General features: G+C 62.7%; 57 protein-coding genes and 1 tRNA gene (1 of these 58 running past the window's edge). 14 read left to right on the top strand and 44 right to left on the bottom strand.

The window, feature by feature from the left end:
* The 24 genes from flhF to ACZ6WW_RS21355 form a co-directional block, all read right to left on the bottom strand.
* Window positions 1-278: the 5' end (the start) of a flagellar biosynthesis protein FlhF gene (gene flhF, locus ACZ6WW_RS21470; protein ID WP_465276009.1), read on the bottom strand. It extends 1,150 nt beyond the left edge of the window; 278 of the gene's 1,428 nt are visible here — the first part of the coding sequence; it begins with the start codon at window positions 276-278; its stop codon lies beyond the left edge, outside the window.
* Between the two features lie 275 nt (window positions 279-553).
* Window positions 554-2,644, bottom strand: coding sequence for a flagellar biosynthesis protein FlhA (gene flhA, locus ACZ6WW_RS21465; protein WP_465276008.1), 2,091 nt, complete (start codon window positions 2,642-2,644; stop codon window positions 554-556).
* Window positions 2,645-2,658: 14 nt separating this feature from the next.
* Window positions 2,659-3,798 (bottom strand): flagellar biosynthesis protein FlhB, encoded by a 1,140-nt coding sequence (gene flhB / locus ACZ6WW_RS21460; RefSeq protein ID WP_465276007.1) that lies wholly within the window; start codon window positions 3,796-3,798, stop codon window positions 2,659-2,661.
* A 4-nt stretch (window positions 3,799-3,802) separates the two neighbouring features.
* Window positions 3,803-4,573: a flagellar biosynthetic protein FliR gene (gene fliR, locus ACZ6WW_RS21455; protein WP_465276006.1), complete on the bottom strand. Its 771-nt coding sequence runs from the start codon at window positions 4,571-4,573 to the stop codon at window positions 3,803-3,805.
* Window positions 4,570-4,839, bottom strand: a complete 270-nt coding sequence (fliQ, locus tag ACZ6WW_RS21450; protein WP_281849946.1) for a flagellar biosynthesis protein FliQ — start codon at window positions 4,837-4,839, stop codon at window positions 4,570-4,572. Before fliQ ends, fliR begins: the two co-directional genes overlap by 4 nt.
* Window positions 4,836-5,582 carry a flagellar type III secretion system pore protein FliP gene (gene fliP / locus ACZ6WW_RS21445; RefSeq protein WP_465276005.1) on the bottom strand — a complete coding sequence of 249 codons (747 nt, stop codon included), beginning with the start codon at window positions 5,580-5,582 and terminating at the stop codon, window positions 4,836-4,838. The genes fliQ and fliP overlap by 4 nt, the downstream gene beginning before the upstream one ends.
* The gene (locus ACZ6WW_RS21440; protein ID WP_465276004.1) at window positions 5,579-5,959 is read right to left on the bottom strand and encodes a FliO/MopB family protein; all 381 of its coding nucleotides are present in this window, start codon (window positions 5,957-5,959) and stop codon (window positions 5,579-5,581) included. The genes fliP and ACZ6WW_RS21440 overlap by 4 nt, the downstream gene beginning before the upstream one ends.
* Window positions 5,960-5,974: 15 nt before the next feature.
* On the bottom strand, window positions 5,975-6,316 hold the full coding sequence (fliN, locus tag ACZ6WW_RS21435) for a flagellar motor switch protein FliN (protein WP_281849949.1): 342 nt from the start codon (window positions 6,314-6,316) through the stop codon (window positions 5,975-5,977).
* Window positions 6,313-7,329, bottom strand: coding sequence for a flagellar motor switch protein FliM (gene fliM, locus ACZ6WW_RS21430; RefSeq protein WP_281849950.1), 1,017 nt, complete (start codon window positions 7,327-7,329; stop codon window positions 6,313-6,315). Before fliM ends, fliN begins: the two co-directional genes overlap by 4 nt.
* A gap of 13 nt (window positions 7,330-7,342) precedes the next feature.
* Window positions 7,343-7,840, bottom strand: a complete 498-nt coding sequence (locus tag ACZ6WW_RS21425; RefSeq protein WP_281849951.1) for a flagellar basal body-associated FliL family protein — start codon at window positions 7,838-7,840, stop codon at window positions 7,343-7,345.
* A gap of 463 nt (window positions 7,841-8,303) precedes the next feature.
* Complete coding sequence (locus ACZ6WW_RS21420) at window positions 8,304-9,515, bottom strand: flagellar hook-length control protein FliK (protein ID WP_465276003.1); 1,212 nt, start codon at window positions 9,513-9,515, stop codon at window positions 8,304-8,306.
* A gap of 60 nt (window positions 9,516-9,575) precedes the next feature.
* Window positions 9,576-9,998, bottom strand: a complete 423-nt coding sequence (gene fliJ, locus ACZ6WW_RS21415) for a flagellar export protein FliJ (protein WP_281849953.1) — start codon at window positions 9,996-9,998, stop codon at window positions 9,576-9,578.
* Window positions 9,995-11,350, bottom strand: coding sequence for a flagellar protein export ATPase FliI (fliI, locus tag ACZ6WW_RS21410; protein ID WP_465276002.1), 1,356 nt, complete (start codon window positions 11,348-11,350; stop codon window positions 9,995-9,997). Before fliI ends, fliJ begins: the two co-directional genes overlap by 4 nt.
* Window positions 11,350-11,997, bottom strand: a complete 648-nt coding sequence (locus tag ACZ6WW_RS21405; RefSeq protein WP_465276001.1) for a FliH/SctL family protein — start codon at window positions 11,995-11,997, stop codon at window positions 11,350-11,352. The genes fliI and ACZ6WW_RS21405 overlap by 1 nt, the downstream gene beginning before the upstream one ends.
* Window positions 11,997-12,986 (bottom strand): flagellar motor switch protein FliG, encoded by a 990-nt coding sequence (gene fliG, locus ACZ6WW_RS21400; RefSeq protein ID WP_281852947.1) that lies wholly within the window; start codon window positions 12,984-12,986, stop codon window positions 11,997-11,999. The genes ACZ6WW_RS21405 and fliG overlap by 1 nt, the downstream gene beginning before the upstream one ends.
* Before the next feature lie 10 nt (window positions 12,987-12,996).
* The gene (gene fliF / locus ACZ6WW_RS21395; RefSeq protein ID WP_465276000.1) at window positions 12,997-14,694 is read right to left on the bottom strand and encodes a flagellar basal-body MS-ring/collar protein FliF; all 1,698 of its coding nucleotides are present in this window, start codon (window positions 14,692-14,694) and stop codon (window positions 12,997-12,999) included.
* A gap of 71 nt (window positions 14,695-14,765) precedes the next feature.
* Window positions 14,766-15,098 (bottom strand): flagellar hook-basal body complex protein FliE, encoded by a 333-nt coding sequence (gene fliE / locus ACZ6WW_RS21390; protein WP_281849958.1) that lies wholly within the window; start codon window positions 15,096-15,098, stop codon window positions 14,766-14,768.
* A 138-nt stretch (window positions 15,099-15,236) separates the two neighbouring features.
* On the bottom strand, window positions 15,237-16,670 hold the full coding sequence (locus tag ACZ6WW_RS21385) for a sigma-54 dependent transcriptional regulator (protein WP_281849959.1): 1,434 nt from the start codon (window positions 16,668-16,670) through the stop codon (window positions 15,237-15,239).
* A 389-nt stretch (window positions 16,671-17,059) separates the two neighbouring features.
* Complete coding sequence (locus ACZ6WW_RS21380) at window positions 17,060-17,614, bottom strand: PilZ domain-containing protein (protein WP_465275999.1); 555 nt, start codon at window positions 17,612-17,614, stop codon at window positions 17,060-17,062.
* A 100-nt stretch (window positions 17,615-17,714) separates the two neighbouring features.
* On the bottom strand, window positions 17,715-18,020 hold the full coding sequence (fliT, locus tag ACZ6WW_RS21375; protein ID WP_465275998.1) for a flagellar protein FliT: 306 nt from the start codon (window positions 18,018-18,020) through the stop codon (window positions 17,715-17,717).
* Entirely contained in the window at window positions 18,017-18,451 is a 435-nt protein-coding gene (gene fliS, locus ACZ6WW_RS21370) for a flagellar export chaperone FliS (protein WP_465275997.1), read from the bottom strand. Before fliS ends, fliT begins: the two co-directional genes overlap by 4 nt.
* 19 nt (window positions 18,452-18,470) lie before the next feature.
* A complete protein-coding gene (gene fliD / locus ACZ6WW_RS21365; protein ID WP_465275996.1) occupies window positions 18,471-19,964 on the bottom strand; it encodes a flagellar filament capping protein FliD in 1,494 nt (497 codons plus the stop codon).
* A gap of 198 nt (window positions 19,965-20,162) precedes the next feature.
* Window positions 20,163-21,365: a flagellin N-terminal helical domain-containing protein gene (locus ACZ6WW_RS21360; RefSeq protein WP_465275995.1), complete on the bottom strand. Its 1,203-nt coding sequence runs from the start codon at window positions 21,363-21,365 to the stop codon at window positions 20,163-20,165.
* Window positions 21,366-21,827: 462 nt separating this feature from the next.
* Window positions 21,828-23,030, bottom strand: coding sequence for a flagellin N-terminal helical domain-containing protein (locus tag ACZ6WW_RS21355; protein WP_465275994.1), 1,203 nt, complete (start codon window positions 23,028-23,030; stop codon window positions 21,828-21,830).
* A 427-nt stretch (window positions 23,031-23,457) separates the two neighbouring features.
* On the opposite strand from ACZ6WW_RS21355, the gene ACZ6WW_RS21350 reads away from it, so the two are divergent.
* The 3 genes from ACZ6WW_RS21350 to ACZ6WW_RS21340 are packed head-to-tail and all read left to right on the top strand — an operon-like array spanning window position 23,458 to window position 28,733.
* A complete protein-coding gene (locus ACZ6WW_RS21350; protein ID WP_465275993.1) occupies window positions 23,458-24,594 on the top strand; it encodes a DegT/DnrJ/EryC1/StrS family aminotransferase in 1,137 nt (378 codons plus the stop codon).
* Window positions 24,591-25,163 carry an acyltransferase gene (locus ACZ6WW_RS21345; RefSeq protein ID WP_465275992.1) on the top strand — a complete coding sequence of 191 codons (573 nt, stop codon included), beginning with the start codon at window positions 24,591-24,593 and terminating at the stop codon, window positions 25,161-25,163. Before ACZ6WW_RS21350 ends, ACZ6WW_RS21345 begins: the two co-directional genes overlap by 4 nt.
* Window positions 25,164-25,196: 33 nt before the next feature.
* The gene (locus ACZ6WW_RS21340) at window positions 25,197-28,733 is read left to right on the top strand and encodes a glycosyltransferase (protein ID WP_465275991.1); all 3,537 of its coding nucleotides are present in this window, start codon (window positions 25,197-25,199) and stop codon (window positions 28,731-28,733) included.
* Window positions 28,734-29,827: 1,094 nt separating this feature from the next.
* On the opposite strand, the gene flgL is transcribed toward ACZ6WW_RS21340, so the two are convergent.
* Genes flgL through flgB form a run of 11 tightly spaced genes read right to left on the bottom strand, consistent with a single transcriptional unit; the run spans window position 29,828 to window position 40,159 of the window.
* The gene (flgL, locus tag ACZ6WW_RS21335) at window positions 29,828-31,054 is read right to left on the bottom strand and encodes a flagellar hook-associated protein FlgL (RefSeq protein ID WP_465275990.1); all 1,227 of its coding nucleotides are present in this window, start codon (window positions 31,052-31,054) and stop codon (window positions 29,828-29,830) included.
* A gap of 6 nt (window positions 31,055-31,060) precedes the next feature.
* Window positions 31,061-32,941 carry a flagellar hook-associated protein FlgK gene (gene flgK / locus ACZ6WW_RS21330; RefSeq protein WP_465275989.1) on the bottom strand — a complete coding sequence of 627 codons (1,881 nt, stop codon included), beginning with the start codon at window positions 32,939-32,941 and terminating at the stop codon, window positions 31,061-31,063.
* A gap of 17 nt (window positions 32,942-32,958) precedes the next feature.
* On the bottom strand, window positions 32,959-33,978 hold the full coding sequence (gene flgJ / locus ACZ6WW_RS21325; RefSeq protein ID WP_465275988.1) for a flagellar assembly peptidoglycan hydrolase FlgJ: 1,020 nt from the start codon (window positions 33,976-33,978) through the stop codon (window positions 32,959-32,961).
* Between the two features lies 1 nt (window position 33,979).
* Complete coding sequence (locus tag ACZ6WW_RS21320; RefSeq protein WP_465276059.1) at window positions 33,980-35,086, bottom strand: flagellar basal body P-ring protein FlgI; 1,107 nt, start codon at window positions 35,084-35,086, stop codon at window positions 33,980-33,982.
* Window positions 35,087-35,103: 17 nt separating this feature from the next.
* Complete coding sequence (gene flgH, locus ACZ6WW_RS21315) at window positions 35,104-35,790, bottom strand: flagellar basal body L-ring protein FlgH (RefSeq protein WP_465275987.1); 687 nt, start codon at window positions 35,788-35,790, stop codon at window positions 35,104-35,106.
* A complete protein-coding gene (gene flgG, locus ACZ6WW_RS21310; protein ID WP_281849974.1) occupies window positions 35,787-36,572 on the bottom strand; it encodes a flagellar basal-body rod protein FlgG in 786 nt (261 codons plus the stop codon). The genes flgH and flgG overlap by 4 nt, the downstream gene beginning before the upstream one ends.
* Window positions 36,573-36,603: 31 nt before the next feature.
* Window positions 36,604-37,344, bottom strand: coding sequence for a flagellar basal-body rod protein FlgF (flgF, locus tag ACZ6WW_RS21305; RefSeq protein ID WP_281849975.1), 741 nt, complete (start codon window positions 37,342-37,344; stop codon window positions 36,604-36,606).
* Between the two features lie 13 nt (window positions 37,345-37,357).
* Window positions 37,358-38,587, bottom strand: a complete 1,230-nt coding sequence (gene flgE / locus ACZ6WW_RS21300) for a flagellar hook protein FlgE (protein WP_465275986.1) — start codon at window positions 38,585-38,587, stop codon at window positions 37,358-37,360.
* 42 nt (window positions 38,588-38,629) lie between these two features.
* A complete protein-coding gene (locus ACZ6WW_RS21295; RefSeq protein WP_465275985.1) occupies window positions 38,630-39,316 on the bottom strand; it encodes a flagellar hook assembly protein FlgD in 687 nt (228 codons plus the stop codon).
* Between the two features lie 13 nt (window positions 39,317-39,329).
* A complete protein-coding gene (gene flgC, locus ACZ6WW_RS21290; RefSeq protein WP_465275984.1) occupies window positions 39,330-39,764 on the bottom strand; it encodes a flagellar basal body rod protein FlgC in 435 nt (144 codons plus the stop codon).
* Window positions 39,764-40,159, bottom strand: a complete 396-nt coding sequence (gene flgB / locus ACZ6WW_RS21285; RefSeq protein ID WP_281849979.1) for a flagellar basal body rod protein FlgB — start codon at window positions 40,157-40,159, stop codon at window positions 39,764-39,766. Before flgB ends, flgC begins: the two co-directional genes overlap by 1 nt.
* Window positions 40,160-40,649: 490 nt before the next feature.
* Here flgB and ACZ6WW_RS21280 point away from each other — a divergent pair, with 490 nt between their 5' ends.
* The 5 genes from ACZ6WW_RS21280 to ACZ6WW_RS21260 all read left to right on the top strand — a co-directional run bounded on the left by ACZ6WW_RS21280 (window position 40,650) and on the right by ACZ6WW_RS21260 (window position 44,946).
* The gene (locus ACZ6WW_RS21280) at window positions 40,650-41,960 is read left to right on the top strand and encodes a methyl-accepting chemotaxis protein (RefSeq protein ID WP_465275983.1); all 1,311 of its coding nucleotides are present in this window, start codon (window positions 40,650-40,652) and stop codon (window positions 41,958-41,960) included.
* Window positions 41,957-42,679: a flagellar basal body P-ring formation chaperone FlgA gene (gene flgA / locus ACZ6WW_RS21275; protein WP_465275982.1), complete on the top strand. Its 723-nt coding sequence runs from the start codon at window positions 41,957-41,959 to the stop codon at window positions 42,677-42,679. Before ACZ6WW_RS21280 ends, flgA begins: the two co-directional genes overlap by 4 nt.
* A gap of 121 nt (window positions 42,680-42,800) precedes the next feature.
* Window positions 42,801-43,106, top strand: coding sequence for a flagellar biosynthesis anti-sigma factor FlgM (gene flgM, locus ACZ6WW_RS21270; RefSeq protein WP_465275981.1), 306 nt, complete (start codon window positions 42,801-42,803; stop codon window positions 43,104-43,106).
* A 4-nt stretch (window positions 43,107-43,110) separates the two neighbouring features.
* Window positions 43,111-43,557 (top strand): flagella synthesis protein FlgN, encoded by a 447-nt coding sequence (locus ACZ6WW_RS21265; protein ID WP_465275980.1) that lies wholly within the window; start codon window positions 43,111-43,113, stop codon window positions 43,555-43,557.
* A 114-nt stretch (window positions 43,558-43,671) separates the two neighbouring features.
* Entirely contained in the window at window positions 43,672-44,946 is a 1,275-nt protein-coding gene (locus ACZ6WW_RS21260; protein WP_281849985.1) for an EAL and HDOD domain-containing protein, read from the top strand.
* A 246-nt stretch (window positions 44,947-45,192) separates the two neighbouring features.
* Here the strand turns inward: ACZ6WW_RS21260 and ACZ6WW_RS21255 are convergent, their stop codons facing one another.
* From ACZ6WW_RS21255 to rsmD, 7 genes are all read right to left on the bottom strand, one after another.
* Window positions 45,193-46,233: a TMEM43 family protein gene (locus tag ACZ6WW_RS21255; protein ID WP_465275979.1), complete on the bottom strand. Its 1,041-nt coding sequence runs from the start codon at window positions 46,231-46,233 to the stop codon at window positions 45,193-45,195.
* Window positions 46,230-47,084, bottom strand: coding sequence for an MBL fold metallo-hydrolase (locus tag ACZ6WW_RS21250; RefSeq protein WP_465275978.1), 855 nt, complete (start codon window positions 47,082-47,084; stop codon window positions 46,230-46,232). Before ACZ6WW_RS21250 ends, ACZ6WW_RS21255 begins: the two co-directional genes overlap by 4 nt.
* Before the next feature lie 126 nt (window positions 47,085-47,210).
* Window positions 47,211-48,944: a gamma-glutamyltransferase gene (ggt, locus tag ACZ6WW_RS21245; RefSeq protein WP_465275977.1), complete on the bottom strand. Its 1,734-nt coding sequence runs from the start codon at window positions 48,942-48,944 to the stop codon at window positions 47,211-47,213.
* Window positions 48,941-49,201: a YfhL family 4Fe-4S dicluster ferredoxin gene (locus ACZ6WW_RS21240; RefSeq protein WP_281849989.1), complete on the bottom strand. Its 261-nt coding sequence runs from the start codon at window positions 49,199-49,201 to the stop codon at window positions 48,941-48,943. The genes ggt and ACZ6WW_RS21240 overlap by 4 nt, the downstream gene beginning before the upstream one ends.
* A gap of 150 nt (window positions 49,202-49,351) precedes the next feature.
* A complete protein-coding gene (locus ACZ6WW_RS21235) occupies window positions 49,352-49,858 on the bottom strand; it encodes a hypothetical protein (protein ID WP_465275976.1) in 507 nt (168 codons plus the stop codon).
* Window positions 49,859-49,893: 35 nt separating this feature from the next.
* The gene (gene coaD / locus ACZ6WW_RS21230) at window positions 49,894-50,418 is read right to left on the bottom strand and encodes a pantetheine-phosphate adenylyltransferase (protein WP_281849991.1); all 525 of its coding nucleotides are present in this window, start codon (window positions 50,416-50,418) and stop codon (window positions 49,894-49,896) included.
* A gap of 270 nt (window positions 50,419-50,688) precedes the next feature.
* Complete coding sequence (rsmD, locus tag ACZ6WW_RS21225; RefSeq protein ID WP_465275975.1) at window positions 50,689-51,252, bottom strand: 16S rRNA (guanine(966)-N(2))-methyltransferase RsmD; 564 nt, start codon at window positions 51,250-51,252, stop codon at window positions 50,689-50,691.
* An 89-nt stretch (window positions 51,253-51,341) separates the two neighbouring features.
* Here rsmD and ftsY point away from each other — a divergent pair, with 89 nt between their 5' ends.
* From ftsY to ACZ6WW_RS21195, 6 genes are all read left to right on the top strand, one after another.
* Window positions 51,342-52,484, top strand: a complete 1,143-nt coding sequence (ftsY, locus tag ACZ6WW_RS21220) for a signal recognition particle-docking protein FtsY (protein WP_465275974.1) — start codon at window positions 51,342-51,344, stop codon at window positions 52,482-52,484.
* Window positions 52,485-52,499: 15 nt separating this feature from the next.
* Window positions 52,500-53,561 (top strand): AsmA family protein, encoded by a 1,062-nt coding sequence (locus ACZ6WW_RS21215; protein ID WP_465275973.1) that lies wholly within the window; start codon window positions 52,500-52,502, stop codon window positions 53,559-53,561.
* Window positions 53,558-54,622 (top strand): A/G-specific adenine glycosylase, encoded by a 1,065-nt coding sequence (gene mutY / locus ACZ6WW_RS21210; RefSeq protein ID WP_465275972.1) that lies wholly within the window; start codon window positions 53,558-53,560, stop codon window positions 54,620-54,622. Before ACZ6WW_RS21215 ends, mutY begins: the two co-directional genes overlap by 4 nt.
* Window positions 54,619-54,891, top strand: a complete 273-nt coding sequence (locus tag ACZ6WW_RS21205) for an oxidative damage protection protein (RefSeq protein ID WP_281849996.1) — start codon at window positions 54,619-54,621, stop codon at window positions 54,889-54,891. Before mutY ends, ACZ6WW_RS21205 begins: the two co-directional genes overlap by 4 nt.
* Before the next feature lie 85 nt (window positions 54,892-54,976).
* Window positions 54,977-55,052 (top strand) — tRNA-Phe (locus ACZ6WW_RS21200).
* A 116-nt stretch (window positions 55,053-55,168) separates the two neighbouring features.
* On the top strand, window positions 55,169-55,519 hold the full coding sequence (locus ACZ6WW_RS21195; protein WP_465275971.1) for a hypothetical protein: 351 nt from the start codon (window positions 55,169-55,171) through the stop codon (window positions 55,517-55,519).
* Here the strand turns inward: ACZ6WW_RS21195 and ACZ6WW_RS21190 are convergent.
* Window positions 55,516-55,998 (bottom strand): hypothetical protein, encoded by a 483-nt coding sequence (locus ACZ6WW_RS21190; protein WP_465275970.1) that lies wholly within the window; start codon window positions 55,996-55,998, stop codon window positions 55,516-55,518. The two genes, ACZ6WW_RS21195 and ACZ6WW_RS21190, sit on opposite strands and share 4 nt — an antisense overlap.
* 1 nt (window position 55,999) lies before the next feature.
* A partial coding sequence (locus ACZ6WW_RS21185; RefSeq protein ID WP_465275969.1) for a hypothetical protein occupies window positions 56,000-56,240 on the bottom strand: 241 nt, incomplete at its 5' end.

Genomic DNA, 56,240 nt, shown 5'->3' with positions numbered 1-56,240 from the left:
GCCGCGATCGCCTGCTTGGCGCGCGTCAGCAACGGCGTGCGCTCGGGCTTCGGCGGCGTAGGCGCAACCACCGGCGCCTCCGGCCTGGCACCCGGCAGCGGCGCACCGTGCCGGGCGGCTTCGCGTACCAGGGCTTCGTCGTAATCGACCGCCGCGATGATCTCGATGCCGTCATCGAGTCGACGCGTCGACAGGATCACCGCATCCGGCCCCTGCTCTTCGCGGACTTCGCGCATCGCCTGGCGCATGTCGGAGGCGACGAAACGTTTGATCTTCATGCGTGTACGCTCCGGGACGGGAGGGTGTTCTCAATCGATGCCATGCAACGGCGAAAGCCGAAGCTCGGTATGTGTTGTGCGGCCAAGACGCTGGGTCCCCGCTTTCGCGGGGACGACGAACGATGAGGAAACTCTGCAACCTTGCCGTCGTCCCGGCGCACGCCGGGACCCAGCGACTTGCGCGCTGCCACGACGCCAGACGCACATGCCGTCTCTGCGGAGTGATGCCACGCTTTCATCGTTGCGCTCTCGTTGCCCATCTCTCGTTTCTCGTCTCAGCGACCCAGCGCCTGCACCAACCGAACCCGTCGGTTGTCAGGCACCTCGTTGTAAGCCAGTACGTGCAGGTTCTGTGCCACGTGGCGAGTGAAGCGCGCGAGCCATGGACGCAGCTGCGGCGGCACCAGCAGAACCGCTGGCTCACCGCTCTGATCCTGGCGTCGCGCGGCCTCGGCGACGCTCTGCTGGAGGCGGTCGGCCAGGCCCGGTTCGACCGCGGCGCCCGCCGCACCGGCGTTGCCGAGCGATCCGAGCAGAATCTGCTCCAGTTCCGGCGCCAGCGTGATGACGGGAATTTCGGTACCCAGGCCGGCGATCTCCTGGACGATCTGGCGACCCAGCGCGACACGCACCGCGGCGGTCAGCGTGCCGGGATCCTGACTCTGGCTGGCGTGCTCCGCCAAGGATTCGACGATGCTGCGCATATTGCGGATCGGCACCCGCTCGGCGAGCAGGTTCTGCAGCACCTTGACCACTACGCCGAGCGACAGGCGCTTGGGCACCAGGTCCTCGACCAGCTTGGGCGCGTTGGCCGCCAGGCGGTCCAGCAGCTGCTGCACGTCCTGGTGGCTGAGCAGCTCGTGCGCATGGCCCTGCAGGATGTGCGAGAGATGCGTGGCGATCACGGTGGCCGGATCGACCACGGTATAGCCCAGGCTTTGCGCGTGATCGCGCTGTCCGGTTTCGATCCACACCGCTTCCAGGCCGAACGCCGGGTCCTGCGTGGCGATGCCTTGCAGGGTGCCGTGCACGCGGCCCGGATTGATCGCCAGCAGGCGCTCGTTGTAAACCTCCGCCTCGCCCATCGGCACGCCCATCAGCGTGACGCGATACGCGTTGGGACCGAGGTCGAGGTTGTCGCGGATATGCACCGCCGGCACCAGGAAACCCAGCTCCTGCGACAGCTTGCGGCGTACCGACTTGATCCGCCCCATCAGCTCGCCGCCCTGCGCCTTGTCGACCAGCGGGATCAGCCGGTAACCAACCTCCAGGCCGACCGGATCGACACTGGCGACATCGTCCCAGCCCAGCTCCAGCTTTTCGCCAGGCACCGGTGCCGGCAAGGCATCGACCGGCGTCGCGGCAAGACGCTCTTCGGCTTCGTGCTTGCGCTTGATCATCAACCACGCCGCGCCGCCGCAGCTGCCGCCGAGCAACAGAAAAGCGACGTTGGGCATGCCGGGAATCAAGCCCATGACGCAGAGCACCGCGCCGGCGACAGCCAGGGCACGCGGTTGGCCGAAGACCTGGCCGACCAGTTGCTTACCCATGTCTTCGGAACGCGACACGCGCGTCACGATGATCGCGGTGGCGATCGACAACATCAGCGAGGGCACCTGCGCCACCAGGCCGTCACCGATGGTCAGCAAGGTATAGGTACGTGCCGCTTCGCCGGCCGAAAGGCCATGCTGCATCACGCCGACGAAAAAGCCGCCGACGATATTGATCAACAGAATCAGGATACCGGCGGTAGCGTCGCCGCGAACGAATTTTGAGGCACCGTCCATCGAGCCGTAGAAGTCCGCTTCCTCGCGCACTTCCTGGCGGCGTTCGCGCGCCTGCTCCTGCGTCAACAAGCCGGCATTGAGGTCGGCGTCGATCGCCATCTGCTTGCCGGGCATCGAATCGAGGGTAAAGCGCGCGGTGACTTCGGACACGCGCGTGGCGCCCTTGGTGATGACCACGAAGTTGATGATGGTCAGGATCGCGAACACCACCAGACCGACGGCGAAATTGCCGCCGATAACGAACTCGCCGAACGCCTCGATCACCTTGCCGGCGGCGCCGGGGCCGTCATGGCCGTGCAGCAACACCACGCGGGTAGAGGCGATATTCAGCGCCAGGCGCAGCAGGGTCGCCATCAGCACCACGGTGGGAAACGCGGCGAATTCCAGCGGTCGCATCACGTAGATCACCGCCAGCAGGATCACCAGCGACAGTGCGATGTTGAAGCTGAAGAGCATGTCCAGGATGAAGGGCGGCAGCGGCAACATCATCATCGCCAGCATCGCCAGCATGATGATCGGCGCGCCGGCGCCCCTGCGTGTTGCTTGCTTCAGTGTATCGAGTGCACCAACGGCGGCCATCTGTCATCCGTCAATCAATTGTCGCGATAAGGGCCCATCAGGTCCGGATCGACCTCGGGTCTTGGCGGCTCGGGCGGCGTCATGCCGTGTGTAACTGCCTGTTTCACCTGATATACGTAGGCCAGCACCTGGGCGACGGCTACGTACAGGGAAGCAGGCACTTCCCGTCCGATATCGGTAGTCGCATACAAGGCGCGTGCCAACGGCGGCGCCTCGACCAATGGGATGCGATGACTGGCCGCGACAAGGCGGATCTGCTGCGCCAGAACGTCGACACCCTTGGCAATGACCTTGGGTGCGCGCATGCGACCGTCGTCGTATTGCAGGGCGACGGCAAAGTGCGTCGGGTTGACGATGACCACGTCGGCCTTGGGCAACTCCTGCATCATGCGGCGACGGGACATCTGCTGCTGCACCTGGCGGATACGCCCTTTCAACTCCGGGCTGCCGTCGGACTCCTTGTGTTCATCGCGCAGTTCCTGCTTGGTCATGCGCTGGCGGCGGGTGTAATCGAAACGCTGCCAGATCGCATCGACACCGCCGATCAGGCCCAGCATCACGCCGAAGATCAATCCAGCGCGACCGAGCAACCCCAGTGACTGGGCAATACCGGCACCCACCACGCCACGGCCGGTCTCCATGATCTCCGGCTGCCAGCTGCGAATCAGGATCAGCAAGGCACCACCGATCAGCAGCAACTTGAGCAACGACTTGCCCAGCTCGACCAGGCCGCGCATCGCGAAGATCTTGCCCAGGCCGGCGATCGGATCGAGTCGTTCGAACTTCGGCTGCAAGGCTTCGGCACTGAAATTGAGGCCGCCGAGCAGGGTCGGCGCGCCAAGCGCGGCCAGCAGCGTCGCCACGGCAATCGGCGCGACGATAGCGACTGCCTCATGCAATGCGCCATACCAGGCATGCACAGGCAACTGCCCGGCAAACAAGGCTTCGCGCGAATAGCTCAAGCCGAGCCGATAAATCGTACGTGCGTGCTCCATCGCATCGTGGCCGGTCGATATCAACGTCGCTACCGCCGCCAGCACCACCATTGAGCCGGACAGGTCGCGCGAGCGTGGGAGATCGCCCTTTTCGCGCGCTTCGCGAATACGTTTTTCGGAAGGTTGTTCGGTGCGGTCTTCCTGTTCCTGATCAGCCATCGAGCTAGCCCCCGGCCAACTCGTGCATCAGCGACCAGGCCGATTCCTGGATCGCTTCAAACGCACCAGGCAGGCTGCGCAACGACAACCACAAAGCAATAAAGCCCAGCGACACGGTGATCGGAAAACCCACCGCGAACAGGTTCATCGACGGCGCGGCGCGACTGATCGCGGCAAAGCCGATATTGACCACCAGCAGCGACGTCATCGCCGGCAGCGCTACGCGTACCGCACCAGCAAAGAACTGTGTACCGAATTGCGCGACCGCATGCAGGCCATCCGGTCCGATCGTCGCCGTGCCCGGTGGCAAGGTGTGAAAACTGTCGGCGAGCAAGGCGATCAAATGCAGATGCCCGTCCATCGCCAAGAACAGCAGCGTCACCAGCAAACCATAGATCTGCCCTAACACCGCAGAGCTGCCGCCAGCCAACGGATCGAACGACTCGGCAAAGCCAAGATTCATGCTCAGCGAAATGAATTGCGCGCCAAACGACACCGCCTGGAACGCCAGTTGCAGCACGAAGCCGATCGCCACGCCGATCAGCAACTGTGAAACCATGCTGGCCAGGCCTTCGCCGGTGAGCAGATCGATATTCATCGGCGCCATCGGCGCCAATACCACGGTCAGTACCAGCGCGATAACCAGGCGCACCTGCATGGGGACCATCGTCGAACTGAAAATCGGTGCGACCAGGCACATGCCGCTGACCCGCCCGAACGCCCATAGCAAACCGCCCAGCCACGCCTGCAGCTGGACCAGTTGCACAGTGGTCACTTCATCGCCCCGGGCAGACCTTCGATCACGTGGCGCGTGAACTGGACCAGCGTGCGCAACATCCACGGGCCGGTGATCAGGCCCACGCACGCCATCGCGATCAGCTTCGGAATGAAGCTCAGGGTCATTTCGTTGATCTGCGTCGCGGCCTGGATCACGCCGATCAGCAAGCCGACCGCCAGTGCCGTCAACAACAGAGGGGCAGCGACCAGCATGGCGACGTAGAGGGCGTGCTGGCCGAATTCGATGACTGATTCGGGCGTCACGTGTAGAAACTCCCCGCCAGTGTTCCCATCAGCAGGGACCATCCATCCACCAGAACGAACAACATGATCTTGAACGGCAACGAGATGGTTACCGGAGAGACCATCATCATGCCCATCGACATCAGCACGCTGGCTACTACCAGGTCGATGATCAGGAAGGGAATGAACAACAGGAAGCCCATCTGGAAGGCGGTCTTGAGTTCGCTGGTCATGAATGCGGGCATCGCCACGCGCAACGGCACGTCGTCCTTGCTGGCATAGGGCTTCTCGCCGGCAAGCTTGGTAAACAACTGCAGATCCGAGTCGCGCGTCTGATCGAGCATGAAGTGCTTGAACGGCGACGTGGTCGCCTGCAACGCCTGCTCGGCGGGCATGGTGCCGTCCATATACGGTTTGACGCCCTCGACGTAAGCGTGATTGAGCACCGGCGACATCACGAACAGGGTCAGGAACAACGACAAGCCGAGAATGATCTGGTTCGGCGGCGTCGCCTGCGTGCCCAGCGCCTGGCGCAAGAAGCCAAGCACGATCACGATGCGCGTGAACGAGGTCATCATCAGCAGCACGCCGGGGAGCATGGTGAGCACGGTCAACAGTGCCAGCACCTGCAAGGAGAGCGTCCAGTTCTGCGCGCCACCCGCGTTCTGCACGGTCAGCACCGGAATACCGGTGGCCTGCTGGGCGGATACGGCAAACGGCAGCAACATCAGCGCCAGCGCGAAAAGAAACTTCAAGGTCTTCATGCCTTGCGCTTCCAGCGGTTGAGCAGCTCGCCGAAATTCGGCACCTGCGGCGCAGCCGGCAGCGTCGCGGGCGCAACCTCGCCTTCGTACACGTGCAAGGTGCGCATGCCGCCCTGACCGGTACCTACCAGCAAGCGCTTGCCATCGGCCTCGATAAGCATCAGGCGATCGCGCGCACCCACCGAGAAGACTTCCAGGCAGCGGATACGGCGACCGCCCGGCTGCGTGCGGCCCTGCATGCGACGCGTAAACCAGCCGGCGACCAGGATGACCGCGATAATGGCGCAGAGGCTGAGCACGACGCGCAGCAGCTCGGCGCCTACGTTGACATCGGGGGCCGCGGCAATCGGGGCTGCGGCTGCAAGTGCGATAAACATGCTCGGAGTCACCACTCAGCGCAGCTTGCGCACGCGCTCGGACGGGCTGATCACGTCGGTCAGGCGAATGCCGAACTTCTCGTTGATCACCACTACTTCGCCATGCGCGACCAGCGTGCCGTTGACGAACACATCCAGCGGCTCGCCCGCGGCGCGGTCCAGCTCCACCACCGAGCCCTGATTGAGCTGCAGCAGGTTGCGGATGCTGATGCGGGTGCGGCCGACCTCCATCGCCAGCGTGACCGGCACGTCCAGGATCATGTCCAGGTTGACGTCCGACTCGCCCACGACGCGGTTGATCGCTTCGAAATCATTGGTGCCGCCGAGTTCGGCGGGAGTTGCGTCGCTGTGAGTCATACCGGTGTCGTCTCCGTAAAAGTATCGGTTACCAGGCGCACGCTGCGCCGGGCCGCGGGCCCCTGATAGCGCACCGAGTTGCGCCCGTTGGATTGGCCGTAGCGACCGCGAAAAATCGGCACGTCCTCGGCAAACACCGTGGACATGTCAGGCATCTGCACCGGAATCACGTCACCCGGACGCAGCTTGAGAAAATCGCCGATGCTGATCTGTGATTCGAACAACAGGGAGCTCAGCTCCACTTCCGCATCCATGATCTCTTCGTGCAGCGCTTCGGCCCAGCGATCGTCACGTTCGACGCGATCGCTCTGCACGCCGGCATCGAGCAAGGTGCGGATCGGTTCGACCATCGAATAAGGCATGGTCAGATGGATCTCGCCGCCACCGCCATCGAGCTCCACATGGAAACGCGACACCACCACGGTTTCGGTCGGGCTGACGATGTTGGCGAACTGCGGATTGATCTCCGAATTGATGAATTCGAACTGCAATCCAAGCACCGGCGCCCACGCTTCGCTCATTGCAGTGAACACTTCGTTCAACATGATCTGGATCACGCGATTCTCGGTCGGCGTAAAATCGCGACCTTCGATGCGTGCGTGATAGCGACCGTCGCCACCGAAAAAATTATCGATGGTGGAAAACACCAGGCGCGGCTCGATCACGATCAGGCCGGTACCGCGCAGCGGCTTGATGCGTACCAGGTTCAGATTGCTCGGCACGGCCAGGCCGTGCACGTATTCGTTGAACTTGAGCATGCGTACGCCATTGACCGAGACCTCGCAGGCCTTGCGCAGCACGTTGAACACACCGGTGCGGAAAAAGCGCGCGAAGCGGTCGTTGACCATTTCCAGCGTCGGCAGGCGGCCGCGGACGATACGATCCTGCTGAGTAAAGTCGTAATCGATCGCGGTTCCGGGTGGCGGAGGCTCGTCGCCGCCCGTCTCTACCGTGCCGCCGTCCACGCCATTGAGCAGCGCGTCGATCTCTTCCTGGGAAAGCAGGTCGCTCATCGGACGTTCTCCGTCACTGCATCACAAAGCTGGTGAAATACAGCGCGTCGACGCCGGGGCGGCCGAGGCGATCGTTAAGAATCTTGCGCACGGCGTCCAGCGCCTTTGCCTGCAGCTTCTGCTTGCCCTGCACGTCGTTGAGATCGGCGCCGGTCTGGCTGCTGAAAAGCAGCACGAGCGCGTTACGAATCACCGGATCGGCATTCTTTGCCGCTTCGATCGCCGCGGGGTCGTGCGACATCAGGGTCACACCTACTTGCAGATAGGTCTGCTGCTCGTCGCCCTTGAAGTTGACGACAAACGATGGCTCCAGCGGTAGGTATATCTCGGGGGTCTTCTTGCTCGATGTCGTTGCCACGCCTTCGGCTTGGGCGCTCTGCCCGCGAAGGGTGAATAGCGCGTAGCCGCAGACGCAGGAAATCAACACTAGCGCCAGCACCAGGGTGATGATCAAACCGCGATTGCTCGGCGGTTTGGGTGCTTCGACGACGGGGGCTTCGGCCTTGGCCATGAATAACCTCAAGTAAGGAATGATGCTGTTACCTGGGGTTTAGCAAGCGCCATGCCATGTGTGGGAATGGCTTATCTGGTGCGGTTTTGCAGTGACCGGGGAGATTTATTGACGCGTGGCGTGGCGATGACGCGAAGGGTGGTGACGGTTTTTCGGCGGCGTCGGGAATTGGACCTGGGGTTTGGGGCCGGGGCCTTGGTCGCAGCTGAAGTCGCTCCTACAAGCTGGCAGTGCCTGCTGAGTTTGTAGATGTGATTTTAGGGAACCCCGAAAACTCTTCCTACTCGTCATTCCGGCGCAGGCCGGAACCCAGTGGCTTTGCGATAGGTTGTCGCCAGAGCCTATAAAAGTCATCTCTCTAGCGAAAACTGAAAACCGATGCCACTGGGTCCCGGCCTACGCCGGGATGACGACAATAAAAACTGAGGCTATGGGAGGCTATCTTCAGTCGCGACAGGCCAAATTAGGCAAACATATCCACCAATCCCACAGCTACCTGCCTGATCGGCGAAACCTCGACGTCCCCATCAGCACCGTCGCTACCAGCAAACGAACCCTTGCCAGAAGACGAAGAAGACCCATCAGACCCTTGATGCTGCTGCCCCACGAAGGCATGCCCCAACGACAGCCCGTGACCGGCCAGCATGGTGTCGAGCTGACCCAGAGTCTGCTGCACAGCCGTCACCGCCGCCGGGTGCTGCGCGGCGAACGCCACATCGACGCGGTTGTTGTGATCGATGCTCACCTTCACTTCCAGCTCGCCCAGAGACTCCGGATTGAGCCTGATGCGGGCTTCCTTGATGTCCTGCCCGCCCATCCAGGCCACCTGCTGGCCAAGCTCCTGCGCAAAACCGCTGCTGTCGACGGATGACTGCATCTGTACGACTTGCGGCTGCGCGGTATGCGTGATGCCGCTGGGGCCGGCCGTCAGGCCGAGCATCGCGGTGATGTCGTTGTCTTTGTGGGTGGCGGTTTGCGGTAAGTCGGTCGGCGTGGCTTCGGCGGTCTGCACAGTCTTCGTTGCCGTGGTGGCAGCGGCCGTGCTCGCCTTGTTCGTTGCATTGGCGATAACGTGATGCCAATCGTCGTCGCCCGCCTTGTCGTCAGCCTTGCTGTCGGTGGCACCCGCTTTGCCGAGATCGGCAAGCTTGGGCATCGTAGGTAGCACGTTGGTGGGGATACCAGCCAATTTGGCTTGCGCACTAGTGGCGGAGGGATCCTTGGTGGCCTGAGCATCGGTCATCGGCATCGCTTGTGGCATCGCTAGAGCTAGCGCGGACATGCCCACGGGCGGTGTATTGGTAGCCGTCGGATCGGTGGCTGTGCCCTGTGCAGGTGCCGCCGATGAATCCGCCGGAGGCGCAGACTGCCCCAACAACTGCAGCATGGTACTGGCAAGGCTGGTGTCGTCGCCGTCGTCCTGGCTTTTATCGTCGGTCGCACGGGTGGTCTTTTTGTCGCCATCGGTCGATGCCGTCTTGCCCTGCGTGACCGGTGCGCTGTTGTCATCGGACGGCTGGCGATCGTCGTGCGGCCTCGGCTGTTGCTGGCGTCGGGCTGCATCCAACTGGCTGTCGAAACGATCGTCACCCTGGCTCTGCTGCGGAGACGGCGATGGCGAAGCCACGGGAAGCGGTGGTGTGGAAGCGACGGGCGAAGCTACGCTGGCAGTCATGGCGTCATCGTTTTGGCGAATATGGGACATAGCTGCCAGGCAGCAAGGATTGGGCCAGAGCTAACGCGGGCGCCGGTACTGCATACGCTCGTCGATCTCCGATTGTTCGCGGCGCTCTTCGCTCTTGCGCTCCAGCTCACGGTGGTGATCGATCACGCTGCCGAGCGCGCGTTCACGCGCATGCGCTTCACGCCACTGCCCGCCGGCCTGATCGAGCAGGCGGCGCTGCCGTTCGACTTCGCCGGTCTGCTGCACGATGGCCTGGTCGATGCGCTCGACAAAGCGCTGGCGGTTGAGCAAGGCCGTGACGTTGAGGTCGCCGCTGTCGAGTGCGTACTCGTCGCGATAACGCTTGAGTTCGCCCAGCTGCTGCTCGGCCTTGGCCAGCTTCTGCTGCTGTTCGGCAAGGCGCAGCAGGGCTTTTTCCTGGCGCTCTTTCGCCTGGTCGGCGGCCGGTTGCAAATGGGTGGCGCGGGACTTCATGCCATGGCCTCCTGAGCGATCACTTGCAGCGCCTCGATGGCGGAATTGAGCGGCATCGGCTCGTCCACTTCTTGTTGCAGGAAGTCACGCAGCCGCGGCCACATCGCGATAGCGCGATCGGTCTGCGGATCGGAACCCTTCTGGTACGCACCCACCGCGATCAAATCACGCTGCTGGCGATAGGCCGAATAGACCTGCCGGAATTTCTGCGCCGCGCGCATCTGTTCGCGCTCGACCACCGCCGGCATGACACGGCTGATGGACGCTTCGATATCGATGGCCGGGTAGTGCCCGGCTTCGGCCAGGTCGCGCGACAGCACGATATGGCCGTCGAGAATCGCGCGCGCCGCGTCGGCGATCGGATCATGACGGTAGTCGTCGCCTTCGGTCAGCACGGTGTAGAAAGCGGTAATCGAACCGCGGCCTTCGGCATCGTTGCCGGCGCGCTCCACCAGTGCCGGCATCATCGCAAAGACCGACGGCGGGTAACCCTTGGTCGCCGGCGGCTCGCCGATGGCCAGGGCGATTTCACGCTGTGCCTGCGCGTAACGCGTCAGTGAATCCATCAGCAATAGCACGCGCTGGCCACGATCACGGAACCACTCGGCGATAGCCGTGGCGTACTGTGCGCCGCGCAAACGCTTGAGCGGCGGCGCGTCGGCCGGCGCGGCAACGATCACCGCACGGGCACGACCTTCCTCGCCCAGCGTATGCTCGACAAATTCCTTGACTTCGCGGCCACGCTCGCCGATCAGGCCGACCACCACGACGTCGGCATTCGTGTAACGAGTCATCATGCCCAGCAGTGTCGACTTGCCGACGCCCGAACCGGCGAACAGGCCAAGACGCTGTCCTCGCCCCACCGTCAGCAAGGCGTTGATCGCGCGCACGCCCACGTCAAGCGGCGTATCGATAGGCTTGCGTGCCATCGGGTTGATCGGATCGCGCTTGAGCGCGGCGTGCTCATCGATATCCAGCGGCCCGCCACCGTCGAGCGGCGCACCGTCGGCGCCAACGACACGGCCCAAAAGAGCCTCGCCCACCGGCAAGCCGCCTGCATGCGAACACGGTCGTACACGCGCATTCGGCAATACGCCATGCATTTCGGCGACCGGCATCAACAACAGGCGCTCGTCGGCAAAACCGACGACTTCGGTATCCAACTCGGTGCCATCGGCGGTAGCCACCAGGCAGCGCGCTCCCAATGGCGCTTCGCAACCTTCGGCTTCCAGCGTCAGACCCACCACGCGACGCAGGCGGCCTTCGACAATCAGTGTCTGCGCGGCTTCCGCACGCTGACGCCGACGCGCCAGCTTGTCCTGCCACGACGCCTGGCGCGCCTCGACGCTCATCAGGCCGTCACCTCGTCGACATCGTCGTCCTGGTCGCTATCGATACCCAGCACGGCGTCGATAACCGCAGCCAGGCGCGTCTCGACGCGAGCATCGAGACGTGAACGGCCACTTTCCAACAGGCAATCGCCGCGGTCCAGCGCGGGATCAGGCAGCAATTGCCAATGCGTTTCGACTGCGTCCAGCTCGCGCATCAACGTCACGTCGTCCGGATGCAGGCGCACGCGCAGATCGCGTTCGGCCGATGGCAGGGCCAGGGCCGCCTCGCGCACCGCCTGCACCACCAGGTCAGGCGAGACACGCAATTCATGAGCCAGCACACGGCGCGCAGCCACCATGGCCAGGCGTGCCAGCTCTTGTTCGGTAGCGTCATCGAGCATTTGTAGCGGACGCGCGACCGATTCGAACAAGGCTTCAAGGCGAGCCCGATGCTCACGCAATTCTTCGGCGGCCTTGGCGCGGCCTTCGGCTAGCCCAGTGACAAACCCCTCTTCGCGCGCCTGCCGCTCGAGCTCTTCGAGCTCGAACACGGTCGGGCGCGGCGCGGCTTCTTCTTCCTCCGCGGGAGCGGGCGGTTGTTCGCCCATATGCGGTGGCGCCCAGCGCGTGAAGTCCTGCAGCAGCTCGCGCGCGAGGATCGGTTTCATCAAACGAACTCGTCACCGCTGGCGGACAGACTGATCTGCCCGGAATCGGCGAGCCGTCGCGCGATACCCATCACTTCCTTCTGTGCCGCATCGACCTCGCTCAGGCGCACCGGGCCCTTCACTTCCAGATCGTCGCGCAGCATGTCGGCAGCGCGCTGCGACATATTGGCGAAGATCTTTTCGCGCACGCCGGGTTCGGCACCCTTCAGCGCCACGACCAGGCGCGCGGAAGGCACTTCGCGCAACAGGGTCTGCATGCTGCGATCGTCCAGATCGGCAAGGTCGTCGAAGACGAACATCAGTTCTTCGATCCGGCCGCCGAGGCCGGCATCATGGGTGCGGATGGCCGCCATCAATTCCGCTTCGCGGCTGGCTTCCATCGCATTGAGAATATCGGCTGCAGCCTTGAGGCCGCCGACATTGGCCGACTTGAGCTTGTTGGTGTTGCCGGAGAATTGACGCTCCATGATTTCGTCGAGCTCGTTCAACGCATGCGGCTGTACGCCGTCGAGCGTGGCGATGCGCATCACTGCATCCGAACGTGTACGCGCCGGCAGGTAGCCGATGACTTCGGCAGCCTGGTCCGGTTCGAGATGCGCCAGTACCAGCGCGATAATCTGCGGATGCTCCAGCCCGATCATTTCGGCGATCGCGCGGCTTTCCATCCATTTGAGCGATTCCAGGCCCTTGCTGCTGCGGCCGAGCAGGATGCGGTCGATCAGGCCGCCCGCCTTGCTCTCGCCCAGCGCATTGACCAGGATCTTGCGGATATATTCCTCGGTTCCGACGCCCAACGCGGTCTGCTTGCCGAGTTCGTCATGCAGCAGCGTCAGCACATGCTCGACCTGCTCGCGTGACACGCTGGTCAAGCCCGCCATGGCGGTGCCGACGGCCTGCACGTCGCGCGCGGACAGGTGCTTGAGCACCTCGGCCGCATCCTGCTCGCCGAGGGTGAGCAGGAGAATGGCCGCGCGCTGCGCGCCGGAGATCACCGTCTGATTAGCCGCCATCCTCGCCCACCCAATTCTTCACTACCTGCGCCACCTGTTTGGGGTTCTCGGCGACCATCCGTCGCGCCAAACCGATGCGTTGTTCATAGGCCATCGCCTGTGGCGAACCCAGGCGGCTACGCCCGGATTCCGGTGCTGGCTGGTCGCCGTCGTCGTCGTCATCGGTCAACCGCACCGACACCGTGGGAATCGGCCCGGCAAGCGCCGGCTGCATCACCGGCGATGGCCCCTTGAGCAGGCCCTTCAGCATCGGACGCAGGAAGACAAAGCCGACGATAAGAGCGATCAGCACGCCGACGCCCTGCTTGATCAGATCCATCATGCCCGGACGCTGCCAGAACGGTTCCTGCGGGAGCTTCTCGTCAGCCGGGTTCTGATGGAACGGCTGGTTGATCACACTGACCGAATCGCCGCGCTTCTCGTCGAAGCCGATCGCGTTCTTGGTCAGATCGGTCAGATGCTGCAATTCCTGCGCGGTGAACGGCACGCTCTTGGCCGGATCCGCACCGACCGGCTTGTTGTCGACCAGCACCGCGATGCTCAAGCGAGCGAGACGGCCCGCCGGATCACTGACATGGCTGACCGTGCGATCGAGTTCGTAGTTGCGTGTTGCGCTGCTGGAAGCTTCGCTCGGTGCGCTCGCTTGCGCCGTTGCAGCGTTGGTCGCGCCGGGCTTGCCGGCATTCGGACGCGCCGCTGTCGGTTGCGCCACTGTGTTCGGCGGCTGGTTGCTCAATGCACCCGGCACGCCATTGTTCTGCGCGACATCGTGACGCTGCTCGCTATTGGTCTGCTCGCTGCGCAACGCGGGATGTTCGTGGTCGTAGGTTTCGGTCGCTTTCTCGGTCTGGCTGAAATCCATCTCCGCCGACACCTGGGCACGAACGCGGCCCGGGCCAACCAGTGGTGTCAGCAGATCCTCGACGCGCTGCGCATAGGTATTTTCCAGGCGCGTGGCCAGGCGCAGACGGCTATCGCCGATCGCGCTGGCGCTGTCGGGATCGCTGATCGTCAGCAGCTGCCCCTGTTGATCGATGATCGACACCTGCTTCGCGTCGAGTTCCGGCACGCTGGAGGCCACCAGGTGCACGATCGCCGCGACCTGACTCTGGTCGAGCTGGCGGCCGGGATACAAGGTAAGCAAGACTGATGCACTGGCTTGGCGATTGTCGCGAACGAATGCCGACGGCTTCGGCAAGGCCAGATGCACGCGAGCCGAACGCACCGACTGCAAGCCGCCGATCGTATTGCCCAGATCCGTTTCGAGCATTTGCTGATAGCGCGTCCGTTCGGCCAGATCGCTCATACCGAACGGCGAATCGGCGCCCGGCATGACGGTACCCGCACTGCCCTGCGGCAGGCCCTGCGAGGCGAGTTTCAGGCGCACCGCAGCCAGGTCCGCAGCCGGCACGGAGATCGAACTGCCATCCGGGCTCAATGTGTAAGGTGTGTTGGCCGCCTGCAATGCCTGCGTCACTGCCGCGGCATCCTTCGAATCCAACCCCGCATACAGCAGCGCATAGTTGGGACCGCGCGACCACAGCACGACTCCGACGCCGATCGCCACCGCCAGCGCCACGCCCACCAGCAACATAAGCTGGCGCGTCGCCGGACTGCGGGCGATCTGCTTGAGTGGGTCAAGGCGCGCGCCGTTATTGGCGGGTTGCGCGATGGCGGAGTCGGCCATGAATTGGGCTCAATCGTTAGCTTGGGTTGACGAAGGATGTGCGGCTCTTGTTCGGCGATTGCATGGATCGATTACATGGACATGTTCATGATGTCTTTGTAGGCATCGAGCAGCTTGCTGCGCACCGCGGTGACCGCGCGCAAGGAAAGGTCGGCTTTCTGCATCTGCACCATGGTGGACGCCAGGTCCGAACCCGGATCGCCGCGTTCGAAGCTCGCCGCCATCTGGCCGGCCTGCATCTGCGTATTGCCCACGGCCGAAATCGATTGCTTGAGCAATGCGCCGAAATCCATGCCCTGGCTGGCGGCCGGCGTGGTGCTGCTGAAGCTCGTCTCGGGCATGCGCACCTGCGTGGACATCTGGCGCATTTGCGATAGCAGGCTATTGACGTCGATCTGGCTCATGTCGAAATTCCAACGCTATGGGTGTTCACAGGTGTTAAAAGCACAAGCCGTGCCAGTGTTACGTCGCGTGTCGAAGATGCGTCACACGACTTACCCGTTACACCGCAAAATCCCCTAGAAACATGCACTCTCGTGCGATTACCCGTGCACCGACAGCATCGGCTGCAAGCCGTACTTGCGCAGTTTTTCCACCAGTGTCGTGCGTTGCATACGCAGCAGCTTTGCCGCGTGCGCCACCACACCGTCGGTGGCGTCAAGCGCCTGACGGATCAGCCCGATCTCGATATCCGCCAGGTGATCCTTCAAATCCAGGCCGCCTTCTGGCAGCTGCACCGCTGAGTCGATGGTCTGCGTGGCGCCCATGGGGGTGCCGATCACATGACGGTCGTCCATCAGCGACATCAGTGCCACGCCGCCGACTTCATCGCTGCTGACCGTGCCGCGATACTTCTCCGGCAGGTCGGCTGCGCGCACTTCGCCATGCGGGTAGAGAATGGCCAGGCGTTCGACCAGGTTGGACAGCTCGCGCACATTGCCCGGCCAGCTATGGCTGCGCAGCGCATGCATCGCACCATTGCTGAAGCGCACGCCATCCAAGCCGCGTCGCAACAGGCGCTGATTGAATTCCTCGATCAGCTCCGGCAGATCGTCCAGGTGCTCGCGCAAGGCGGGCATCTCCAGCGGGAACACGCTAAGGCGGTAGAAAAGATCTTCACGGAAGCGACCGTCGGCGATCGCCTGCTCCAGGTTGCGGTGCGTGGCGGCGATAATGCGCACGTCGCAACGCTGGGTCTTGTTGCCGCCGACACGCTCGAACATGCGCTCCTGCAGCACGCGCAGCAATTTCACCTGCATCGGCAGGCTCATGTCGCCGATTTCGTCGAGGAACAGCGTGCCGCCCTCGGCCATTTCGAAGCGGCCCTTGCGGGTGCTGATGGCACCGGTGAAGGCACCCTTTTCGTGGCCGAACAATTCGCTTTCGAGCAGTTCGGCGGGAATCGCGCCGCAGTTGATCGCCACAAAAGGACGATCGCGACGCGGCGAGCAATCGTGAATGGTACGCGCCACCATTTCCTTGCCGGTGCCGGACTCGCCCAATACCAGCACGCTGGAATCGAACGGAGCCACCTGGCGGATCAACGCATTGACCCGCCCCATCGGCGATGAGCGGCCGACAAAGCGGGCACGCCCCTGGGCTGCGCTGATCTGTCGTGCATGCAGGCTACGCATCGCCTCGGCGACCTGCTCGTAGCGCAGCGGAAATTCGAGCCGCTCGACCCGACCGGCGAACGGCGAGTCGTTGCCGGCGAGGCGGATGGTTTGCGGCGAATCGGATGCGAGCAATAGCGGAATCGCACCAGCCTGTCCGCCGAGCGCACCGAGGCGCCGCTGCAGCTTGTTGTCGTCGACCACGTGACCGACGTAGACCGCCCGCCATTCCTGCTCAGCTGCCCTCTGCTCGGACAGTTCCGAGTCCAGCTGCGGGCGGTAGCCCAAGAAATGAAGCGCCGACATGACTGCGTCAGCTCGCCCCTGATCGGATTCAATCACCAGAAAGTCGGCGGTATCCATAATCGCTGCAGTTCCCAACTGTTGTACTCATCGTTCACGCCACATCCGTTGTCGCGCGTCGATCCCCCTTGCCCGTGTCGACTATCCGTCGCCGACACTGGGAGGCAGTGGCAAGACCTGCGCCAAAATTACTGCGTGGTCCAGCCTGAGTTCATAGGGATTTGCCGTTAGATCGTGACGGCCGCATCACTGGAAACGTTTACAAGGCCAAGTATTTGTATGATTTTACTAAGAAAATTTTTGCCTACTCGGCCACTTGGACAGCCAAATTGGCTGTCAGGAACTTGTCGCAGGCCACGTAATTGGTTTCGACCGACTGCTCATAGTGTGATGAGCATCACATGAGGTTGCCGGGAGTGAATCACATTCAGCGCGTGACGAAGTTCTTGTCAGGTCAGTGACTGACGCGCTTCGGCCACTTTGCGACGATGGTGACGAAACACGAAACGCTCGAGCCCGTCATTCACTGCCTCACCCAGCGATTCGAACAGCAGAAACGTCGAGCCCTGATCGGCGCCAGGATGTTGACGGACCGGCAATTCCAGCGGCAAAGCGCGGCAGGCATCGATATGCAGGCGAAGCAGTAGAGGACCGTTCGCTTGCGGCACAAGATCGCTGGAAACGAGCGCGCCCGTGGCGTTCAGGCGAATGCGCTGGCGTGCCGGCAATATGCTTTCGGGCACCAACAAGCGGGTGACGATATCCATCAATACATTGAGCTTGTTGTCGATGCGCGCAAGCTCCTGCACCAACGGACTTTCTTCATCGATGTCGCCACGGCGCTCCTCGAGCGAATCGAGCGTCGCGAGCACGTGCAGATTGCGCTCGCGAACTTCGGCCTGGCGTTTTTCGTCCCAGACACCGTCGAGCGTTACACATGCCAGATGCAAGCGGTCTTCATAGGAAACGCGCTCGGAAAACACCTGCCAGTCGTTGTCTTGCATGGAAATCCCCTATCGATGACGCGCGGCAATCAGGCCCGGGTGAAGCCTAGCGGCGATATCGTCGCTACGCACGCTGCCACGCGCAAACAAGAGGAATGACTCACGGCTCTTCGGACGACGCGATGTAAGCGCTGAGCGCGCGATGGGAATATTTATGTTGTTGCACCTGCTGATTGACCAGTTCCCTGGCCTGCTCGGCCAGATCCATCAGCTGCGCGTTCTGCTCGATCAGGATACGAACGATATCGGCACTGCGCTCATCGCGCGGATGCCCCATCCTGAGCTGCGCGTCGCGCTGCGGAGTCAATTCCTGCACACGATCCCATTCACCCGCGCGTGCGGCTTCGAGTGCCTTGATACTGAGTTCGTAAGCGAGCTCAAGCGGGATATGGGTCTGCTCGATCATGCGCCGGCACCTTCGGCCGCCTTGCGTTGCTGAGCCAGATAGCTTTCGCGGATCGCGTGCCAACTGTCGCGGATAGGTATCAGCAGGCGAGCGGCTTCGTCCAGCGCCCGAAGATCGTTATTGAGCTGCGCATGCAGCAGGCGGCGAGTGACATATTCATAGAGAGCGCCCAGACGCCCTGCCAATTCGCCACCCGCCTCATGGTTCAGGCTGCTGCGAAGCTCGGCCAGAATGGCCAGCGCCTTGGAGAAAGCTACGCCCTTGGCCGCCACGTCCTTATGATGGATATGACCGCGTGCCTGGTTGATCCGATCGAGCACGCCGTCGAGCAGCATCGAGGTCAGCTGATGCGGATCGGCGTCTTCCACTCCACCGCGCGCACCGGTCTGCTGGTACATCGAGCTGGCCTTGCGCATGAGTCCGTACGTCATTTCCCGTTCCCCCTTTCACTCACTTGGAATTGCCGGAATTTTCCAGCTGGGCCAAGGCGGTGGTGAGATAACTGCTGGTGTTGTTGAGTGAGGACATCAACGTGTCCAGGTTGGTGTATTGCTTCTGCAACTGGTCCTGATACTGCGCCATGCGGTTATCCAGCGCGGTCTGCTGGGTACCCAGCTGGGTCAGGTTGTTATTGAGGCTGGTGGTACGCGTGCCGATGATGCCGGTCGAGGACGTATAGGTGTCCAATGCGGCATTGAGCTTGGTCGCGTAACCGTTGGTGCCGGCAAACAGGTTCTGCACCGCATTCGGATCGGCGGTCAGCGCCGCGGTCAGCTTGTCCGAATCGAGGGTCATGGTGCCGTCGTCACCGCGCGTAATGCCCAGATTGGCCAGGGTGCCGATGCTGTTACCCGACACCGCCCCGCTCAGCACGCTCGATACGCTGCGCTCCACCGAAGTCATGGTGGTGTCGCCGAACAATGCGCCGATCGCCTTGGTACTGGGGTCGTAGTCGAGCTGCTGCACCGCCGTGTTATAGGCGTTGTAAGCGTCGACAACCCCCTGCACGGCGGTCTGCGCAGCCGTGTTGTCCTGAGTGACATTAAGCTTCGTGTCGCCAGTCTTGGTCAGTGCAATGGTCACGCCATTGAGCGCCCCGGTCACGCTGTTGCTGGCGCTGGTGATAGCGATGCCGTCGAGACTGAGCTTGGCGTCCTGGGCTTCGAAATTGCCCGGGGTGCTCAACTGGGTCGCCAGCGCGGTGAGCCCGTCGCTGCTGGTCGCGTTGGCACTGATGGTGAAGGCGTTGGCGACACCGGTCTTGCTGGAGCTGAGCTGCAATTGGGTGCCGTTGACACCGTTGATCACGGTGGCGACGACACCGGGGTTATTCGAGGCCTTGTTGATCGACGAGGCGATATCGGCCAGGGTCGCCGTGGAAGATACCGCCACATTGAAACTATTGGTACCCACGCCAATGGTCAGCGTACCTTCGCCGACTGCGGCCGTACTGGACAGCGTGCTGCTGGCGCGCTTCTGCGCGGTCGCAAGCTGGCTAACGTTGAGGTCGTAACTGCCCGGGACCGCGTTGCTCAACGTGGTCGCCGTGGCGATGGTGTTGTCGGTGGCGGTGGCATTGAAGCTGGCAAACGTGCTGGTCGTGGTGAGCTTGGCCAGCGCCGACTGCAACGTGGTGAGCGCGGAACTGAGCGAGCTCAGCGCCGTCAGTTGGCCTTTGATCTGATTGGTCTTGTTGTCGATCTGATTCTGCGACGCCGCTTTCTTGGCGTTGACCAGGGCGGTCACGATCGCGTTCACGTCCAGGCCGGAGCCGATGCCCGCTGCGCTCAGCGTGCCGCCGCTGGAGCTGCCCGTCCCGGTGGTACTGCCCGTGCCGCTGGTGCCACTCGTGCCGCTCGAGCCGGAAGAAGAGCCCGCGCCAAGTGCATTCAGCAAGGACGTAATGCTGCTGGTCGCCGAGCCTGTGCTGCTGGTGGTAGTCATGACAATCCTCACGTTCCGATAGATGGCCCCGTTCACCGGGATGCCGGCCCGATCACCGGAAAAGCAAACAACGGATCTGCATGCTTTTCCCGTAACCCGTCTTGCCAGTAGGACGACGTTGCCAGTCGCCGCTACCGTCACACTCCGGCCCTGCAGTCGACGGCGCCTTACTGCGCGCCGCCGACTTTCAAGAGTCGATTACTGCAGCAGCTTCAGCACCTGCTGCGGCTGCGTATTGGCCTGCGACAGCACCGAGATACCGGCCTGTTGCAGAATCTGCGCCCTGCTCAGGTTCGCCGTTTCCATGGCGAAGTCGACATCCTGAATAGTCGACTGCGAGGTGATCAGGTTGTCCTTCTCGGCGCTTAGCGTGGAGATGGTCGACTGGAAGCGGTTCTGGATCGCACCCAGATTGCTGGTCAACGTCGACACGGTGCCCAATGCCACGTCGATGCGCGAGATCAAGGCGTTGGAGTCGTCGACCGTCAGCACGCCGCCGCCCTGCAGGCTACCGCTGGCCACGGCTGTGACGGCCGTACCCGCGGTAGTCAGCGTGGAGGCACCATTTACCGAGGTGGCGCCGGCGAAGATACTGCCGGTAAATTTGGCAGTCGCATCGACTGCACCGGTGTCATCCAGAGAAACCGTGCCGGTCGAGTAGATGTTGATGCTCTTGCCGTCGGCGCTGACCGCGGCACTGGTGCCTGCCACGTTGGCGGCGTTGATCGCATCGGAAACGTCCTGCAGGCTGCTCGCCGTGCCGGTCAAGGCGACGGCCTTACCATCGGTACCGGTGAGGCTGATCTTGGACAGATCGAGCGTCAAGGCATTGCCATTGGCGTCCTTGAATGCGTCGCTGATGTCGACGGTCGACACATGAGCCACCTGGCCGAGCTGGCTGGTCTTGGCGCCGCTGCCCAGGGAGATCGAAATCGTCTGGCCGACATTGGAGCCGATCTGGAACGACAGCGTACCGGCCGAACCGTCCAGCACCTTGGTACCGTTGAAGTCGGTCTGGTTGGCGATACGGGTGATTTCCGACAGGCGCTGCTGCACTTCGGTATCGATCGCCTTACGGTCGTCGGCGGTGTAGTTGCCGTTGGCCGACTGCACGGCCAGGTCGCGAATCGCCTGCAGGTTGGAGGTAACTTCGTCCAGGGCCGACTCGGTGGTCTGAGCCAGGGAGATGGCGTCTGACGCGTTGGAGCTGGCCTGGCCGATACCGCCGATCTGCGTGCTGAAACGGGTGGAGATTGCGAAGCCTGCGGCGTTGTCCTTGGCGCTGTTGATTCTCAAGCCCGACGACAGACGCTGAGTAGCGGTCATCAATGCGCTCTGCGACTTGGACAGGTTGTTCTGTGCGTTCAGCGATGAAATGTTGGTGTTGATTACAAGTGACATGGTGTGCTCCCTGCGAAACCGATAGTCAGTCCATATGCGATGTCGAATCCGGCGGGATTCCTTGGGGTTTGCCATCCGCCTCGGAGAGTTTTTCGGCCCCCGCAGGCGATACTTGAGAGACACCCGTCGCATTTTTTTGACACCAGTTCGCTTTCCGGCAGCATCTGCAAGAGTGATGCCAGGGCTAAAGTTGCACTGATTCCGGTCTTGAATCGTCGATCGGATATTGCGCCGCCACTTTTTTGGCGTTGACCGAAGCGGTCACGATCCGTTGGATCCCACACATGGCCCTGTTCACAAGGCCCCAGCCAGACCACCGGAAAAGCATCCAACATCGTCTGGTTGCTTTTCCCGTAACCCGGTCTTACCGATAGCGGCGGCATTGCTCACCGCCGCTATCGTCATACTCCGGCTCTGTTATCGGTGACGCCTTACTGCGCGCCACCGATCTTGACGAGTCGGTTACTGCAGCAGCTTCAGCACCTGCTGCGGCTGCGAGTTGGCCTGCGACAGCACCGAGATACCGGCCTGCTGCAGGATCTGCGCCTTGCTCAGGTTCGCCGTTTCCGTAGCGAAGTCCGCGTCCTGAATGGTCGACTGCGAAGCGGTCAGGTTGTCCTGCTCGGCGCTCAGCGTGGAGATGGTCGACTGGAAGCGGTTCTGGATCGCACCCAGGTTCGAGGTCAGCGTCGACACCGAGCTCAATGCCACGTCGATGCGCGAGATCAGAGCGTTGGAGTCGTCGACCGACAGCACGTCGCCGCCCTGCAGGCTACCGCTGGCAGCGGCGGTGACAGCCGTGCCCGAGGTGGTCAGCGTGGACGAACCGTTCACCGAGGTGGCGCTGCCGAAGATCGAACCGGTCGCCGTGGCCGTACCCGAAGCGGCACCGGCGTCGCTCACCGTGATGCTGCCGGTCGAGTAGACGTTGATGCCCTTACCGTCGCCACTGACGGCAGCGGTGGTACCCGGGACGTTGGCCGCATTGATCGCGTCGGACAGATCCTGCAGGCTGTTGGCCTTGCCACTCAGGGTCACGGTCTTGCCGTCGGAGCCGGTCAGGCTGATCTTGGACAGGTCCAACGAGGTGGCGTTGCCGCTGGCATCCTTGAATGCACCGCTGATGTCGCCGGTCGACACTTCGGCCACCTGACCCAGCTGGCTGGTCTTGGCGCCGCCGCCCAGGGAGATCGAAATGGTCTGGCCGACGTTGGCACCGATCTGGAACGACAGCGTACCGGCCGAACCGTCCAACACCTTGGTGCCGTTGAAGTCGGTCTGGTTGGCGATGCGGGTGATTTCCGACAGACGCTGCTGCACTTCGGTATCAATCGCCTTACGGTCGTCGGCGGTGTAGTTGCCGTTGGCCGACTGCACGGCCAAATCGCGGATCGCCTGCAGGTTGGAGGTGACTTCGTCCAGGGCCGACTCGGTGGTCTGAGCCAGGGAGATAGCGTCCGAGGCGTTGGAGCTGGCCTGGCCGATACCGCCGATCTGGGTGGTAAAGCGGGTGGAGATCGCGAAGCCCGCGGCGTTGTCCTTGGCGCTGTTGATCTTCAGGCCCGACGACAGACGCTGGGTAGCGGTTGCCAGCGCGCTCTGCGACTTGGACAGGTTGTTCTGCGCGGTCAGCGACGAAACGTTGGTATTGATAACGAGTGACATGGTGTGTCTCCTACGGAACCGGTAGCCGGTCAAGATGTGTTTTGAATCCGGCGGGGATTCCTGATGGGTTGCCATCCGCCTCGGGGAATTTATCGGTCCTTGCCGACAATACTTGAGAGATATCGACGTCCCTTTTTGTCATCGACTCGCTTCGTGACCGCCCTCGCAAGAACGGCAGCAACGATTAAAGTTGCGCCGCCTGCTGCCGAGCACTCGCCCAAACGACTGGCCTGAAGCGTCTTTTCGCATCTGAAACTTCTTGCGTTGGCATCAAGCTTGCTCCCTACCCCTTGAGCAGCGCGTGGCGTGTCGGAAACCCGACACCACGCCTATGCGCCTTGCGACGCTTATTTGGCTTTAAGGGGGTACCAGCGATGCCATCGACCCAAGCAGCGACAAACGTCAGCGTCCTCGCGAGCGCAAGCGTATGAGCGCGCCGCGCATTCCCTTGCTGGTCGCGCAATTGCCCGACACCGACGCACTGATTCCTTATCTAAGGCAGATCGACAGCAATCGCTGGTACACCAACTTTGGTCCGCTGGTGCTGCAGCTCGAGCAGCGTTTCGCCGCCAGCTTTGCACCAACGTCGCTGGCGCCCACCGCGATAACCGCCTCGAACGGAACGGCCGGCCTGGAGCTGGCGCTGTGTGCGCTTGAACTCATGCAAGGCGCGCGCGTGTTGCTGCCGGCGTTGACCTTCGTCGCCACGGCGACATCGGTGATACGTGCCGGCTATCGCCCCTTGATCGGCGACGTGGACGCGGACACCTGGCTGCTTACGCCGGAAACCGCACGCGCTTATGCCGCACGGCACCGCGTGGACGCCGTGATGCCGGTGGCCACGTTCGGCAATCCGCAAGATGTGGAGGCCTGGGACAAATTCGTCGAAGACACCGGCATTCCGGTGATCATCGATGCGGCCGGCGCATTCGGCAATCAACGCGTCGGACGCCGTTGCCACGTTGTTTTCAGCCTGCATGCCACGAAAGCCCTGGCTGCCGGCGAAGGCGGGATGGTGGTCAGCTACGACCAGCAGCTGACCTCACTTGTGCGCCGCCTGAGCAATTTTGGGATCGACCTCGAGCGCGGCAGCCAGGTATTCGTCGCCGGCGAAAACGGCAAGCTCAGCGAGTACCACGCGGCAGTCGCACACGCCGCTCTCGACCAATGGCCGGTCGTGGTAGAACGGCGTCGTGCCGTACAGGCCCGCTATCAGCATATCCTGCAGCAACATTGTCCTGAGTTGCGAATGCAGCGCCGCGCCGAGAACGGCATCTATCCGATTCTCGTCGGCCTGCTTCCGCCCGGCCATCGGGCACGCGAACTTCAACCCGCGCTACTCGCGCGCGGTATCGAAACACGTCAATGGTATTGCCCCACGCTGGACCGCCACCCGGCTTTCGCCAGTTTTGCCGTCGGCCCTCTGCCGGTGGCGCACGAGCTGGCCGAACGCCTGATCGGCCTGCCGTTCTTCGTCGACATCGATGAGGAACAGATGCAACGCGTCGCGCAGGCGCTGGCCGAGCTTACGCAAGTCACATCTAACCAGGGAGCCTACGCATGAGCCTGCTCGATCCCGCCCAGATGGGCTTTCGAAAAGTCGGCCGCAACGTACGCATCTATGCCGGCGCCAAGATCATCGGCGCTGAATACATGACACTGGGCGACAACATCATCATCGATGACTTCGTCATGATCTATGCCCGTGCGCCCAGCGCCATCGGCAGCCACGTGCATATCGCGTCGTTCTGTTCGATCACCGGCGGCGGCGAGTTCGTGCTGGGCGATTTCAGCGGCCTGTCCTCCGGCGTGCGCGTCGTTACCGGCTCGGACGATTTCCTCGGCGGCGGCCTCACCAATCCGACCATTCCGGATGCTTATCGAAGCGTCCTGCGTTCGCATGTACTGGTCGGACGCCACGCACTCGTGGGTACGAACTCCGTGCTGCTTCCCGGCGCAGAAATAGGTGACGGTAGCGCCGTTGGAGCGGCCAGCCTGGTCAATCGTCCGATCGCCCCCTGGGGAGTCTACGTTGGAGCACCGGCTCGGCGCATACGCGAACGCCCGAGCGAAACCATCCTCGCGCAAGAGGCGGCGCTCGCCGCGAGCCATCCTTTTGTACGCGCCGCCTGAGCTGGCCGTCATCCCGACCGAGAACAAACGCCCATGAGCGGACCCGAACCGTCCATCCTGCAATCGCAGCTGAGCCAAGCACACCAACGCATCGAGCTGATGCAGCAGTTCTTCAGCGAGCATGGCCTGCGCGAAAAAGCTCGCGTGCGCGGACAGGACAAGCAGCGTCTGCGCGCCTTGCGAGAACTGCCCGGATACATCGACGCCTATCGCCCCGACCCGCTGATTTCGATCATCGTGCCGACCTACAACCGGGCCCGGATCATCATCGAGCGCACGCTGCCCAGCGTGCTGCGGCAGACCTATCCACATTGGGAACTCATCATCGTCGGCGACCGCATGGACCAGGACCAGGCGGACCTGCTGCGTGAGGCGACCGCAGACGACCCGCGCCTGCATTTTCATAATCTGAAGCAACGCGGGAAATATCCCGCGAACAAGGGACCATTGTGGTACGTGGCCGGCACCAAGCCGGTCAACTTCGGCCTTCGTTGCGCACGCGGCGCCTGGATTGCCCATCTCGACGACGACGACGAGTTCCTGCCCGATCATCTCGCATCGTTGCTGCAAGCGGCCCAGACCGCCCGTAGCGAATGGGCCCACGGCAAGGTGCAGTTCTACGACGACAACGGCGTCGAACAGACCGTGGTCGGTTCGCAAACGCCCATGCATGGCGCCATCGCCCGTATCGGCAGCCTTTACCATGCGGGCCTGAAGACCTTTCGCTACAACCCCGGCTGCTGGAAATATTTCTATCCCGGCGACTGGGACCTGTGGGAACGCCTGTTGGAAATGGGCGTACGCCATGTACACAACCATCGCATCGTGGCCATCCACCATGGCGACTATTTCCGTCGCGAAGTGATCGCGGACGAAGGCGCCATCAAATTTACCCGCCGGGTGCTCAGCCCCGATGAGGCCTATCGCGAATGGCTGGCGCAGCTCAAGCTCCGTCCGCCGCAGATAGCGCAGGCGCAGGAGCGCACCACGCAGCTGGCTATCGATGTCGTACTGATCGATACGACCGGCGACACTGCGGCCCTGCGCCGTAGTTTCGACAGCCTGTTGGCGCAGACGCACAAGCGTGTAGCCATCCATGTGCTTTCCAACCACGCGCCCGCCCTGCCCGACGGCATTGACGTCCAGCCGCTGCGCGGCGACGGGATCGAGCAATTCAACAGCCTGGCGAAACTCGGCCATGCCGACTGGCTCCTGCCGATCTGGGCGGGTGACGAACTGGCCGAACACGCCTTGTTGATCCTGGCCGACCATGCCCAGGCACAGCCGGAACTGTCGTGTTGCTATGTCGACGAAGACGCGTTGGGCAACGATGGCTACGAACAGCCGTTGCTCAAACCCGACGTCAATCTCGACCTTCTACGCAGCTATCCCTATATCGGCCGCACCTTGGCCGTGCGCCGGGATGCGCTGATGGAGCTTGGCGGTTGGGACACCCGGTTCGGCGCGCTCAGCCATGCGGACTTCCTGTTTCGCGTGATCGAACAACTCGGCCTGCCTGCGGTCGGCCATCTCCCGGAGGTGCTGTACCACGCTGGCACGCCTCACGCTTCCTGGCTGGCTCAACCCGCGGTAGCGGAACAGTCGTCGCAGGTCGTGCAGGCCCACCTGGAACGCCTCGGTATCGCGCACGAGCTGCATTCGGGCGGCCTTCCCGGGGTCAACCGCGTACGCTACCTGCATCAACACAAACCGCTGGTGTCGATCATCGTGCCGACGCGCGACCAGCTGCCGATGCTCAACGGCTTGATCGACAGCCTGATCGAACGCACCAGGTACGCGCGTTACGAACTGCTGATCGTCGACAACGATAGCCGCGAGCCGGCCGCCTGCGCGTACCTGGACGGCATCGCCAAGCTGGGCAGTGAGAAAATCCGCGTGCTGCGTTACCCGCACGCGTTCAACTATTCGGCGATCAACAACTTCGCGGTCGCACAGGCGCGTGGCGAATACCTGATCCTGCTCAACAACGACACCGCCGTTCTGCACGAAGACTGGATCGATGCCCTGCTCCATCATGCGCAGCGCCCGGAAGTAGGCATCGTCGGCGCCAAGCTGCACTACCCGGACGGGCGTATCCAGCATGGCGGTGTCGTGCTCGGTCTGCGTGGCCCCGCCGATCACCCGTTTATCCATGCGGAACCGGATGCGCCCGGCTACATGCAGCGTCTTCAGGTCGACCAGAACTACACGGCCGTCACCGCGGCCTGCCTAATGATTCGCCGCTCGGTCTACGAAGAGGTCGGCGGCCTCAACGAAGTCGATTTCAAGGTTTCCTATAACGATGTCGACCTCTGTCTGAAGGTACGCGAGGCCGGTTACCTTACCGTGTGGACACCCTACGCACGCCTCATGCACGAGGGCAGCGTCAGCCAGAAGAAAGTCGATACCGCGAGCCAGGAAGCGAAGGCGCTGCGCTTCCGTGGCGAGCAGAACGCGATGTATCGCAAATGGCTGCCCTTGTTGGCGCGAGATCCCGCCTATAACGTCAACCTCAGCCTGCACGACGAAGGTTTTCTGCTGTCGCCGCAGCGATCGATGGCATGGCAGCCGTTTTCGCAGCCACTGGCGCCACGCATATTGGCCCACCCGGCCGACAGCAATGGCTGCGGACACTACCGCGTCCGCCAGCCGTTCGCCGCCATGCAGGATGCCGGCCTGATCGAGGGTTGCATCACCGATCGCCTGCACCTGCCCACCACGATCGAACGCTTCGATCCGCAAGTCATTATTTATCAGCGTCAGCTCACCGACATACAACTGGAGTCCATCCAGCATGTCGCCGACCTGTCACGCGCATTCCGCATCTACGAGTTGGACGACCTGTTGACCAACCTGCCGCTGAAGAGCGCGCACCGCAACGAAATGCCCAAGGACATCCTCAAATCGCTGCGCAAGGCGATGAGCCTGGTGGATCGTTTTGTCGTATCCACGCCAGAGCTGGCGGACAAGTTCAGCTCGCTGCATGCCGATATCAGGGTCGTACGGAATCGTCTGCCGTTGAACTGGTGGGGCTATCTTCGAGTCGAACGCCAGCACAACGAAAAGCCGCGCGTTGGCTGGGCCGGTGGCCTCAGCCATCGCGGCGATCTCGAGCTGATTGCCGATGTAGTACGCGATCTGGCTGATGAAGTGGATTGGATCTTCATGGGCATGTGTCCAGACAAGCTCAAACCCTATGTGAAGGAGTTCCATCCTGGGGTGCGCATTCATGAATACCCCGCCAAGCTCGCCGCCTTGAATCTCGATCTCGCGCTGGCGCCGCTGGAAGAAAACCCCTTCAACGAATGCAAGAGTAATTTGCGCTTGCTTGAATATGGGATTTGCGGGTTTCCGGTGGTGTGCAGCGATATCGCCTGCTATCGCGATGATTTGCCGGTGACACGGGTGAAGAATCGGTACAAGGATTGGATGGGGGCTATTCGTATGCATCTGCTGGATCGGGATGCGACGGTGGCTGCCGGTGATCGGTTGCGGGATGCGGTGCGTGATGGGTGGATGTTGGAGGGGGGGAATTTGGTGAAGTGGAGGGAGGCTTGGACGCCTGGGTGATTTTGTGGGGACGCTTTTTTTGGGTCTTCGACGGTTTCCTAGTCATGTTCATGCTTCCCCTGCTTTGTCATTTCGGCGTTGGCCGGAAGCCTCTGACGTGAGCGCCTCGTTCTTGCCTGTGTGTTCGGGCGACCTGGCCGCTTACGCAGCGGGCGTTTCACTCGCCTGCCGGCGAGCGAGTCACTTTCTCTTTGCTGGCCCACGCTTGCGCGTAGCGCATGCGAACGGCGAACCCGGCCCGGAGGGCGGAGGACCTTTAGGTCCGGAGTAAAGAGAAAGTAACCAAAGAGAGAATGGCCTTTGGAGCCAGAGCTCTGAGCAGCATTGAGAGATACAACCGTTCGTGCCGTCTACTCGAATCGTCAGGGGACACTTCTGGCGCTTCTGAGGTACGCCGAATCTGTGCGCGAGGCGTCGTGATGCTGAGGACTTAAGGCGCTCCCTCACCCTCGCCTACCCCTCTCGTCATTCCGGCGAAGGCCGGAGGCGCTTTTCAACAGCGAAGCTGGTCATCCATGCCTCAGCGTTTCCGCTTGCGACACGTTGTCTGACAAGCGAGGGCCTGAGGAATGGATTCCGGCCTGCGCCGGAATGACGAATAGGAGAGATTAGAGCGAGATTGGAGGTCGATCTTCGCTCTTGGCAAGCGATGCGCAGCGAGCGGTCAGCTCTTCGGGCCCCCTCGGGAGCCGAGTGAGGTTTGGACGATCAGGCCCCGAAGGGGGCATCGACAGGACGTCGATGCCTTTAGGACGGGACACGGATGTCCCGTCCTAAAGCCCGGCCAAACCTCACGGTCCGAAGGACGGCGAACTAGGGGTGTCATTTCTTTGGTTATCTTTCTTTACTCCGGGCCTTACGGCCCTCCGCCCTTCGGGCCGGCTAACGCCGTTCGCACTGCGTGCGTGGACAAGCAAAGAAAGTAACTCGCGCGCCGGCAGACGGGCGAAACACGCCGCAGGCGACTTCAACACGAGCGCGCCAAGCCAAAGCGATAGAAGCTCTCGCGACAACCAACCACCGGAGCCACTGGATCCCCGCCTACGCGGGGATGACGATGCAGGGGGACTGATGCACCAAATGCGCCCCACCCATCACTTCAAATAATTAAACAACGTCATCGACTTCATCTGCGCAAACACCTGCTGCGACGCCTGCAACGCCGACGACTGCAACGACAGGTTGCTGATGGCCGTATAAGGATCGACATCCTGCACATCCGACAACGCCGAGGTGTACGTCACATTGAGATCCGAATACGCCGAACTCTGCTGATCGAGCGTATTGAGGCGATTGCCGATCAATACCTGGGTATTGGTGACACTGCTCTCGGCCTGGTCAATCGACTCGATCTGACGATTCATCGAATTGGCCAATTGCGTGTCGCTCGCGCCACTACCCAGTGCCGTAATCATATTGTTGAGGGTGCTGAAGACATCCTGGCTCTGATCCGTCTTGACGCCGATCGTGTCGCCAGCTGCCGGCGTGCCGCTCAAGGCAATCGACATGCCGTCGAAACTGATGCTGCCACCGTCGGTATACGTACCGCCCACCGGGTTGCCACTGCTATCGACAATGGCATTCCCGGTGGCGTCGGTCGCCGTCCATGCGCCACCGGCGGCGAACGTAATATTGATCGCGCCGCCAGTCGACACCTTGGCCGCATTCCATGCGCTGGTATCGGTCACGCTGTTGTCGCCGACAATGAGCGTGCCGGTGTTGGCACTGCCTGCACTGGCGACGAACGAACCATTACCGGCCGGCAGGTTCATGAAGACAGTACTGCCTGCATCGCCGATCGGCACCTGCAGGCTTGAGCCGACGGCGGTATTCAACTGACCGTCGTTGCCGTTGTAAGTCACCGTGCCGTCCGAGTTCTTGGTAAACGGCGCAGTCGTGGTACTGGTGCCGGCAAACAGGGCGGCGCCGTTGGTGTCGGTGGTATTGGCCAATTGCACCAGCTGGTCGCGAATCTGGGTCAGCTCGGTCGCCATGTTCTGGCGATCGCTCGGCGACAAAGAACCATTGATGCCGTTCAACGCCAACGTACGTGCGCGGTCAAGCAGCGATGTCACCGAGTCCAGCGCACCACCCTCGGTGGTAAGGCGTGTATTGGCGGCATTGATGTTCGAGGTGTACTGCGCGTTGCTCGCCAGGATGTGATTGAGGCTGAGTGCCTGCGCAGCGCCGGTAGGATCGTCGGAGGCGACATTGATGCGCTTGCCGGTAGTGACCTGGTTCTGCGTATTGGCCAGCGCGCTCTGCTGGTTGAGCATGGTGCTGAGCGACTGCTGAAACTGCCAGCTGGTGGAAATGCGCATCGTGGCTTATCCCTGTACGGCCTGAAGCAGGCTGGCGAAGATGGTCTGCGCGGTGGTGATGATCTGCGCGGATGCCTGATAAGCCTGCTGGTACTTGACCATATTGGCGGCTTCTTCATCCATGTTTACGCCCGATACGCTCTGTTGCGCGCCGGCCGCCTGGTTGTACAGGCTGGTCTGGGTGCTGAGGTTGCTCGCCGCCTGACTGCCGGCCGTACCCACGAAGGTGGTCAGGTTGCCATAGGAGGCGAGTACGGATGTCTTGCCGCCATCGAGCACGCCACCATCGGCCAGCGCCGCCATGGCCAGCGCATTGGAGTTGTCGTTCAGACCATTGCTGTTGGCTGCAACGCTGAAGCTATCGTTGGCGCTCGGCGTACCAGTCAGCGTGAGGCTCCAGCCGTTTGCAGTGATCGGTTGCCCCGGCGTATACGTGCCGCTCGAAAGCACATTGCCGCTGCCATCGGTGACCTGATACGCCGTTGCCGACGTAAACGTAACCTTGGCATTGCTGAGCAGCGCCGCATTGGTGGGATCGGTGACCTTGATCGAGCTGGCCGTGGCGTTGCCGTTGTTGGTGGTGCCCGCTGTGGTGGTCAGCGCAGCCGCTGCGGCTATCTTGGTCGGGTCGGTCTGTATCACGCTGAGCGAGGTGGCGGCATTGCGCGTCGGTTGGATGACGTAGCTGTCGCCGGCTTGGGCGGTGCCCGAAGCCACGCTGAAGGTCAGCCCATCGGCACTGAAACTGCCATCCGGATTCGTCGTCAACGGCACGCTCTGTCCGGTGCTGGTGTGCAGGTTCCAGGCCGTACCGTCGTAGCTGAGGTTGTAATCGGACGTCGTCAACTTGGAGACGTCGGTGATGCTTGCCGAAATCGCCGCGGTGCCGGTGTTCTTCGTCGAGGGCAACACATTCGGCGTGGGCGTGCTGAAGATCGGCTGGCCCAGGTTGCCGTTCGCGTCCAGGCCTTTGGCCTGCTGCGCATTGATGCTGGACGACAGCGCAATCGCCGCCTGCCCCAACTGGTTCTGCGCCGGGTTGAGCACGTTGTTGCGATAGTCGAGCAAGGCGCCAAGGCTGCCACCGCTCAACTTGGTCGTGATGTCGTTGCCGGCACTATCGAAGAGATCCGTCTGGCCCGGATCGTAGACGTTGTTTCCGGTCGACAACGCGAATGATTTGTTGCCCGATACCAGGCTCTGCCCGCTCGACGTGTAAATGCTGATCGTGCCGTCGTTTTCGGCCACGGTCGACACGCCAAGCTGACCGGACAGCGTTTTTACCAGTCCGTCGCGCTGATCGAGCAAGGCATTGGGCACCTGGTCCGCGGGGCTCTGGCGGATCTGCGCATTGAGTGCGGCGATCTTGCTGGCCGTGTCGTTGACGCTGTTGACGGTATTGCTGATCTGGCTGTTGACCTGCGACTGCTGCGAGCTCAGCTGCTGGCCCAGCGTGTTGAAGACGGCCGTGACCGAGCCTGCACTGCCCAGCAGCGCGGTGCGACTGGAGGAACTGCCCGCCGAGTTGGCTACCGTGCTGAATGCGCCGTAGAAATTATCGAGCGCGCCTTGCAGATTGCCGCTGCCGGTAAGAATACTGTTGAGCGTCGTATTGAGGTCGTTGTACGTCGTGGCGCGCTGCAAGCCTGAGTTCTGCTGCCAGACCGCGGTGGTCAGATAGCTGCTGTACTCACGCTGCACCGAATCCACGTTGACGCCGCCGCCGATCGTGAATCGCCCGTCGGCCTGGCCGATAACCTCGGACTGCACCACCGTCTGGCGGCTATAGCCATCCGTATTGAGATTGGCGAGGTTATTGCCGACCGTATTCAACCCGACTTGCGCCGCGTTGAGGCCGGAAACACCGATGTTGAGCATATTCGCCATGGAACGGTCCTAGAGCTTCACAAAGGGGGTGTCGGCAAATTGACGGCATTCTTGAGCATATCGATCGCCTGACCGATATCCTGATTCACGGTATCGGCGACCGTCGTGGCCACCTTGCCCGCAGCCGAGGCGGTGTTCTGCATGGCTTGCTGCACGGCGGCCAGCGCCTGGCGCATGACCGGTCCATTGGCGATCGCCGCAAGCTTGTGCGCATAGCTCGGGTCGGTGGCGTAGCCGCCGGCGACCAGGCCCTTGGCAAAACCCATCACATCGTCGCCGTGCCCCTTGGCACCGGCGTAGCGCGGGTTCTCGCTGATCATCTTGGCGTAGTCGTCGAAGGATTCGCCGGCCGAGTTGTACGCGCGGAACTGCGCCTGTTTGCGCACTGCCACACCGTCTTCGTATTCCAGCGTCGGCACGCTGACCTTCTTGCCGTCCCAGCTGGAGCCGGCCTTGATCCCGAACAGGTTGTTGCTGCTTTGCCCTTTGCCGTGTGGCATGTGCTGGCCCCATTGGGTTTCCAGCGCGGCCTGCGCGAGCACAGCCTTTACCGAGACACCCAGCTTCTTCGCAGCCTCCTGTGCACTCGGCAACAGCTTGGCGACAAAGTCGGCCGCGTTCTGCGGCAGGAATGGCTCGGCCTTCTGCGCGGCGGAGGCTACCGAACTGGCGGCCGAGTTCAGCTTCTGCTGCACGCTATCGGCGGAAACGCCGGCACTACCTGCAGCCCCACCAAGCTGCTTGATCAGCATCTGTGCGATGCCCAGCCCGTTGCCGTTTTGGGAAAGATTGATCGACAGCTGCTGGTCGAACATGTCGCGCCACGAGTCGCTGGCCTGGCTGTCGGTCAACCCGTCGCCGACACCTGCATCGCGCATCGACTTCAGCATCATCTGGGTGAAGATCGACTCGAACTGTTTGGCGACTGCCGGAAGCGCCGACTTGGCGTCGCTCTGCGCGGCCGCTCGCATACCGTTGAACCCGGACAGATCCGTCCAGGTGTTGACGCTTTGCATGGTGGCGTCGTTGACCGCCATATCAGATCACGACAAGTTCGGCATGCAGGGCACCGGCTTGCTTGAGCGCCTGCAGGATGGAAATGAGATCGCTGGGCGCGGCGCCCACCTGATTGACCGCGCGCACGATCGAGTCCAGGCTCGCGCCGGGGCCGAACTTGAACATGTGACCGCCGTCTTCGCTGACCGACACGCTGCTGTTGGGCACCACCACCGTCTGACCCTGCCCGAAGGCATTGGGCTGGCTCACCGCCGGCTGTTCGCTGATCGTGACCTGGATCGCACCGTGCGCTACGGCCGCGGCGCTGACGCGCACGTCCGAGCCAATGACCACGGTGCCGGTACGCGAGTTGACCACAACGCGTGCAGGCGCATCGCCCGGGGTTACTTCGAGCGCCTGGATGGCGCCCAGCCAAGCTACCTTTTGCGATGCATCGACCGGGCCGCGTACCACCACCGAACCGCCATCCTGCGCACGCGCCGTACCGGCACCGTAGGCACGATTGATCGCATCGGCGATACGCGATGAGGTAATGAAATCGGGTGTATTGAGATTGAGCATCAGGTCGCCGCCCTGACTGAACGACGAGGCCACACTGCGCTCGACCGTCGCGCCATTGGGAATGCGGCCGCTGGCGGAAATATTCACCTGCACGCTGGAGCCGCTCTTGCCCTGCGCGCTGACGCCGCCGACCACGACACTACCCTGCGCAATCGCATACGTGTTGCCATCTGCACCACGCAGCGGCGCCATCAACAGCTCGCCGCCGCGAATGCTCTTGGCATTGCCGATCGACGCTACCGTGATGTCGATGGTCTGACCGGGCTTGGCGAATGGTGGCAGTTCGGCGGTAATCGTGACCGCCGCGGCATTCTTCAACTGCGGGCGCGCACTGGCGGGAATGGTCACGCCAAACTGCTGCAGCATGTTCTCCAGGCTTTGCGTGGTGAACGGCGCCTGCGTGGTCTGGTCGCCGCTGCCGTCGAGGCCGACGACCAGGCCGTAGCCGATCAACTGATTGCTGCGCACGCCGGCAACCTGCGCCAGGTCGCGCACCTTGTCGGCACGCGCATGCGTGGTCGCCAGCAACGCCAGGATGGCGAAGGCAAAGGCGGCAGCTCCTCTCATGGCCATCGGCGTATTCATCAGTACGGCATCCACTTGGAGCTGAAGAAGCGTGACAGCCAGCCCTTGGTGTTGGCTTCGGCCAGAGTGCCGCGACCGGTATAGGTAATGCGGGCATCGGCCACGCGCGTGGACGGCACGCTGTTGTCCTGTCCAATGTCCTGCGCACGCACGATGCCCGAGATGCGCACCAGTTCCTGGCCCTGGTTGATCGTCAGCCATTTCTCGCCGCGTACCAGCAGGTTGCCGTTAGTAAGGCGCTGCGCGACGGTCACGGTGATCTGGCCGGTGAGCTGGTTGCTCTGGCTGCTGCTGCCGTTGCCATCGAAGCTGCGCGCGGCATTGGTGGTGATGTCCGCCGCCTTGCCGCCAAACTTCAGCGACTGACCCAGGATGGTTGGCGCGTCGATACCGGTCTTGTCGGTCTTGCTTGTGCTGGTTTCGGATTTCTTGCTGGCCTGCGTACTTTCGATCAGCGTGATGGTGAGAATGTCGCCGACGCGATGCGCACGCGGGTCGGAGAACAGCTCCATATTCTGCTCGTCGTGAAAAATCGAACCGTCCGCCGCCGGCGCCGCAGAGGGCGCCACTGGAGCGGTCGCAGCCCATTCGGCATCGTCCTTGTGCGGCGATTCCATCGCGCAACCGGCGAGCACGGCCAAGGCCAGCGCGGCCAGGGCCAAACGAGGGAGAATGAACGTGCTCATAGCTTGTCCGTGAGATCCTGCAGCATCTGGTCGGTGCTGCTGATGGATTTGGAATTCATTTCGTAGGTGCGCTGGGTTTCGATCATGTTGACCATTTCTTCCACCACGTTGACGTTGGAAGATTCCAGCGAGCCCTGCGTAAGCGTGCCCATGCCGTTCAGACCCGGCTGACCGGTTTGCGCGGTACCGCTCGATGCGGTTTCGACATAGAGGTTCTGCCCCAGCGGTTGCAGACCTGCCGGATTGACGAAATTCGCAAGCTGGATAGTGCCGAGCGTGGTCGGCGTCGCGGTGCCGTTCGACGTTGCCGAGACGGTGCCATCGGTACCGATGGTGACACTGGCGTAATTCGGCGGCAGGGTGATCGCCGGCTCCAGCGGATAGCCATCGGCGGTGACCAGCTGACCGTTCTGGTCGGGATGCAACGAACCGTCGCGCGTGTAGGCGATAGTGCCGTCGGGCATGCTGACCTGCAGGAAGCCGTCGCCACCGATTTGCAGATCGAAAGCGTTGCCGGTCTGGGTCGGATTGCCCTGGGTAAAGATTTTCTGCGTGCCAACGATCTTCACGCCGGTGCCAAGCATCATGCCCGTGGGCGACTGCGTCTGCTCGGTGGTCTGGCCGCCGGGCTGGCCCTTGTTCTGGTAGATCAGATCCTGGAACGAAGCACGCGAGCTCTTGAATCCCGTGGTGTTGGCGTTGGCCAGGTTGTTGGAGATTACGTCCATGCGCGTCTGCTGCGCATCGAGACCGGTCTTGGCAATCCACAAGGATGAAAGCATGTGCTTGGCTCCAGAAAAGAATTAGTTACGCTCAGCTCGCCTGCAACAACTGCTTGGCGGAGTCGGCGTTGTCTTCCGAGGTGCGGATCGACTTCACCTGCATGTCGTACTGACGCGACAGCGAAATCATCTTCACCAGCTCGGCGGACGGGTTGACGTTGCTGCCTTCGAGCGTGCCCGACGACAACCGCACGTTGGCATCGGTCGGTGCCTGCGTACCGTCGTTCATATGCATCAGGCCATCGCTGCCCATTTGCATCTGCGTCGGATCGGGATTGACCAGGCGAATGCGATCGACCGTCGCCACCGAGTCGGGCCCCTGCCCCAGCGGCACCGTCGATACCGTGCCGTCGTTGCCGATCGAGATCTGCGCGGCGTCGGGCAGGTTGATCGGACCGGAATTGCCCAGCACCTGGTTGCCACGCGAATCGGTCAAACCACCATCAGCGGTCAACTGCAGGTCGCCCGCGCGGGTGTAGCCTTCATTGCCGTCGGGCGTCTGCACGGCGATCCAGCCGCCGCCCTGCACGGAAACATCGAGCGAACGACCGGTGGTGCTGGTCGTTCCCTGCGCAACGTCCTGGCCGATGCCTTGCGCCACCGCGTTGATGCGCGTGCCCAGCCCCTGGCCGAGCACGGGCACGCTTTGGAACGCATTCAACTCCGACTTGAAACCGACCGTCGACGCATTCGCCAGGTTGTGGCTGACGGCGTCCTGGGCGCGCATGATCTGCGTCGCCCCGGTCATCGCTACGTAGACGGAACGGTCCATGGCGGGCCCCTAGTTAACGCGAGACCGCGTTGAACAGCGATGAAGCGAGCGTATTGTCGGTCGACAACACCTGCGCATTCGCCTGGTAGGCGCGCTGTGCCTGGATCATGTCCACCAACTGCGCGGTGGTATCGGCAGTGTTGGACGATTCGAGCTGGCCCGACGTGATGCTGCCGAACTGCCCGGTGTTGGCCGTACCCATTACCGCCGTACCCGAATCGCTGCTCGCCGCCCAGTTGGTGTTGCCGAGCTGGCGCAGACCCTGCGTGTTGGCGAAGTTGGCGATCGCGACCTGACCCAGCACCGTGCTGGTGGTGTTGGAATAGTTTGCGGTGACCACACCCGAACTGTTGATGTCGATGCTGGTCAGCGTGCCCGCTTCCGCGCCATCCTTGTTGATCGTGCCCGGCGTGTAGTCGGTGCCGAACTGCGTGGTGTTGGAGAAGTTCAAGGTCAACGTCAGCGGGTTGGAACCATTGCCGAGGTTGATCGGGTTATAGGCCAGCGTACCGGTGGTGGGCGTGGCGATCTGACCAGCAGCGTTGAACGTCAGCTGCTGCGGCGGCGTGGTATCGGCGGATTGGCCGTCCACATACAGATGCGTGTCCCAGGTATTGGTCGCGGTCTTGACGTAATACACCGTGGCCTGGTGCGTACCACCCTGCGAGTCGAACACCGCGAACGTGGTGGCATTGGTGTAGCTATTCGCGTCGGTCGGGCTGAACGGCGTTACCGTCGGCGGCGCGGCACTGGCAGGCAAGTTGGCCACGATGCTCGCCTTGGTGGTCGCGGTGGCTGTGCTCTGCGAGCTGACCAGCTGCAGGTTGGTCAGCGTGCTCGTATCGAACGAGCCGTTGGCGGTCGGCGGATAGATCTGCAACTTGTAGCCGTCGTTGCTCACCACGGTGCCGTCGTCCAGTTTCTTGAAATCGCCTGCGCGGGTGTATGCAAGGCCGGCGCCGGTATTGAGCGTGAAGAAGCCGTTGCCGTTGATTTCCATGTCCAGGCTGTTGCCGGTGGTCTGGGTGTCGCCCTGGGCAAACTGCTGCGCCACATCGGACAGGCGCGTACCGCCGCCCACTGCCGTGGCATTGAGATTCAAACCGGTCACCGCGTACACGTCGGCAAACTCAGCACGCGAGCCCTTGAAGCCCACCGTGTTGGCGTTGGAGATGTTGTTGGCGATGACATTCAGATCGGCCTGCGCCGCGTTGATGCCACTGAGTGCCTGATTCAGAGCCATGCGTTAGTTCCTCAAGAAGGTGAAGCGCTCGGACGTCTTCGGTCAGAGAATTTGCGCGACCTGGCTCAGCGGCACGCCGCCCACGCCAGTCACTTGGAGATAGGTACCCACGCTGTCGCCACCGAAGCCGACGCCCGAGACCTTGCCGGACACATACGTATCCAACGAACTGCTGCTGCCGCTGCCGGTGCTGGCAGAAATCGCGTACGAACCCGGCGAGACCGCATTGCCGTTGTCGTCCTTCCCGTCCCAGGAAAACTGCGTCAACCCCGCGCTGGTGTTGCTGACGGTGATATGCCGGATCGGGTTGCCGGCTGCGTCGCTGATGGTCACCGTCGCCGTACCTGCTGCCGTGAAATTGACGGCACCGCCAGCGGGCGTGCCGCTGGTGAGCGTCATGTTCGTCGACGGCACCAGGACGTTGCGATCGAGCAGCGACGAGGAGTTGATCACCTGCGAGGTCTGCATCGAGGTATTGATGTTGGAGCTGAGCGACTGCAGGTTCGTGTCCAGATCCTGTGTTGCCTGCAGCTGGCTGAACTGGGCCAGCTGCGCGACGAACTGCGAGTTGTCCATAGGATTGGTCGGGTCCTGCGCCTGCAGCTGCGCGGTCAGCAGCTTCAGGAAATCGGCCTGGCTGATCGAGGCCGAAGCAGCACTACCCGCGCCCGAACTGCTGCTCGAGTTATTGGTGGTATTCGTGGTGTTGTTGGTATTGACGGCAGTCATCTCATGTTCCCCGTTACTTGCCCACGTCCAGCGTCTTGAGCATCAGCTGCTTGGCCGTGTTCATGACTTCGACGTTGTTCTGATACGAACGCGACGCCGAGATCATGTTGACCAGTTCGTCGATCGGATTGACGTTGCTGCCGTAGACATAACCATTGGCGTCGGCCATCGGATTGCCCGGCTCGTAACGCGACTGAATATCGGCCTGGCTCTCGCTCACGCCCAGGGTCTGCACGCCGCTGGTGCCGTCGCCCTGTGCAGCCGCACCGGCCTTGAGCGCGTTGTCGTGCAAGGTTGCAAACAACGGCTCCTTCGCGCGGTAGGCGCCTTCGGGCGTCGAGCTGACCGTGTCGGCATTGGCCAGATTGCTCGCCACGGTATTGAGCCGCGTCGACTGTGCCGCCATGCCCGAACCGGCGGTATCGAAAATCTTGAAGAGAGAGGACATCAGCTCTGGCCCTCGGTAATGGCGGTACGCAGCATGTGAATCTGCGCCGTGATGAAACTGAGGCTGGCCTGGTAGTGCACCGTGTTACCGGCGAACTGCGCCTGTTCGACCTGCGTATCGACCGTGTTGCCATCCATCGACGGCTGTGTGGGTACACGGTAGGCGAGCTGTTCACCCGCATTGGCATTCGGATCGATCTGCCCCGCGGTCGGCGCGTTCAGGGGCAGCTGATTACCACTCGCCTGGGTCAACGCCTTGCGGAAATCCACATCGCGCGCGAGATAGTCCGGCGTGTCGGCATTGGCCAGGTTGCCGGACAGCACCTCGGCACGCTTCTGCCAAAGGCCTAGCGCTTGCGTGTGCAATCCGAACAAGTTGTCGTTGATTTGACTCATCGCAAACTCCCCACGGCGGTCGCCGCGAGGTGTCTGTGGCAAGTTGTGTGCCATGGCCTGGAAAGTGGCTTGGCAGCTGGGTTTGCACTGGATCAGAGAAGGCCTTCTCGTCTACTCAAGGGTTGAGGAGACGGAAATCTGACGCGCAAGAGGACAGGTAGGTTATCGGCAGGATTGGGGGGGAGCTTTAGCGTCTCCAGATTTCCAACAATACCCTCCTACCTCGTCATTCCGGCGCAGGCCGGAATCCACTCCTCAGCCTCTCGCGTATCAGGTGGAGTTTCTCAAGCGGAAGTGCTGAGGAATGGATTCCGGCCTGCGCCGGAATGACAACTAAGAGGGCATGAGACATGGCGTGGAGATAGCGGCTCTTCTCACTCCTCACTCCTTTCCACTCACTCCGCCCCCTGGCACACGCCTTGCATCCTCAAGCTCCGCCGTCTCCAGCCGATCTATGGGGAGACAACCCTCATCAGGAATGCTTTCGTCCATGAGTTTTATCCGCAGCAAGCAACTCGCCGCACTGGCTCAGGCAGCCGCCAAAGGCCATACCGCGCAGGTCGAGCGTCTGTCGCGCGAGTATCCGGCGATGGCGGACGCATTGGCTCCATTGCTTGCGCTGGCCAGGCCAAGCGAACCGGCAGCGGTGGCTCTGCAGGCGGTAGAGCAACAGAGTCTGATGCTCAACGCGGCGCAGGCGCTATTGCGCGAACACCAGGCACTGGAAGAAGCCACCGGCGAGAGCCGGGCCGGTGTCGGACGTTTGACGGATGGGGGCGCCGGGATTTCGTCGGGGTTGCAGCAAACCGTCAATGGCATCGAGCAGGCCCGGGAAACTACCCGCCATGGTGCGGCAACGGTGAACGAAGTCGATGGGCAATTGCGCCTGCTGCGCAGCGCGCTGTCGGCCATGAATCGCAACCAGGCCAAACTGGCCGAACAGGTCGCGCAGATCCGCAAGCTCACCGCGAGCGTGCAGGAGATTGCCCATCAGACCAACCTGGTCGCCCTGAATGCGGCGATCGAAGCCGCGCGCGCGGGCGAAGCCGGCAAGGGCTTTGCCGTGGTTGCCGACGAGGTGAAGCAGCTGGCCGAAAAAACCAGCCAGGCCACCGGCGAGATCGAAGCGGTCACCGGTTCCATCGGCGATTTCTCTCAACAGCTCGACGGCGACGTGCAGCAAGGCATGCGCCGCCTGGAGAACGCACAGGAACGCATCACCCACACCGCCAGCGCATTGCGTGAGGGCGCGGAGACCTTGCATGGCGCGATGACGCGCCTGCAAAACGTACAACAAAGCTCGGATTCGCAAAGCGCACGCATCGCCGGTTCGCAGGCCGCACTCGGTGTCTTGCAGAAACGTACGGTCGAAGCGCGTCGCCAGGCCGAGGCGCTGGACCGCGCCTGCGTGTTGTCGCACCGCTTGTGCCTGGGTTGGCTCGACCAGGATGCGGAGCATTCCCTGGCCGGCCTCAGTTTGAGCTTGCGCGAGTCGATCCAGGGCTTGCGACAGGCGATGGAGCTGGCCTTGCACGAACCGGCCGCACTCGACCGCCGCTGGTTCGACACTGCCGTACTCGATCATGTACTTGCACGCCTCGCCGAAAAGCACGCCGCCCATCCGGCCGCCGAGCAGTTAATGGCCGCGGGCCAGCGCTTGAGCACGCATGCCGGCGCCTTCGTCAGCCTGATCAGCCAGGGCGATCTGCAACGCGCGGCCGACTACCCCAACCGGGTCGAAGCCGAACGCGAAACCATTCATCAGCAACTGGGCGTGCTGCTCGCGGATGCGGTTGCATGAGGTTTATTCCGCGCAGCCCATTGAGCTACGCCACAGCGTTCGCGCTGCTGGGCGCGGCCTGGGCGTGCGCCATGCCGGCGCAGGCCGCGCCCTCCTCGCCGGATCGTCTGCGCCAGGCCGCCGAGGATGCGTTGCGTCAGCACTACGCCGCATCGGGCAGCCGCGCGGAGGTGCAAGCGGACAAGCTCGACTCGCGCCTGCAGTTGGCCGAGTGCGCCGCACCACTGAAAACAACCATATCCAATGAGGCCCGCCCTTCCGCGCGCATGGCCGTGGAAGTCAGCTGCCCTACGGCGGGCGGCTGGAAGATCCGCGTGCCGGTGCGCCTGCAGCTTTATCGCCAGGTACTGGTGACCACGCGCCCCCTGCAACGCGGCGACGGCATCACTGCGACCGACGTGCATGGCGAGGAACGCGATATCACACGGCTGGGCTATGGCTATATCGATTCGCTCGACCAGGTGGCCGGACGCTCGCTGGCCCGGCCGCTTATGGCCGGCAGTGTGCTCACGCCCAGCGCCATGGGCAGCCGCCAGACCGTAAAGGCCGGCGACCATGTCCAGATGATTGCCCGTATCAGCGGCATCGAGGTGCGCGCCACCGGCGTAGCCCTCGGCAGCGGCGACACCGGCGCACGCCTGCGCGTGCGCAACGACAGCTCCGGGAAGCCGATCGACGCTATCGTGCGTGGGGCTGGGCTGGTGGAGGCGCTTCCGTGACCCAGTATGCATTAACCTGCCCGACCGGCGGCACGAGGAGCCTAAAGTTCCCCGTCAGCCAGCCGATAGCTTCCATAGGCAAGACCCGAAACCCATCGAGTCAGGGACTACGAGACCAGCCATGAACACCACCATCACCTCCAACGGACTGCCGGTTCTGCCGCAGGCCCAAAGTGGTCAGAGCGGCGGCAGCACTCAGGACGCCACGGCGGCCAGCGCCAAGCCGGTGACCGGCCCAGCCAACGACAGCGTCAAGCTGACCGACTCGGCGCGCGCGCTGACCCAGGCGGCGCAAGGCGGTAGCGAAGTCGACCAGCAGAAGGTCGACAAAATCCGCCAGTCGATCGCCGACGGTAGCTACAAGCCCAATCCGGCCAACATTGCCGACAAGCTGATTTCGCTCAATACCCAGCTCGGCGGCAAGTAAGCGCATGGGCTCACGGCTGCTCGCGGAAATGAACGACGCGCTATCGGCCGTGCTGGCCGATATGCAGGGCGCCGTCGCCGATCTGGACCAGGTGCTGAGCGACGAGCGCGCCGCACTGGACCGGGCCGACGCCGAAGCGCTCAATCGCGCCGGCGAACGCAAGCAGAGCCTGATGCACCAGCTGGAACAGCTCGATGGCGAACGCCTGCAGCTGACCCAGAACATCGATTCGCACAACGAAAACCATCAGCAGATCTGGTCGGGCATTCTCAAGACGCTGGCGGCATGCCAGCAGGCCAACCAGCGCAACGGCGATATCGTCGAACAACGGCTTCAACACGTCAGGCGCGCCTTGTCCGTACTTACCGGCGGCAAAGACGAAGTCAACGTATACAACCCGGCAGGCAAGGTGCGCGGCGGCTTTCGATCGCTACCGCTTGCACAGGCCTGATCGCGGTTCAAAACGAGCACATCCAGGGGACCGTCGCTTTCCATAGCGGCGACGGTGGAATGATTCGCAGGGGACCGTTCGCCAGAGCGCCTGTGCAGACATTGATGAGTCTTCATGAGTGATACCACCGTTGCCAGCACCGTGCCTGAAGCCTATCTAGCCGCCACCTTTAACGAAGTCCCGCTCCCGGTCGTCCGCGTGCCGATGCTGGACCGCGAACATCAGCTGGTCGCCTACGAGTTGTTGATCCAGGGCGACGGCGATGACGAATCGAACCTGATGCGTCGCGTTCTATCGACCATCATCGACGGCTCGGTCACACGCCTGGCGCGCGATAACCGCGTCTTCGTGCGGCTGTCGCACGAGCTGGTGATGGAGCAGTCCGAGCTGGTGTTGCGCTACCCGCGCATCGGCCTGGTGATCGACTCGGCCTGGGCCGAGGATGAAGCGATGATGGGACGCCTGCAGATGCTGTCGCAGCGCGGCTGCGCGCTGATGCTGGACCTGGGCGCGGATCCGATCCCTCAGGTCGGCGGCGACCGCTCGGCCAATATCCTGCTCAGCTTCGTGCGCTTCGTGCGCCTGGATGCCAAACAGCTCGACCCGGCCACGCTGCGCGATCATTGCGAACAACTGCATGCACGCGGCCTGCAGGTCATCGCCGGCCATGTCGAAGATCATGAAACCTGCCAGCGATGCATGGAGCTGCCATTCGCGGCGATCCAGGGCGGTTACTTGCTGCTGCCGGAAAAGGTGGATGTGCCGGTACTCACCGCCAATCGCCTGAGCGTGCTGCGCCTGTTGCGCGCGCTGGAAGAAGAATCGGCAGGCCCGGTCGAACTGGGCCAGGTCATTCGCAACGATGCGATCCTCAGCTACAAGCTGCTCGGCTGCGTCAACTCGGCGTACTTCGCGCTGCCCAAGCAGCTGAAGTCGGTGGAGCAAGCGGCGATCTTTTTCGGCCTCAACCGCATGCGCAACTGGATCAGCACGATGGCGCTGAGCGGCATGAACGATCGCCCGCCGGAACTGCTGCGCGCCGCATTGATTCGTGCACACATGTGCGAACAGTTGGCGCAGGGCATGCCGCGCGCCGAACGCGAAATGGCCTTTACCGCCGGCCTGTTCTCGCTGCTGGATACGCTGATGTGCGCGCCGCTGGATTTCCTGCTAGAGCATCTGCCGCTGGCACCGGATATCCGCAACGCGCTGGTCGGCCGTCGTGGCCCGTTCGCTCCGTTGCTCGACCAGGTGGTGCAGTGGGAAGCCGGCGACATGCGCAACAACGGTACGCAGCCGCAGCAGATCCGCCGCATGGCCGGCATCTATCTGGAAGCGACGCGGTGGGCGGACCATGTGTATTCGTTTGCGGAACAGCGGCCGAATTGAGTTGATTGAATTGGATGCAATAAAAAAGCGGAGCTTGGCTCCGCTTTTTTATTGCCGACTTGAGACTCAGTCTCTCTAAACTCGTCATTCCGGCGCAGGCCGGAACCCAGTGACGAAACGCTCAGCTTTTCGCGATATGTGAAAAGCTTTTTGTAGGTTGTGGCAAAAATCGAATCCTGGGTCCACTGGGTTCCGGCCTGCGCCGGAATGACGATCAAGTGGGGGGCAACCGCAATAAGTGCAGCCTTACACCGTACGTCGAACCCGCAACCGCCACGCAATAAGGCCCAGCCCAACCAACGCCGCCAGCAACCACCCGGCCGCCAACATCATCTCGTCGCCGATCCAGCAGATACCGGCCACGGCCGCGACTACCGCCACGCCAATACCCAACGCCAACAGTGGCTCACGCCGTGGTGCCTGCAATAGCAGGAACGCAGCAAACACACCGAGCAGCACCGAAACAATCCGCCGCACCCACAATAACGAGGGCGCCGGGGGTACATCAGGCAGGACATCGTCGAGTCGGCGGTCGCCGATCTGCACATCGAAGCCCTTGCCGTCGGGCGCATCCGCCGCCGGCACCAGCCGATCGCCACTGACACGAGCGAAAACCGTCACCGTCTGTACCGGTATGGCCTCCCAACTGACCCGGATATCGCCGAGTCGCGGATCGCCGGGCCTTGCGCTCGTAACCAGATGGTTGTCGTTCAACGTAAACGTCGCCGCCATATTGGACGGCAGGTTCTTTATATCCGGAGTGACCGGCTCACCGCCGGGCAAGGCATGCACCAGAGCGGGCCCCAGCGCCAGGCCATTCATGCGCACCAGCCCCGCATCGAACTGCTTGCCTTCGATCGGGAAGGCACCGGGATTCTCGTGCCCCCTGGGCTGCGCGAACCGGCTTGAATCGAGCGGGCGATCGACCCAGTCCACTTCGTAGTGCACCTGGTCGCCAATGCGCACTTCGCGCCATTGGTACATCTCTACATGACGCACCAGCACCGGCGTTTTCGCATGCTGGTTGAAATCCGGGTCATACGGCGACTCGATCACCTGCGGCTCGCCGGCAACGCGCACCATGTGGCCGTACTGGCCAGGCTGCACGCGCTCTTCGCTGCCGAGATCCAGAATCTGGCCACCATGGCGTTCCGACGCCGCCATGTGGACGGCCAGACTCTTTTCTGTCGTCGCGGCCAGACCGATGCCGGCGAGCAGAAGCAACGCGGCAAGCACGCGCTGAATCCAGATCGATACGTTCAGATCCTCGCCCCGGCCGAACCTCATGCGATAACTACCCCTTTGAGTTCACGTTGTTCGTCGGCGGTGCCGTAGCGGCCACGCTCGTCCCGGGTCACGCGCGCCATGGCGCAGTCGTGATCGTGCGTGAAGAAAAGCTGCACCCCGCGCTCGAGCTTGTCGTCGAGAAACCCCCGCTTCTCGTCGATCAATTTCTCAGGCCACCGATCGTAGCCCATGGTAATGGGCAGGTGCACCCAGAAGCGACCAGGGATAAGGTCGGCACAGAACACCACCTTGCCAACCTCGGCCAGCATCAGGCCGGGCGTATGTCCATCCGAATAGCTCAGGCGTACGGCTTCGCCCAGAACCTTGGAATAGTCGCCTTCGACCAGTTCAAGCCGGCCGCTGCTTTCGAGCAGATCGCACAGCTCGGGAATGAACGATGCACGATCGCGCGGATGCGGATGCCGCGCGCGCTGCCAATGCTCGGCGCCGACGACAAAGGTCGCCTTGGGAAACAACAGGCTCGGTGCCTGCCCTTCCTGCCAGGGCGCAAGCAAGCCGCCGGCATGATCGAAATGCAGATGCGACAGCACCACGACATCGATGTCTTCGTGGGTGAGGCCCGCCTCGGCCAGCGAATCGAGCAACACGTGTTTTTCTTCGACAACGCCATAGCGTTCGCGCAAGGCGGGCTCGAAGAAAGCGCCGATACCGGTTTCGAAAAGTACATTGCGACCGTCGAGGTCTTTTACCAACAGGCAGCGGCAGGCCAACGGAATGCGATTTTGTTCGTCGGTAGCGATCCAGCGCGACCACAGCGCCTTCGGCGCATTGCCGAACATCGCGCCGCCATCGAGACGCTGCGAGTTACCGATGAGTGACCATAGTTCCATACATGCGCTCCACGTCTTGCCCACCTGCCCGTCGCCCCGGCGAAGGCCGGGGCCTGGCGTCTCCGCACCGAACCAAGGCACTGGGCCCCGGCGTTCGCCGGGGCGACGAGCGGGGAATCACCTTTATTACTGCACCTTGCCCAAGCCCGAAGGCCGGCGCGGGTCGCTCGCCGCATCGAGCTTGTGCGTCTTCAGATCCCAGGTAACCACATTCATAAAGCCCCACGACTCGCGCGTCTTCAGGTCGTAACCCATCGCGGTGAGCGCATCGGAGGTCTGCTTGTCGAACGCGCCTTCTTCCACATCGACGCGGTCGGGCATGAACTGGTGATGGAAACGCTTCTGCGCGGCGATGTCGGTCGCGCTCTTGCCGTCGACAAACGCCAGGATGCCTTCGAGCACCTGGGTGATGATGGTCGAGCCGCCCGGCGAGCCGATCACGCCAACGCGGTCCGGACCGATCACGATGCTCGGCGCCATCGAGGACAGCATGCGCTTGCCTGGCTCCGGCGCATTCGCCTTGCTGCCGAGCAGGCCGTAGACGTTCGGCTTGTTGGGCACTAATGCGAAGTCATCCATTTCATCGTTGAGCAGCACGCCGGTATCGCCTGCAACAAAGGTCGAACCGAGCGTGTAGTTCACCGTCGATGTGATCGACACCATGTTGCCGTCGGCATCGATGATCGAGAAATGCGTGGTGTGCATGCCTGGATCGGTGCCGCCGCTGGATGGCAGCATCGACGACGGCGTCGCCTTGTCGGGCAGGATGGTCTGGCGCAGGCCATCGGCGTAGTACGGCGACAACAGCATGTCCATCGGGATCTTCACGAAATCCGGGTCGCCCAGGTAATCGTTGTGATCGCGGAACGCGCGGCGCATGGCTTCGATCACCAGATGCGTGCGGTGTGCATCGTCGAGTTTGGTCAGGTCGAAGCCGGAAAGGATATTGAGGATCTCCGCGATCGCCACACCACCGGAAGACGGCGGCGGCGCGGTGACGATCTTGTAGCCGCGATAGTCGAGCACGATCGGCTCGCGCTCTTTTACGCGATAGCTTTCCAGGTCCTTCAGCGTCCAGCGGCCGCCGGCAGCCTTGACCGCATCGACCATCGCCTTGGCCGTTTCGCCGCGATAGAAACCATCCAGACCGTGCTCGGCGATACCCTCGAGCGTCTTGGCCTGGTTGGGATCGCGCCACAGTTCACCCTCGGCCGGCGCCTTGCCGTCGGGCAGGAACTTGGCCGCCGAGGCGGGCCAGCGCTTGATGTCTTTCTGCCGCGACTGGATCGCGCCAGCAAGACGGCTGTCGAGCTTGAAGCCATCCCGCGCCAGCTTGATCGCCGGTGCCAACGACACTTTCAGCGGCAGCTTGCCGTAATGCTGGGCCAGCCACACCAGGCCGGCGGGCTGCCCCGGAATGCCGGCGGACAGCGGACCATTGAGCGAGTTGTCGCGATTGGGCGTGCCGTCGGCGTTGAGGTAGTCCTTCACGTCGACCGCTGCCGGTGCGGTTTCGCGCGCATCGATAAAGATGTCACGGCCGTCGGAAGCGCGGTGCAAGATGCCCATGAAACCGCCGCCGGTGCCCGAGCTTTCCGGCTCCACCACCGACAACGACGAAGCTACCGCAACCGCCGCATCGAATGCGTTGCCACCTTTGGCCAGCACTTCCAGGCCGGCTTCGGTGGCGTGGAAGTTCGCGCTGGCGATCGCCGCATGGCCGGGCTTTTCGCGTGCAACGAGCGTGGACTTGGTCGGGGTATGTGCAGCCCCATTCTGCGGCGCGACATCAGCCGCAAAGGCCCCACTGCCGCTCACTACCAAGCCAAGCAGCAACGCAGGCCCATTGAGAAACCTCATGCTCCAGTCTCCTTGCTCATCAATTGCTGGTATTTGAGTTCGAGCTGCGCGTGCGTCTCGGTGTGATTCGGGTCGACCTCGATGCATTCGACCGGGCAGACCACCACGCACTGCGGCTCGTCATGGTGCCCGATGCATTCGGTGCACAACGAGGGATCGATCACGTAGTACTCCTCGCCAAGCGAGATGGCCTTGTTCGGGCAGACCGGTTCGCAGACGTCGCAATTGACGCAGGTATCGAGGATTTTCAGGGACATAAAGACGAGTTTACACGAGGGACGGACGGGCGCCTTATAACGATTGAAGGCCCGCAAATGACGTGGGGGCGATTCCCGCCGTGGCAACCCGTATGGGCCACTACGGCGGAAACCGCCCCCGCGTCCAAGAGCGCAGATGCGCCCTTGCGATTACATCGCGACGAAACGCACCTGCGCGCCGGTCGGCTGCAGCGTTTCGGTGACGCGCTGCTGGTCAGCCTGGTCGCCGATGAACAGGATGATCACATCCTTGAACGAACCCGGCTTGGCGTCCTTGAACGCGGCCTGGATCAGGTCGGCGGTCTTGGCCGACTCGGGACCTGCAAACACCAGCATATTGCCCGGCAGCACGCCGCGGGCGATCACGTCCTGCACATTCTGCAGCTGACGGTCGCGCGACGCCTTGGCGTCGTCGGTGTCGCCGGCATTGACCAGGTACGGGTACGGACGGTCGGCCGTCATACCCTGCATGTTCTGGGTGACGATCTGGCCGAGGTACGAATTCCACGCCTTGGAGTCGTTCGGATCGGTCGGCTTGGCAACCTTCTGCACCTGTTGCTGCTGCGAAGCCTGTTGATCGTCATCCGACTTGCTGCAACCGGACAGGACCACGGCACCGGTGAGCGCGAGGAGGGCAACGAGAGCGAACTTACGCATGATGATCACCTTGAATGTTTTTGCGTTGAATGGAATCAAGCCTGCTCGGACAGACTCTGTTGCCAGCGCTGACGCATGGCCTGTTGAACCGCCGGATGCACGAAGCCGGAAATATCGCCGCCGAGGCGGCCGATCTCGCGCACCAGCGAGGAAGAAATAAAGCTGTACTGCTCGGCCGGCGTCAGGAACAACGTCTCGACCTTGGGAATCAGATGGCGGTTCATGCTGGCCAGCTGAAATTCGTATTCGAAATCGGACACTGCGCGCAGCCCGCGGATGATCACGCCGGCGCCGATCTGCGAGACGAAGTCGGCCAGCAGGCAATCGAAACCGCGCACTTCCACGTTGCGCAGATCGGCCAAGGCCAGACGCGCCAGTGCAATGCGCTCGTTGAGGCTGAAGCCCGGCCCCTTGCCCTTGTTCGGGCTCTCGGCCACCGCCACCACGATGCGCTCGAACAGCGGCGCGGCACGCGCGACCAGATCGGCATGGCCGTTGGTGATCGGGTCGAAGGTGCCTGGGTAAACGGCGAGACGTGTATTGACCGGCGGCTTGTCCACGGAAAGGTCGCGGTTCGGTGAAAAAGGAGCGCTAGCTTAGCCCAAGGCGCGGCCAATATCTCGGGTTTTGCCGTACTGGTGCGGATGCTGGGGTGCGGGCTATCGAGCCTCCGACAAACTTCCCTACTCGTCATCCCGGCGCAGGCCGGGACCCAGTGGCTTTGAAGTCGTTTGTCGCGAGAGTCGTCAAGCATTCGCCCTGCGGCGAAAACCAAGAACCGAAGCCACTGGGTCCCGGCCTGCGCCGGGATGACGGATAGGAAGGGGTTTCTAGGACTCCACTCGCCGGTAAAGCGCATAACGCACCTCACCCGCAGCGCCTTCCCTATGAAGCGCCCAGCCAGCAGGCAAAGCCGGAGCGCCATCACGTGGCGACTCCACATAAACCCAGGCCCGCGGCGCCAGCCAGCCGCCCTGCTCCAACCGGTCGGCCAGGCCGCCCCACAAGTCCAAAGCAAACGGCGGATCGAGAAACACCAGGTCGAACGCCTGCGCCGCACCCTGCAGATAAACCGCCGCATCCAACGTACTGACCTCACCACCGGGCATCTTCAACCGCGCCAGATTCCCGCGCAGCGCCTGCGCCGCGCGCGCATCGCGCTCGACAAAGCGCACGCTGGCCGCCCCACGCGATAAGGCCTCGATCCCAAGCGCCCCCGTACCGGCGCACAGGTCCAGGCAACGCGCCCCGGAGATCACCGGCATCAGCCAGTTGAACAAGGTTTCGCGCACCCGCTCGGGCGTGGGCCTGAGCCCGGGCAGGTCCGGTACTTCCAGGCGCGAGTTACGCCATTGGCCGCCGATCACGCGGATACGACCGGGGGTGGCGCTCATGCGCGGCCTCCGCCAGGGGGGCCGCGCTCAGCGGTGGGTATGAATGAGGGTGGTAGCATTCCCTCTATTGTCTTTGAATCCCCGCCCCGATGCTCAAGTTCTGGAAGAAGAAGCCCACCGACACGGCCGAAGAACAGCGCCAGGACGCCCCGGCGACCGCCGCGGATGCCGCCGCGCAGGACCTGTCCCCCACGTTGGGCGAAGCCCTGGCCGAAGCCGCACCGCCGGAGGCCGCGCCGGCCGCCGACGAGGCCGTCGAATACCTTCCCGAGCAGGCCACGCCCGCACCGGTTGCCGCCGAAGCGGCTGCGGCAGGCAAGCGCTCCTGGCGTGAGCGGCTTTCCGGCAGCGGCTTTGCCCGCGGCCTCAGCACGCTGTTCAGCCGCAACCCCAAGCTGGACGACGACCTGCTCGACCAGCTCGAAACCACCCTGATTACCGGCGACGTCGGCGTTGAGGCCAGCACACAGCTGGTCGAGTCGCTGCGCAAGCGCATGCACAAGCGTGAGTTCGCCGATGCCAACGCCCTGCTCGCGGCACTGCGCAAAGCGCTGGTCGATCAACTGATACCGGTACAGCAGCCGCTCGATGTCAGCGGCCGCAAGCCGTTCCTGATTCTTACCGTCGGCATCAACGGCGTTGGCAAGACCACCACTATCGGCAAGCTCGCACGCCGCTTCCGCGACGAGCGCCGTAACGTGATGCTGGCCGCCGGCGACACTTTCCGCGCCGCCGCGGTCGAGCAGCTCAAGACCTGGGGCGCGCGCAACGACGTGCCGGTGATCTCGCAGGGCCAGGACGCCGATTCGGCCAGCGTGATCTTCGACGCGCTGCAAGCCGCGCGCTCGCGCGATGTCGACGTGCTCATCGCCGACACCGCCGGTCGCCTGCACACACAGGGCGGCCTGATGGACGAGCTGGGCAAGATCGCCCGCGTGCTGAAAAAAATCGACGCCGAAGCGCCGCACGAAGTACTGATGGTGATCGACGGCACCACCGGCCAGAACGCAGTGAGCCAGGTCCGTCAGTTCCGCCAGATCGTCGGCGTGACCGGCCTGGTAGTGACCAAGCTCGACGGCACCGCCAAGGGCGGCGTGGTGTTTGCCCTGGCGCGCGAGTTCGGCCTGCCGATTCGCTTCATCGGCCTTGGCGAAACCGCAACGGACCTGCGCGTGTTCGATGCCCAGGCGTTTGTCGACGGCCTGCTACCGGCAGCGCTGGGCCATGCGTAAGCACCGTTTGCCGCGATGATGTCACGCACGCTGCGCCTCTCGCTGATCATCCTCGCCAGCACCATGCTGATCGTCGCGCTGGTGGCGATCGTTACCGTGCATCTGTTGCTGCAGCCGGAGCGTTTCACCGCCATGCTGCAAAACCAGGCACGCGCGGCTGGACTCGAACTCAATCTCGCCAGCCCCGCCAGCCCGTCGCTGTTCCCGCGCCCCGCGCTGGAGCTGCAAGGCCTCACCCTGAATGCGCAAGGCGCCACTGCACCGATCCTGATCGCCGCCAACGGCCGGCTCGCGCTGCCCTGGCGCACGCTGTTCGGCGGCGACACGGTGATCACGCAGATGGAGATCGATTCGCCGCGTGTCGACCTCGACGCCCTGCAAGACTGGTTCTCCAACCTGCCGCCGCGCCCCAGCAGCACGCCGCTGCAAATACCGCGCATCGATACAGGCATTCTGATCACTCGTGGCAGCATCCTCAGTGGCGAAAAACTGCTGCTCGACGACGTCACCCTGGAAGCCGGCAAGCTCGCGTCGGGCCAGGCATTTCCGCTGAGCGTCTCGGCACGCATCGCCAATGGTGACGCGATCCAATTGCGCCTGACCGGCACGCCACGCATTGCCGGTCAGGCACTGCAGCTGGACAACATCGCACTACGTCTCTCGCAAGGCAGCTCGCTGGTGTTGCAGCTGACCGGTGACGCGCGCTGGCACGGCGCGGCCGATGCCTCGGTAAGGCTGGGCGGCAAGCTCGATCACGCCGACGCCGGCAGCTACAACGTGGCGGTAACGTTGACGCCGGCAAACCAGACCGATCCGCTGCTGCTCGCACTGAAGCTCGACGGCCCCGACAGCCATGCCGATCTCAAGCTGCCGCCGGTCGCCTTGACGCGTTGGTGGTCGCAGCTTGCCGATGCCGATCAACCCGGCTTGTCGCTGCCACCCGGCAGTGGTCAGGTCGATATCGGCAAGGTCGACACTGGCGGCGTCAGCATCGAAGGCCTGCATCTGGAAACCGGACCGGCAGCACCCGCTGCGGCCAGCAGCACCACGGCGCCCGCCGCAGCTCCCAAGCCATGAACGATTTCGCTGCTGCGCTACTGGCCTGGTTCGATCGCCACGGCCGCAAGGACCTGCCCTGGCAGCAAGCCGATGCTGCGGGTCGCCGCGATGCTTATCGCGTTTGGCTGTCCGAAGTGATGCTGCAGCAGACGCAGGTCGCCACCGTCATTCCTTATTTCGAGCGCTTCGTTACCGCACTGCCGACGCTGCGCGACCTCGCTGGCGCAGAAGAAGACCAGGTGCTCGCGCTGTGGTCGGGCCTTGGCTACTACCGTCGCGCACGTTTTCTGCATCGCGCGGCGCAGCTTTGCGTCGAGAAGCACGGCGGCCAGATGCCGCCCGATTTCGATGCACTCGCCGCCCTGCCCGGCATCGGCCGCTCCACCGCGGGCGCGATTCTGGCGCAAGCCTATGGGCTGCGATTCCCGATCCTCGATGGCAACGTCAAGCGCGTACTCACGCGCTTTCATGGCGTGCATGGCCACCCCGGCGAAAGCGCAGTCGAGAAAAAACTCTGGCAATACGCCGACGAGCACACGCCCGCCGAGCGCGTCGCCGACTACACGCAGGCGATCATGGATCTGGGTGCCACGCTTTGCGTGCGCTCGCGGCCACTATGCCTGGCCTGTCCGGTGGCCGATCATTGCGTCGCCAAGCGCGATGGGCTGACCGCGCAATTGCCCACGCCAAAGGCGAGCAAGACCATTCCGACGCGCGCCACGGTGATGCTGATCCTGCGCGACGAGCACGATCGCGTGTTGCTCGAACGGCGCGGCCCGCAAGGCGTGTGGTCCGGTTTGTGGAGCCTGCCCGAAGCGAGCGATCACGACGACGCGTGGCGCGTCGCCCAAGGTCTCGCACGCATCGACGACGTCGTCGCACTGACACCGTTCGTGCATGTCTTCAGTCACTATCGTTTGAATGTCGAGCCCTGGCTGTTCGACGACGCCAGCGCCGCCAAGGCCGTGAACGACACGCCGAACCTGCGCTGGTACACCCTCACCGAATTGCTCGCACTAGGCCTGCCCGCCCCCGTGCGCAGCCTGCTGCAAGCACTCCCCGCAAGGAAACCTGTATGAGCCGCACCATCCACTGCGCCAAGCTCGGCATCGACGCCGAAGGCCTCGACTTCGCCCCCTGGCCGGGCCCGCTCGGCCAGCGCGTCTACGCCGAGATCTCCAAGCCCGCATGGCAGCAATGGCTGGCCCACCAGACCATGCTGATCAACGAATACCGCCTCAATCCGCTCGACCCCAAGGCCCGCCAGTTCCTGGGCACCGAAATGGAAAAATTCCTGTTCGGCGGCGACGTCAAACAGCCCGAAGGCTATGTGGCGCCTCAAGACTAGGCCATGAGTCTTGACGCGAGCCGTCGCGTTCGGTTTAATACGCGGCTCCACGCAGTATCGATGATCGTTCCAGATCATCCACCCTGGCCGGGTAGCTCAGTTGGTAGAGCAGGGGATTGAAAATCCCCGTGTCGGCGGTTCGATTCCGTCCCCGGCCACCATTTAAAGCGGCTTTCGAAGCATCGAAACTCACTCGCCGCTAAAAACTCTGGCTCTTGCTAAAAACTCTAACGACATTCTCCGTCGATGAGACGTCGTTATCGTACGCTCGATCACTATGGCCAGACGACCACCGCGCCCCATCAAAGATTTCGCCTATGACCTCCTGGCCGATTGGCGGCCCTATGCCGAGCCGCCTGGTGATGCCGGCCCACTGGGGCGCTGGACCTATGTGGGTACCTGTCTGATCCGCGGCGAGACAGGCGCCCTCGCCTTTCGTGATTCCGACATCGGCGTGGCAACTGGAAGCGCAACCGTGCAACTGCTCGGGCAGCCGGAAAAGATCAAGGTCCAGCTCGATCTGACGTTCAAGCGCGTTCCCGGCTGGGAGTTGGTGCCGATGCCCAAAGGCGTCCAGGGACACAGCACACCGCCTGGCAGCAATCCAGATAAGAAGCCTCGCCGCTAGAGTCCGGCGTGATCCGCCGACTGTGTCCCGCTATTGATCACGTTCCCGGTTGAATGCACCACCCAGCCATAGGCCTCTGGCTGTGGCGCCTGTGCCTTCACCTCGGCGAACGTTGGGATCGTCGCCGGCACCTGGCCGTTAAAGCCAGCTTCCCAGTTCTGCGCCCAGACCCATAGCGCATCGCGCCAGGCGAGCAGCGCCTCGGCATCGCCCTTGTACTGAGGAACCGAGCTGGTGAGGTATGAGAGGCACGACAGCACCGAATCGTAGATGTTGCTCCAGGCGACCTCCTCCATCCACATCGAGAACTGTGGCAGGAAGGTCTGCACGTAATCGCCGAATGTCGGCGCCGGCGGTTGGGCGGCCGTGTTGCCGGCGGCGACCCAGGCCAGATAAGCCTGATAGTCACAGTTGCCTTCGTCGAGCGGAATGCAGGCGCCGTCGTCGCGGAGCACATAGGTCTCGAAAAGTGTGTACACGTCAAAGCTCCGCTTTAAAGAGGAACACATCCGGGGTATTCATTTGCGCCATCGCGCCAGCTGTTGGAGTGCCGCCAGTAAACGTCGCGGTCACGTCCACTTGCATATTCCGGTTGCCGCCGGCAGCCACCGAAATAGATGCACCGGTCGCCGTATAGATCGCCACTTGCGTCGCCTCGACCGAAAATGAAGTGCCGAGCAAGGAGACCGTTGGCGTGGCGCGCATTGGCACGTCGAGCCGA

This window comes from Dyella sp. NPDC103356 (genome assembly GCF_055584465.1).
This window is presented reverse-complemented; position numbering and strand designations above follow the sequence as displayed.

Bases quoted from the DNA above. Each gene is read 5' to 3' on its own strand.
- fliP (WP_465276005.1), bottom strand. From the start codon at position 5,582: ATGAAGACCTTGAAGTTTCTTTTCGCGCTGGCGCTGATGTTGCTGCCG.
- ACZ6WW_RS21405 (WP_465276001.1), bottom strand. From the start codon at position 11,997: ATGAAACCGATCCTCGCGCGCGAGCTGCTGCAGGACTTCACGCGCTGG.
- fliD (WP_465275996.1), bottom strand. From the start codon at position 19,964: ATGACTACCACCAGCAGCACAGGCTCGGCGACCAGCAGCATTACGTCC.
- ACZ6WW_RS21345 (WP_465275992.1), top strand. From the start codon at position 24,591: ATGAGCCTGCTCGATCCCGCCCAGATGGGCTTTCGAAAAGTCGGCCGC.
- flgJ (WP_465275988.1), bottom strand. From the start codon at position 33,978: ATGGCGGTCAACGACGCCACCATGCAAAGCGTCAACACCTGGACGGAT.
- fliM (WP_281849950.1), bottom strand. From the start codon at position 7,329: ATGAGCGACCTGCTTTCCCAGGAAGAGATCGACGCGCTGCTCAATGGC.
- rsmD (WP_465275975.1), bottom strand. From the start codon at position 51,252: ATGAGCGCCACCCCCGGTCGTATCCGCGTGATCGGCGGCCAATGGCGT.
- ftsY (WP_465275974.1), top strand. From the start codon at position 51,342: ATGCTCAAGTTCTGGAAGAAGAAGCCCACCGACACGGCCGAAGAACAG.
- flgF (WP_281849975.1), bottom strand. From the start codon at position 37,344: ATGGACCGTTCCGTCTACGTAGCGATGACCGGGGCGACGCAGATCATG.
- ACZ6WW_RS21240 (WP_281849989.1), bottom strand. From the start codon at position 49,201: ATGTCCCTGAAAATCCTCGATACCTGCGTCAATTGCGACGTCTGCGAA.
- fliI (WP_465276002.1), bottom strand. From the start codon at position 11,350: ATGAGCGTCGAGGCGCGCCAGGCGTCGTGGCAGGACAAGCTGGCGCGT.
- fliE (WP_281849958.1), bottom strand. From the start codon at position 15,098: ATGAGCCAGATCGACGTCAATAGCCTGCTATCGCAAATGCGCCAGATG.
- ACZ6WW_RS21350 (WP_465275993.1), top strand. From the start codon at position 23,458: ATGAGCGCGCCGCGCATTCCCTTGCTGGTCGCGCAATTGCCCGACACC.
- mutY (WP_465275972.1), top strand. From the start codon at position 53,558: ATGAACGATTTCGCTGCTGCGCTACTGGCCTGGTTCGATCGCCACGGC.
- flgB (WP_281849979.1), bottom strand. From the start codon at position 40,159: ATGAGTCAAATCAACGACAACTTGTTCGGATTGCACACGCAAGCGCTA.
- flgG (WP_281849974.1), bottom strand. From the start codon at position 36,572: ATGCTTTCATCCTTGTGGATTGCCAAGACCGGTCTCGATGCGCAGCAG.
- fliT (WP_465275998.1), bottom strand. From the start codon at position 18,020: ATGATCGAGCAGACCCATATCCCGCTTGAGCTCGCTTACGAACTCAGT.
- ACZ6WW_RS21280 (WP_465275983.1), top strand. From the start codon at position 40,650: ATGAGTTTTATCCGCAGCAAGCAACTCGCCGCACTGGCTCAGGCAGCC.
- ACZ6WW_RS21425 (WP_281849951.1), bottom strand. From the start codon at position 7,840: ATGGCCAAGGCCGAAGCCCCCGTCGTCGAAGCACCCAAACCGCCGAGC.
- ACZ6WW_RS21420 (WP_465276003.1), bottom strand. From the start codon at position 9,515: ATGACTGCCAGCGTAGCTTCGCCCGTCGCTTCCACACCACCGCTTCCC.
- ACZ6WW_RS21440 (WP_465276004.1), bottom strand. From the start codon at position 5,959: ATGTTTATCGCACTTGCAGCCGCAGCCCCGATTGCCGCGGCCCCCGAT.
- flgM (WP_465275981.1), top strand. From the start codon at position 42,801: ATGAACACCACCATCACCTCCAACGGACTGCCGGTTCTGCCGCAGGCC.
- ACZ6WW_RS21380 (WP_465275999.1), bottom strand. From the start codon at position 17,614: ATGCAAGACAACGACTGGCAGGTGTTTTCCGAGCGCGTTTCCTATGAA.
- fliJ (WP_281849953.1), bottom strand. From the start codon at position 9,998: ATGAAGTCCCGCGCCACCCATTTGCAACCGGCCGCCGACCAGGCGAAA.
- ACZ6WW_RS21265 (WP_465275980.1), top strand. From the start codon at position 43,111: ATGGGCTCACGGCTGCTCGCGGAAATGAACGACGCGCTATCGGCCGTG.
- fliS (WP_465275997.1), bottom strand. From the start codon at position 18,451: ATGACGTACGGACTCATGCGCAAGGCCAGCTCGATGTACCAGCAGACC.
- ACZ6WW_RS21320 (WP_465276059.1), bottom strand. From the start codon at position 35,086: ATGAGAGGAGCTGCCGCCTTTGCCTTCGCCATCCTGGCGTTGCTGGCG.
- flgA (WP_465275982.1), top strand. From the start codon at position 41,957: ATGAGGTTTATTCCGCGCAGCCCATTGAGCTACGCCACAGCGTTCGCG.
- ACZ6WW_RS21260 (WP_281849985.1), top strand. From the start codon at position 43,672: ATGAGTGATACCACCGTTGCCAGCACCGTGCCTGAAGCCTATCTAGCC.
- ACZ6WW_RS21205 (WP_281849996.1), top strand. From the start codon at position 54,619: ATGAGCCGCACCATCCACTGCGCCAAGCTCGGCATCGACGCCGAAGGC.
- flgC (WP_465275984.1), bottom strand. From the start codon at position 39,764: ATGTCCTCTCTCTTCAAGATTTTCGATACCGCCGGTTCGGGCATGGCG.
- ACZ6WW_RS21215 (WP_465275973.1), top strand. From the start codon at position 52,500: ATGATGTCACGCACGCTGCGCCTCTCGCTGATCATCCTCGCCAGCACC.
- ACZ6WW_RS21195 (WP_465275971.1), top strand. From the start codon at position 55,169: ATGGCCAGACGACCACCGCGCCCCATCAAAGATTTCGCCTATGACCTC.
- flgL (WP_465275990.1), bottom strand. From the start codon at position 31,054: ATGCGCATTTCCACCAGCTGGCAGTTTCAGCAGTCGCTCAGCACCATG.
- ACZ6WW_RS21255 (WP_465275979.1), bottom strand. From the start codon at position 46,233: ATGAGGTTCGGCCGGGGCGAGGATCTGAACGTATCGATCTGGATTCAG.
- flhB (WP_465276007.1), bottom strand. From the start codon at position 3,798: ATGGCTGATCAGGAACAGGAAGACCGCACCGAACAACCTTCCGAAAAA.
- ACZ6WW_RS21360 (WP_465275995.1), bottom strand. From the start codon at position 21,365: ATGTCACTTGTAATCAACACCAACATTTCATCGCTGAACGCACAGAAC.
- flgK (WP_465275989.1), bottom strand. From the start codon at position 32,941: ATGGCGAATATGCTCAACATCGGTGTTTCCGGCCTCAACGCGGCGCAA.
- ACZ6WW_RS21295 (WP_465275985.1), bottom strand. From the start codon at position 39,316: ATGACTGCCGTCAATACCAACAACACCACGAATACCACCAATAACTCG.
- ACZ6WW_RS21340 (WP_465275991.1), top strand. From the start codon at position 25,197: ATGAGCGGACCCGAACCGTCCATCCTGCAATCGCAGCTGAGCCAAGCA.
- ggt (WP_465275977.1), bottom strand. From the start codon at position 48,944: ATGAGGTTTCTCAATGGGCCTGCGTTGCTGCTTGGCTTGGTAGTGAGC.
- flhA (WP_465276008.1), bottom strand. From the start codon at position 2,644: ATGGCCGCCGTTGGTGCACTCGATACACTGAAGCAAGCAACACGCAGG.
- ACZ6WW_RS21235 (WP_465275976.1), bottom strand. From the start codon at position 49,858: ATGCGTAAGTTCGCTCTCGTTGCCCTCCTCGCGCTCACCGGTGCCGTG.
- ACZ6WW_RS21355 (WP_465275994.1), bottom strand. From the start codon at position 23,030: ATGTCACTCGTTATCAATACCAACGTTTCGTCGCTGACCGCGCAGAAC.
- flgH (WP_465275987.1), bottom strand. From the start codon at position 35,790: ATGAGCACGTTCATTCTCCCTCGTTTGGCCCTGGCCGCGCTGGCCTTG.
- fliN (WP_281849949.1), bottom strand. From the start codon at position 6,316: ATGACTCACAGCGACGCAACTCCCGCCGAACTCGGCGGCACCAATGAT.
- flgE (WP_465275986.1), bottom strand. From the start codon at position 38,587: ATGGCTCTGAATCAGGCACTCAGTGGCATCAACGCGGCGCAGGCCGAT.
- fliF (WP_465276000.1), bottom strand. From the start codon at position 14,694: ATGGCCGACTCCGCCATCGCGCAACCCGCCAATAACGGCGCGCGCCTT.
- ACZ6WW_RS21385 (WP_281849959.1), bottom strand. From the start codon at position 16,670: ATGGATACCGCCGACTTTCTGGTGATTGAATCCGATCAGGGGCGAGCT.
- ACZ6WW_RS21250 (WP_465275978.1), bottom strand. From the start codon at position 47,084: ATGGAACTATGGTCACTCATCGGTAACTCGCAGCGTCTCGATGGCGGC.